Annotated in this window: 62 protein-coding genes and 1 tRNA gene (2 of these 63 cut by a window edge); 32 read left to right on the forward strand and 31 right to left on the reverse strand. The window is 65.7% G+C overall.

Going from position 1 to position 52307, the window contains the following annotated elements; translation table 11 throughout:
* From ACXIQ9_RS09890 to ACXIQ9_RS09950, 13 genes are all read left to right on the forward strand, one after another.
* Positions 1-297: the 3' portion of an ATP synthase gene (locus ACXIQ9_RS09890; protein WP_459016565.1), read on the forward strand. 207 nt of this gene lie to the left of the window's left edge; the window shows 297 of its 504 coding nt (coding positions 208-504); its start codon lies off the left edge, out of view; its stop codon occupies positions 295-297.
* Positions 298-347: 50 nt separating this feature from the next.
* Positions 348-1076, forward strand: a complete 729-nt coding sequence (gene atpB / locus ACXIQ9_RS09895) for a F0F1 ATP synthase subunit A (protein ID WP_010315316.1) — start codon at positions 348-350, stop codon at positions 1074-1076.
* Between the two features lie 170 nt (positions 1077-1246).
* Positions 1247-1495, forward strand: coding sequence for an ATP synthase F0 subunit C (gene atpE / locus ACXIQ9_RS09900; RefSeq protein WP_010315318.1), 249 nt, complete (start codon positions 1247-1249; stop codon positions 1493-1495).
* A 129-nt stretch (positions 1496-1624) separates the two neighbouring features.
* On the forward strand, positions 1625-2086 hold the full coding sequence (locus ACXIQ9_RS09905) for a F0F1 ATP synthase subunit B' (RefSeq protein ID WP_010315320.1): 462 nt from the start codon (positions 1625-1627) through the stop codon (positions 2084-2086).
* Positions 2083-2601, forward strand: a complete 519-nt coding sequence (locus ACXIQ9_RS09910) for a F0F1 ATP synthase subunit B (RefSeq protein WP_247477087.1) — start codon at positions 2083-2085, stop codon at positions 2599-2601. Before ACXIQ9_RS09905 ends, ACXIQ9_RS09910 begins: the two co-directional genes overlap by 4 nt.
* Entirely contained in the window at positions 2601-3149 is a 549-nt protein-coding gene (gene atpH, locus ACXIQ9_RS09915; RefSeq protein ID WP_010315322.1) for an ATP synthase F1 subunit delta, read from the forward strand. Before ACXIQ9_RS09910 ends, atpH begins: the two co-directional genes overlap by 1 nt.
* Positions 3150-3201: 52 nt before the next feature.
* Positions 3202-4719: a F0F1 ATP synthase subunit alpha gene (gene atpA / locus ACXIQ9_RS09920; RefSeq protein WP_010315323.1), complete on the forward strand. Its 1518-nt coding sequence runs from the start codon at positions 3202-3204 to the stop codon at positions 4717-4719.
* A 31-nt stretch (positions 4720-4750) separates the two neighbouring features.
* Positions 4751-5704, forward strand: a complete 954-nt coding sequence (locus ACXIQ9_RS09925) for a F0F1 ATP synthase subunit gamma (RefSeq protein WP_010315324.1) — start codon at positions 4751-4753, stop codon at positions 5702-5704.
* An 85-nt stretch (positions 5705-5789) separates the two neighbouring features.
* Complete coding sequence (locus tag ACXIQ9_RS09930) at positions 5790-6503, forward strand: putative 2OG-Fe(II) oxygenase (RefSeq protein ID WP_459016566.1); 714 nt, start codon at positions 5790-5792, stop codon at positions 6501-6503.
* Positions 6504-6544: 41 nt separating this feature from the next.
* Complete coding sequence (locus ACXIQ9_RS09935; protein ID WP_247477091.1) at positions 6545-6868, forward strand: 2Fe-2S iron-sulfur cluster-binding protein; 324 nt, start codon at positions 6545-6547, stop codon at positions 6866-6868.
* Positions 6865-7068 carry an OTU domain-containing protein gene (locus tag ACXIQ9_RS09940; protein ID WP_296416464.1) on the forward strand — a complete coding sequence of 68 codons (204 nt, stop codon included), beginning with the start codon at positions 6865-6867 and terminating at the stop codon, positions 7066-7068. The genes ACXIQ9_RS09935 and ACXIQ9_RS09940 overlap by 4 nt, the downstream gene beginning before the upstream one ends.
* A complete protein-coding gene (locus ACXIQ9_RS09945) occupies positions 7065-8111 on the forward strand; it encodes a DUF3326 domain-containing protein (protein WP_459016567.1) in 1047 nt (348 codons plus the stop codon). The genes ACXIQ9_RS09940 and ACXIQ9_RS09945 overlap by 4 nt, the downstream gene beginning before the upstream one ends.
* The gene (locus tag ACXIQ9_RS09950; protein ID WP_459016568.1) at positions 8111-8530 is read left to right on the forward strand and encodes a YchJ family protein; all 420 of its coding nucleotides are present in this window, start codon (positions 8111-8113) and stop codon (positions 8528-8530) included. Before ACXIQ9_RS09945 ends, ACXIQ9_RS09950 begins: the two co-directional genes overlap by 1 nt.
* Here ACXIQ9_RS09950 and ald read toward each other — a convergent pair.
* The 4 genes from ald to ACXIQ9_RS09970 are packed head-to-tail and all read right to left on the reverse strand — an operon-like array spanning position 8527 to position 13332.
* The gene (gene ald, locus ACXIQ9_RS09955) at positions 8527-9660 is read right to left on the reverse strand and encodes an alanine dehydrogenase (protein WP_459016569.1); all 1134 of its coding nucleotides are present in this window, start codon (positions 9658-9660) and stop codon (positions 8527-8529) included. The two genes, ACXIQ9_RS09950 and ald, sit on opposite strands and share 4 nt — an antisense overlap.
* A 47-nt stretch (positions 9661-9707) precedes the next feature.
* A complete protein-coding gene (locus tag ACXIQ9_RS09960; protein WP_459016570.1) occupies positions 9708-11393 on the reverse strand; it encodes an NAD+ synthase in 1686 nt (561 codons plus the stop codon).
* Positions 11393-11977 (reverse strand): nicotinate-nucleotide adenylyltransferase, encoded by a 585-nt coding sequence (locus tag ACXIQ9_RS09965; RefSeq protein ID WP_459016571.1) that lies wholly within the window; start codon positions 11975-11977, stop codon positions 11393-11395. The genes ACXIQ9_RS09960 and ACXIQ9_RS09965 overlap by 1 nt, the downstream gene beginning before the upstream one ends.
* On the reverse strand, positions 11974-13332 hold the full coding sequence (locus tag ACXIQ9_RS09970) for a GTP-binding protein (RefSeq protein ID WP_247477108.1): 1359 nt from the start codon (positions 13330-13332) through the stop codon (positions 11974-11976). Before ACXIQ9_RS09970 ends, ACXIQ9_RS09965 begins: the two co-directional genes overlap by 4 nt.
* 26 nt (positions 13333-13358) lie before the next feature.
* Between ACXIQ9_RS09970 and ACXIQ9_RS09975 the strand changes: the two genes are divergently transcribed.
* Entirely contained in the window at positions 13359-14681 is a 1323-nt protein-coding gene (locus ACXIQ9_RS09975; RefSeq protein ID WP_459016572.1) for an aminopeptidase P N-terminal domain-containing protein, read from the forward strand.
* Here the strand turns inward: ACXIQ9_RS09975 and ACXIQ9_RS09980 are convergent.
* The gene (locus tag ACXIQ9_RS09980) at positions 14678-15391 is read right to left on the reverse strand and encodes a TIGR01548 family HAD-type hydrolase (protein ID WP_459016573.1); all 714 of its coding nucleotides are present in this window, start codon (positions 15389-15391) and stop codon (positions 14678-14680) included. The genes ACXIQ9_RS09975 and ACXIQ9_RS09980 overlap by 4 nt on opposite strands.
* Before the next feature lie 101 nt (positions 15392-15492).
* On the opposite strand from ACXIQ9_RS09980, the gene ACXIQ9_RS09985 reads away from it, so the two are divergent.
* Entirely contained in the window at positions 15493-15969 is a 477-nt protein-coding gene (locus ACXIQ9_RS09985) for a 30S ribosomal protein PSRP-3 (protein ID WP_247477117.1), read from the forward strand.
* Positions 15970-16025: 56 nt separating this feature from the next.
* On the opposite strand, the gene ACXIQ9_RS09990 is transcribed toward ACXIQ9_RS09985, so the two are convergent.
* Genes ACXIQ9_RS09990 through ACXIQ9_RS10015 form a run of 6 tightly spaced genes read right to left on the reverse strand, consistent with a single transcriptional unit; the run spans position 16026 to position 21100 of the window.
* The gene (locus ACXIQ9_RS09990; RefSeq protein ID WP_459016574.1) at positions 16026-16940 is read right to left on the reverse strand and encodes a hypothetical protein; all 915 of its coding nucleotides are present in this window, start codon (positions 16938-16940) and stop codon (positions 16026-16028) included.
* Positions 16937-18091: a PP2C family serine/threonine-protein phosphatase gene (locus tag ACXIQ9_RS09995; RefSeq protein WP_459016575.1), complete on the reverse strand. Its 1155-nt coding sequence runs from the start codon at positions 18089-18091 to the stop codon at positions 16937-16939. Before ACXIQ9_RS09995 ends, ACXIQ9_RS09990 begins: the two co-directional genes overlap by 4 nt.
* Positions 18088-18819 (reverse strand): vWA domain-containing protein, encoded by a 732-nt coding sequence (locus tag ACXIQ9_RS10000; protein ID WP_459016576.1) that lies wholly within the window; start codon positions 18817-18819, stop codon positions 18088-18090. The genes ACXIQ9_RS09995 and ACXIQ9_RS10000 overlap by 4 nt, the downstream gene beginning before the upstream one ends.
* A 3-nt stretch (positions 18820-18822) precedes the next feature.
* Complete coding sequence (locus ACXIQ9_RS10005; RefSeq protein WP_459016577.1) at positions 18823-20145, reverse strand: protein kinase domain-containing protein; 1323 nt, start codon at positions 20143-20145, stop codon at positions 18823-18825.
* Positions 20142-20828, reverse strand: a complete 687-nt coding sequence (locus ACXIQ9_RS10010; RefSeq protein ID WP_459016578.1) for an FHA domain-containing protein — start codon at positions 20826-20828, stop codon at positions 20142-20144. The genes ACXIQ9_RS10005 and ACXIQ9_RS10010 overlap by 4 nt, the downstream gene beginning before the upstream one ends.
* On the reverse strand, positions 20825-21100 hold the full coding sequence (locus ACXIQ9_RS10015; RefSeq protein WP_010315354.1) for a hypothetical protein: 276 nt from the start codon (positions 21098-21100) through the stop codon (positions 20825-20827). The genes ACXIQ9_RS10010 and ACXIQ9_RS10015 overlap by 4 nt, the downstream gene beginning before the upstream one ends.
* A 166-nt stretch (positions 21101-21266) precedes the next feature.
* Between ACXIQ9_RS10015 and ACXIQ9_RS10020 the strand changes: the two genes are divergently transcribed.
* Complete coding sequence (locus tag ACXIQ9_RS10020; RefSeq protein WP_459016579.1) at positions 21267-23423, forward strand: transglycosylase domain-containing protein; 2157 nt, start codon at positions 21267-21269, stop codon at positions 23421-23423.
* On the opposite strand, the gene ACXIQ9_RS10025 is transcribed toward ACXIQ9_RS10020, so the two are convergent.
* From ACXIQ9_RS10025 to atpD, 3 genes are all read right to left on the reverse strand, one after another.
* Positions 23398-24465 carry a rhomboid family intramembrane serine protease gene (locus tag ACXIQ9_RS10025; RefSeq protein ID WP_459016580.1) on the reverse strand — a complete coding sequence of 356 codons (1068 nt, stop codon included), beginning with the start codon at positions 24463-24465 and terminating at the stop codon, positions 23398-23400. The genes ACXIQ9_RS10020 and ACXIQ9_RS10025 overlap by 26 nt on opposite strands.
* Positions 24466-24539: 74 nt before the next feature.
* The gene (gene atpC, locus ACXIQ9_RS10030) at positions 24540-24950 is read right to left on the reverse strand and encodes an ATP synthase F1 subunit epsilon (protein WP_010315359.1); all 411 of its coding nucleotides are present in this window, start codon (positions 24948-24950) and stop codon (positions 24540-24542) included.
* Positions 24951-24966: 16 nt separating this feature from the next.
* Positions 24967-26427 (reverse strand): F0F1 ATP synthase subunit beta, encoded by a 1461-nt coding sequence (gene atpD / locus ACXIQ9_RS10035; RefSeq protein WP_424163079.1) that lies wholly within the window; start codon positions 26425-26427, stop codon positions 24967-24969.
* A 270-nt stretch (positions 26428-26697) separates the two neighbouring features.
* Here atpD and groES point away from each other — a divergent pair, with 270 nt between their 5' ends.
* From groES to ACXIQ9_RS10060, 5 genes are all read left to right on the forward strand, one after another.
* Positions 26698-27009: a co-chaperone GroES gene (gene groES / locus ACXIQ9_RS10040; protein ID WP_010315361.1), complete on the forward strand. Its 312-nt coding sequence runs from the start codon at positions 26698-26700 to the stop codon at positions 27007-27009.
* Between the two features lie 47 nt (positions 27010-27056).
* Complete coding sequence (gene groL / locus ACXIQ9_RS10045) at positions 27057-28691, forward strand: chaperonin GroEL (RefSeq protein WP_010315362.1); 1635 nt, start codon at positions 27057-27059, stop codon at positions 28689-28691.
* Positions 28692-28974: 283 nt separating this feature from the next.
* Complete coding sequence (locus ACXIQ9_RS10050; protein ID WP_156797829.1) at positions 28975-29334, forward strand: hypothetical protein; 360 nt, start codon at positions 28975-28977, stop codon at positions 29332-29334.
* A 59-nt stretch (positions 29335-29393) separates the two neighbouring features.
* Positions 29394-29759 (forward strand): large conductance mechanosensitive channel protein MscL, encoded by a 366-nt coding sequence (locus ACXIQ9_RS10055; protein ID WP_459016581.1) that lies wholly within the window; start codon positions 29394-29396, stop codon positions 29757-29759.
* A 126-nt stretch (positions 29760-29885) separates the two neighbouring features.
* Positions 29886-31211, forward strand: a complete 1326-nt coding sequence (locus ACXIQ9_RS10060; protein WP_424174445.1) for an ammonium transporter — start codon at positions 29886-29888, stop codon at positions 31209-31211.
* 60 nt (positions 31212-31271) lie between these two features.
* On the opposite strand, the gene msrB is transcribed toward ACXIQ9_RS10060, so the two are convergent.
* From msrB to gpmI, 3 genes are read right to left on the reverse strand one after another with little or no spacing between them, the layout of a single operon-like run.
* Positions 31272-31742 (reverse strand): peptide-methionine (R)-S-oxide reductase MsrB, encoded by a 471-nt coding sequence (gene msrB / locus ACXIQ9_RS10065; RefSeq protein WP_459016582.1) that lies wholly within the window; start codon positions 31740-31742, stop codon positions 31272-31274.
* A 4-nt stretch (positions 31743-31746) separates the two neighbouring features.
* Positions 31747-31983, reverse strand: a complete 237-nt coding sequence (secG, locus tag ACXIQ9_RS10070) for a preprotein translocase subunit SecG (protein ID WP_010315367.1) — start codon at positions 31981-31983, stop codon at positions 31747-31749.
* A gap of 20 nt (positions 31984-32003) precedes the next feature.
* Complete coding sequence (gpmI, locus tag ACXIQ9_RS10075) at positions 32004-33575, reverse strand: 2,3-bisphosphoglycerate-independent phosphoglycerate mutase (RefSeq protein ID WP_459016583.1); 1572 nt, start codon at positions 33573-33575, stop codon at positions 32004-32006.
* A 239-nt stretch (positions 33576-33814) separates the two neighbouring features.
* Between gpmI and pyrR the strand changes: the two genes are divergently transcribed.
* Positions 33815-34357: a bifunctional pyr operon transcriptional regulator/uracil phosphoribosyltransferase PyrR gene (pyrR, locus tag ACXIQ9_RS10080; RefSeq protein WP_010315369.1), complete on the forward strand. Its 543-nt coding sequence runs from the start codon at positions 33815-33817 to the stop codon at positions 34355-34357.
* Between the two features lie 9 nt (positions 34358-34366).
* On the opposite strand, the gene ACXIQ9_RS10085 is transcribed toward pyrR, so the two are convergent.
* From ACXIQ9_RS10085 to ACXIQ9_RS10095, 3 genes are all read right to left on the reverse strand, one after another.
* On the reverse strand, positions 34367-34588 hold the full coding sequence (locus ACXIQ9_RS10085) for a ferredoxin-thioredoxin reductase variable chain (protein ID WP_010315371.1): 222 nt from the start codon (positions 34586-34588) through the stop codon (positions 34367-34369).
* Between the two features lie 41 nt (positions 34589-34629).
* Positions 34630-35460 (reverse strand): hypothetical protein, encoded by an 831-nt coding sequence (locus ACXIQ9_RS10090; protein WP_459016584.1) that lies wholly within the window; start codon positions 35458-35460, stop codon positions 34630-34632.
* Between the two features lie 80 nt (positions 35461-35540).
* Positions 35541-37094, reverse strand: coding sequence for an Hsp70 family protein (locus tag ACXIQ9_RS10095; protein WP_459016585.1), 1554 nt, complete (start codon positions 37092-37094; stop codon positions 35541-35543).
* A gap of 86 nt (positions 37095-37180) precedes the next feature.
* Between ACXIQ9_RS10095 and ACXIQ9_RS10100 the strand changes: the two genes are divergently transcribed.
* The 3 genes from ACXIQ9_RS10100 to ACXIQ9_RS10110 are packed head-to-tail and all read left to right on the forward strand — an operon-like array spanning position 37181 to position 38125.
* Complete coding sequence (locus ACXIQ9_RS10100) at positions 37181-37486, forward strand: hypothetical protein (protein ID WP_010315376.1); 306 nt, start codon at positions 37181-37183, stop codon at positions 37484-37486.
* A 3-nt stretch (positions 37487-37489) separates the two neighbouring features.
* Positions 37490-37720, forward strand: coding sequence for a DNA-directed RNA polymerase subunit omega (locus tag ACXIQ9_RS10105; protein WP_010315379.1), 231 nt, complete (start codon positions 37490-37492; stop codon positions 37718-37720).
* A gap of 27 nt (positions 37721-37747) precedes the next feature.
* On the forward strand, positions 37748-38125 hold the full coding sequence (locus tag ACXIQ9_RS10110) for a DUF1818 family protein (RefSeq protein WP_296415725.1): 378 nt from the start codon (positions 37748-37750) through the stop codon (positions 38123-38125).
* Here the strand turns inward: ACXIQ9_RS10110 and ACXIQ9_RS10115 are convergent.
* Complete coding sequence (locus ACXIQ9_RS10115) at positions 38088-38966, reverse strand: NAD(P)-dependent oxidoreductase (RefSeq protein WP_459016586.1); 879 nt, start codon at positions 38964-38966, stop codon at positions 38088-38090. The two genes, ACXIQ9_RS10110 and ACXIQ9_RS10115, sit on opposite strands and share 38 nt — an antisense overlap.
* 358 nt (positions 38967-39324) lie before the next feature.
* On the opposite strand from ACXIQ9_RS10115, the gene ACXIQ9_RS10120 reads away from it, so the two are divergent.
* Positions 39325-39552: a DUF2811 domain-containing protein gene (locus ACXIQ9_RS10120; RefSeq protein ID WP_010315385.1), complete on the forward strand. Its 228-nt coding sequence runs from the start codon at positions 39325-39327 to the stop codon at positions 39550-39552.
* Here ACXIQ9_RS10120 and ACXIQ9_RS10125 read toward each other — a convergent pair.
* The 6 genes from ACXIQ9_RS10125 to ACXIQ9_RS10150 form a co-directional block, all read right to left on the reverse strand.
* Complete coding sequence (locus ACXIQ9_RS10125; RefSeq protein WP_459016587.1) at positions 39533-40294, reverse strand: hypothetical protein; 762 nt, start codon at positions 40292-40294, stop codon at positions 39533-39535. The genes ACXIQ9_RS10120 and ACXIQ9_RS10125 overlap by 20 nt on opposite strands.
* Positions 40291-40749: an EVE domain-containing protein gene (locus tag ACXIQ9_RS10130; protein WP_459016588.1), complete on the reverse strand. Its 459-nt coding sequence runs from the start codon at positions 40747-40749 to the stop codon at positions 40291-40293. Before ACXIQ9_RS10130 ends, ACXIQ9_RS10125 begins: the two co-directional genes overlap by 4 nt.
* A 47-nt stretch (positions 40750-40796) precedes the next feature.
* Complete coding sequence (gene murD, locus ACXIQ9_RS10135) at positions 40797-42176, reverse strand: UDP-N-acetylmuramoyl-L-alanine--D-glutamate ligase (protein ID WP_459016589.1); 1380 nt, start codon at positions 42174-42176, stop codon at positions 40797-40799.
* Between the two features lie 30 nt (positions 42177-42206).
* Positions 42207-42278, reverse strand: a tRNA-Val gene (locus tag ACXIQ9_RS10140).
* A gap of 40 nt (positions 42279-42318) precedes the next feature.
* Complete coding sequence (locus ACXIQ9_RS10145) at positions 42319-43101, reverse strand: photosystem II S4 domain protein (RefSeq protein ID WP_459016590.1); 783 nt, start codon at positions 43099-43101, stop codon at positions 42319-42321.
* Positions 43102-43111: 10 nt separating this feature from the next.
* The gene (locus ACXIQ9_RS10150; protein ID WP_010315393.1) at positions 43112-43615 is read right to left on the reverse strand and encodes a hypothetical protein; all 504 of its coding nucleotides are present in this window, start codon (positions 43613-43615) and stop codon (positions 43112-43114) included.
* 107 nt (positions 43616-43722) lie between these two features.
* Between ACXIQ9_RS10150 and serA the strand changes: the two genes are divergently transcribed.
* From serA to ACXIQ9_RS10170, 4 genes are all read left to right on the forward strand, one after another.
* Complete coding sequence (serA, locus tag ACXIQ9_RS10155) at positions 43723-45309, forward strand: phosphoglycerate dehydrogenase (RefSeq protein WP_296417946.1); 1587 nt, start codon at positions 43723-43725, stop codon at positions 45307-45309.
* A 5-nt stretch (positions 45310-45314) separates the two neighbouring features.
* Positions 45315-46226 (forward strand): 50S ribosomal protein L11 methyltransferase, encoded by a 912-nt coding sequence (gene prmA / locus ACXIQ9_RS10160; RefSeq protein WP_424174436.1) that lies wholly within the window; start codon positions 45315-45317, stop codon positions 46224-46226.
* Positions 46227-46405: 179 nt separating this feature from the next.
* Positions 46406-46705 carry a ferredoxin gene (locus ACXIQ9_RS10165; protein ID WP_010310832.1) on the forward strand — a complete coding sequence of 100 codons (300 nt, stop codon included), beginning with the start codon at positions 46406-46408 and terminating at the stop codon, positions 46703-46705.
* A gap of 133 nt (positions 46706-46838) precedes the next feature.
* Positions 46839-47201 carry a hypothetical protein gene (locus ACXIQ9_RS10170; RefSeq protein WP_010315399.1) on the forward strand — a complete coding sequence of 121 codons (363 nt, stop codon included), beginning with the start codon at positions 46839-46841 and terminating at the stop codon, positions 47199-47201.
* A 65-nt stretch (positions 47202-47266) separates the two neighbouring features.
* On the opposite strand, the gene psbV is transcribed toward ACXIQ9_RS10170, so the two are convergent.
* A complete protein-coding gene (gene psbV / locus ACXIQ9_RS10175; RefSeq protein ID WP_010315401.1) occupies positions 47267-47776 on the reverse strand; it encodes a photosystem II cytochrome c-550 in 510 nt (169 codons plus the stop codon).
* A gap of 106 nt (positions 47777-47882) precedes the next feature.
* Entirely contained in the window at positions 47883-48833 is a 951-nt protein-coding gene (gene rnz / locus ACXIQ9_RS10180; RefSeq protein ID WP_247479876.1) for a ribonuclease Z, read from the reverse strand.
* 102 nt (positions 48834-48935) lie between these two features.
* Between rnz and ACXIQ9_RS10185 the strand changes: the two genes are divergently transcribed.
* Together ACXIQ9_RS10185 and ACXIQ9_RS10190 are read left to right on the forward strand one after the other, a co-directional pair.
* On the forward strand, positions 48936-50243 hold the full coding sequence (locus ACXIQ9_RS10185) for a SpoIID/LytB domain-containing protein (protein WP_459016591.1): 1308 nt from the start codon (positions 48936-48938) through the stop codon (positions 50241-50243).
* An 11-nt stretch (positions 50244-50254) separates the two neighbouring features.
* On the forward strand, positions 50255-50995 hold the full coding sequence (locus ACXIQ9_RS10190; RefSeq protein ID WP_459016592.1) for a glucosamine-6-phosphate deaminase: 741 nt from the start codon (positions 50255-50257) through the stop codon (positions 50993-50995).
* Here the strand turns inward: ACXIQ9_RS10190 and ACXIQ9_RS10195 are convergent.
* Together ACXIQ9_RS10195 and truB are read right to left on the reverse strand one after the other, a co-directional pair.
* Positions 50988-51749: a YebC/PmpR family DNA-binding transcriptional regulator gene (locus tag ACXIQ9_RS10195; RefSeq protein WP_459016593.1), complete on the reverse strand. Its 762-nt coding sequence runs from the start codon at positions 51747-51749 to the stop codon at positions 50988-50990. The two genes, ACXIQ9_RS10190 and ACXIQ9_RS10195, sit on opposite strands and share 8 nt — an antisense overlap.
* Positions 51750-51767: 18 nt before the next feature.
* Positions 51768-52307, reverse strand: partial view of a tRNA pseudouridine(55) synthase TruB gene (truB, locus tag ACXIQ9_RS10200; protein ID WP_459016594.1) — the 3' portion only. It continues 336 nt past the right edge of the window; the window shows 540 of its 876 coding nt (coding positions 337-876); the start codon falls outside the window, past its right edge — the gene reads right to left on this strand; its stop codon occupies positions 51768-51770.

Genomic DNA, 52307 nt, shown 5'->3' on the forward strand with positions numbered 1-52307 from the left:
GCCACCTTGCTGGTGTCCGCCATTGCGGTCCCGGCCACGGCCCTGATCTACGACCTTCACATCGCCAGCAGCTTGCTGGTCGGTGGCCTCGCCGGCGCTATCTACCTCAGGCTTCTCGCCCGAAGTGTTGCGAAGCTCGGCAACGGTTCCAAGAAGGTGGGCAAGTTCCAGCTTCTCGTCCCTGTGGTTCTTGTTCTGGCTGCAGCTCGCCTGCCCCAGCTCGAGTTGTTACCAGCTCTGCTTGGTTTCCTGCTCTACAAGCCCGCGGTGATTCTTCAGGCACTCACAGATCGCTGAGCGCCAAAAACCTTTTCAACGTCGCATTTGCGACCCCGAACGTCGACCCGATGGGTTCCTTGCCACTCGTTCTTCCCTTTGCCGAACTGGAGGTGGGTCAACACCTCTATTGGCAGCTGGGGAATCTCAAGATTCACGGCCAGGTGTTTCTGAGCTCCTGGGTTGTGATCGGAGCCTTGCTCGCATTTGTCGTGGTGGGCACGCGCAAGATGGAGCGCGATCCCCGTGGTGTCCAGAACCTTCTGGAGTTCCTCTGGGACTACATCCGCGACATGGCCCGCGAGCAGATCGGCGAGAAGGCCTATCGCGATTGGCTTCCGTTCATCGGCACCCTCTTCCTGTTCATCTTTGTGAGCAACTGGGGCGGCGCTCTGGTGCCCTGGAAGCTGATTCATCTGCCCAGTGGCGAGCTTGGTGCTCCGACCGCTGATATCAACACCACCGTTGCCCTGGCGCTGCTGGTGTCCCTGGCCTACTTCTATGCAGGCCTGAGCCGGAAGGGCTTCCGCTACTTCGAGTACTACGTGGAGCCGACTCCGATCATGCTCCCGTTCAAGATCGTTGAGGACTTCACCAAGCCCCTCTCGCTCTCCTTCCGTCTCTTCGGAAACATCCTTGCCGACGAACTCGTCGTTGCAGTGCTGGCCTTCCTCGTGCCTCTCGTGGTGCCCCTGCCTGCGATGTTCCTCGGCCTGTTCACCAGTGCCATTCAGGCGCTGATCTTCGCCACCCTCGCCGCCTACTACATCGGTGAAGCGGTGCACGAAGAGCACCACTGATATTCATCAGTCCCCCTGCCTGATCGGGGTCACCCGCTCTGGCAAACTCCTTGCGCGCAGGTCCGGTTCAATCCGGGCCCATCTCGGTTCAGTCCAGATGTCCCAGGCGCAGGGATAACGTCCCGGTCCCAATCCGCGCTCTCCCAGCGCCCTACATCCTTCGTTCCACCATGGATTCCATCACCTCCGCCGCGTCTGTTGTCGCTGCTGGTCTGGCCGTCGGCCTCGGCGCCATTGGCCCTGGTATCGGTCAGGGCACCGCTGCAGGCGGCGCTGTCGAAGGCATTGCTCGTCAGCCCGAAGCTGAAGGCAAGATCCGCGGCACCCTGCTGCTGTCCCTGGCCTTCATGGAAGCTCTCACCATCTACGGCCTTGTGGTCGCTCTGGTGCTGCTGTTCGCCAACCCCTTCGCTGGCTGATCGCGCTTGAGGTGACGAGGGAAGGGCGGCCTTCAGTTCGCTGAACCGCCCATCCCCTCAACCTTTGCCTCAGCCTTTCGCTTCCGCCGCCGTTTTGCGGCCCGCTTCAACCGCCCGCACCCCTGCCTCATGACCAGCTGGCTTTTGCTAGGTGCAACGGAGGGAGGTCTCTTTGACCTCGACGCCACCCTGCCTCTCATGGCAGTTCAGGTGGTTCTCCTCACCTTCATCCTCAATTCCCTGTTCTTCAGCCCCGTTGGACGGGTCGTGGAAGAGCGGGAGGGTTACGTGACCACCAGCCGTGCGGAGGCCAAGCAGAAGCTGGCCCAAGCCGAACGCTTGGAAGCTGACCTCAAGGAACAGCTCAAGGACGCACGTCTGTCCGCCTCGAAGCTGATCCAAGAAGCGGAAGCTGATTCCGACAAGCTTTATCGCGAGGCTCTGGCTGCAGCAACCGCTGACGCAAACGCCTCCCGTGAGCAGGCACGCCGCGAGATCGATGCCCAGCGCGAGTCGGCCTTGGGCCAACTCAAGACTGACGCCGACAAGCTCGGTGACCTGATCGTCGACCGTCTGCTGGCCGCCCGATGACCATTCCTTCCCTCTTCGCCAGCCACGGTGGCTTTGGTCTGAACCTCAACGTGTTCGAGACCAACATCGTCAACCTGGCGATCGTGCTCTTCGGCCTCTACAAGTTTCTGCCCAACTTCCTGGGCAGCATCCTTGAGCGCCGTCGCGCGATCATCCTGGCCGACCTGAAGGACGCTGAAGAGCGCCTCAGCTCAGCCACCGCTGCCCTCTCTCAAGCCCAGCAGGATCTGGCCGCTGCTCAGCAGAAGGCCGAACAGATTCGTGTTGACGGCAAGGCTCGCGCTGAAGCGATCCGCCTTGATTCTGAGAAGCGCACCATCGATGAGATGGCTCGTCTCAAGCAAGGTGCTGCCGCTGATCTCGACGCTGAGGCGTCCCGCGTCAGCAACCAGCTCCGCCGTGAGGCGGCTCGCTTGGCCATTGAGAAGGCTCTCGCCACCCTGCCCGGCAAGCTCAATGCTGAAGCCCAGGCGCAGTTGGTGGATCAGTCCATCAAAACGTTGGGGAACGCCTGATGCCGCTGCTCAACACCATTACGACCCCCTACGCCGAAGCGTTCCTGCAGGTTGCTGACAGCCGCAAGGAAACCGACGAGGTGGTGGATCAGGCCAAGGCCGTTCTAGGTCTCTGGAATGAGTCGGCTGATTTCCGGGAAGCCATGGGCTCTCCTGTGATCGAGGTTGACGCCAAAAAGGCGGCCCTTGAGAAGCTGTTCGCTGAGCAACTCAAGCCCTCTTTCCTCAATTTGCTGAAGCTCCTGGCTGATCGCCAGCGCATCGGCATGCTCGACGCGGTGCTGGATCGCACCCTCGAGCTCTACCGCGAGCAGCGCAATATCGCTCTCGCCTCTGTCACCTCTGCCTCTGCTCTCACTGAGGAGCAACAGGCTGAGCTCAGCAAGAAGGTTCAGGCCGTGGCCGGTACCGACAAGCTGGAGATCAATCTGAGTGTCGACCCCACTTTGATCGGCGGTTTCGTCGTCAAGGTCGGCTCCAAGGTGATTGACGCCAGCCTCGCGGGTCAGGTGCGTCGCCTCGGACTGGCGCTGGCCAAGGTGAGCTAGCTCCGCACCCGAACCCCTTTCTCACCCCTCGTCCTCAACCCCAACGCCTCCCATGGTTTCCATCCGCCCCGACGAGATCAGCGCGATCCTCAAGCAACAGATCGCTGATTACGACAAGTCGGTTTCCGTCAGCAACGTCGGCACCGTGCTGCAGGTCGGCGACGGCATCGCCCGCGTCTATGGCCTCGAGCAGGTCATGGCCGGTGAGCTGATCCAGTTCGAAGACGGCACCGAAGGCATTGCTCTCAACCTCGAAGACGACAACGTCGGCGCGGTGTTGATGGGTGAGGGTCGCGGCATCCAAGAGGGCAGCACCGTCAAGGCCACCGGCAAGATCGCCTCGGTGCCCGTCGGCGACGCCATGCTCGGCCGTGTGGTGAACCCCCTGGGTCAGGCCATCGATGGCAAGGGTGATATCCCCACCAGCGAGACCCGCCTGATCGAATCGATGGCGCCTGGCATCATCCAGCGCAAGTCGGTGCATGAGCCCATGCAGACCGGCATCACCGCCATCGACGCTATGATCCCCATCGGTCGTGGCCAGCGCGAGCTGATCATTGGCGACCGCCAGACCGGCAAGACCGCCATCGCGATCGACACGATCATCAACCAGAAGGGCGAGGACGTCGTCTGCGTCTACGTCGCTGTCGGCCAGAAGGCTGCCTCTGTGGCCAACGTTGTTGAGGTGCTCCGCGAGAAGGGCGCCCTCGATTACACCGTGATCGTGGCTGCGAACGCCTCCGAGTCCGCTGCTCTGCAGTACCTGGCTCCCTACACCGGCGCAGCCATCGCTGAGTCCTTCATGTACAAGGGCAAGGCCACCCTGGTCATCTATGACGACCTGACCAAGCAGGCCCAGGCCTACCGTCAGATGTCCCTGCTGCTCCGTCGTCCCCCCGGTCGTGAGGCCTACCCCGGCGACGTGTTCTATTGCCACAGCCGCCTGCTCGAGCGCGCCGCCAAGCTGAGCGACGCCATGGGCAAGGGCTCCATGACCGCCCTGCCGATCATCGAAACCCAGGCTGGTGACGTCTCGGCGTACATCCCGACCAACGTGATCTCCATCACCGACGGTCAGGTCTTCCTGAGCTCCGACCTCTTCAACTCCGGTCTCCGCCCCGCCATCAACGTGGGTATCTCCGTGAGCCGTGTGGGTGGTGCTGCCCAGACCAAGGCCATCAAGAAGATCGCCGGTACCCTCAAGCTTGAGCTGGCTCAGTTCGATGAACTGGCAGCCTTCTCCCAGTTCGCCTCCGACCTGGATGCTGCGACTCAGCAGCAGCTGGCCCGCGGTAAGCGTCTCCGCGAGATCCTCAAGCAGCCCCAGTTCAGCCCCCTGATCCTGGCTGAGCAGGTCGCCGTGGTTTACGCCGGCGTTAAGGGCCTGATCGACGAAGTTCCCGTCGAGTCCGTCGTTCAGTTCTGCCGCGAGCTCCGCGAGTACCTGAAGACCAACAAGCCCGAGTTCATCAACAAGATCCAGACCGAGAAGCAGCTCAGCGAAGACGCTGAGGCCATGCTCAAGGCTGCCATCAACGAAGTGAAGTCTTCGATGCTGGCTGCGGCCTGATCCCTGACGGTTACCCCGGAGAGTCCAATCCATGGCCAACCTGAAGGAGATCCGCGACAGGATCAGTTCCGTTAAAAACACCCGGAAGATCACCGAGGCCATGCGCCTCGTGGCAGCCGCCAAGGTCCGCCGGGCGCAGGAACAGGTTCTGCGCAGCCGTCCGTTTGCTGATCGTCTTGCCCGCGTTCTGGAGAATCTCCAGACCCGGATGCAGTTCGAGACCGCTGACGCGCCGCTGCTCGAGAACCGCGACGTCCGCACCATCACCCTGCTTGCCGTGACTGGCGACCGGGGTCTGTGCGGTGGCTACAACGCCAACATCATCAAGCGCACGGAACAGCGTCACGCTGAGCTGAAGTCTCAGGGCTATGACGTGGATCTGGTGTTGATCGGCCGCAAGGTCGCCACATACTTCCAGAACCGCGCCAGCCAGTACACGATTCGCGCCACCTTCATGGGGCTCGAGCAGGTCCCCAGCGCTGCTGAGGCCGGCAAGATTGCCGACGAGGTGCTCGCCGAGTTCCTCTCCGGCACCACCGATCGTGTCGAGATCATCTTCACCAAGTTCATCAACCTGGTGAGCTCGAAGCCTGTTTCCCAGACCCTGCTGCCCCTGGATCCCCAGGGCATCGCCAGCGCGGACGACGAGATTTTCCGTCTCACCACCCGCGACGGTCAGCTGGGCGTTGAAACGGGCACGGTCAACAACGACCAGCCTTCTCTGCCTTCTGATCTGGTGTTCGAGCAGAGCCCCGATCAGCTGCTGAATGCACTGCTGCCTCTGTATCTGCAGAACCAGCTGCTGCGTTCCCTGCAGGAGGCGGCCGCTTCCGAGCTCGCCAGCCGGATGACCGCCATGAACAACGCCAGCGACAACGCCAAGGCGCTCGCGAAGTCCCTGACCCTGGACTACAACAAGGCCCGCCAGGCCGCCATTACCCAGGAGATCCTGGAAGTGGTCGGCGGTGCTTCTGCCATGGCCTGAGCACGTTGCTCAGACGCTCAAAGCCCTCCCAAGTGGAGGGCTTTTTTTGTGCCTTGTTCCAGGATGAGGGAAGCGCCGGCGCGCCATGACGCTTTCCCTGCAACCGCTCTTCCCTTTGGCCCTGGGCACCGCAGATCTGGCCCTGGATCCGATGGATTCGGTGTTACTGCTCCAGGATGTCCTGGCCCTACGGGGCGAGGCCAGCGGCAACCCCCATCCCGGTTGCGCCTGGACCGGCGACATCAACGGTGTCTGGCGCGTCCACCAGCTTCCGGCTTTTTCGGCCATTAGCGATCAGGTGCGCCGGCATGCCTGGGAGTACTTGGAGCAACTGGGCTTCCACTGCGACCAGGTGGCCCTGCACATTCAGCGCTCCTGGCCGGTGGTGAGTGAACCGGGCCAGGCGGTGGGCCGTCATCACCATCCCAATGCCCATCTGAGCGCCATCGTCTACCTCAATGGCGATGGCTCCGGCCGCAGTGGTTGCCTTCGGCTCTACCCCGCCCGGCAGAGCAATGAGCTGGTGCCAGGGTTATCCGTGGGCCATGGCGGTCCCCTCGAGGGGGCCCTGCACTGGAATGCCCCCCACTTCGACCTGGCCCCACGGGCTGGGTTGCTGGTGCTCTTCCCTGCTCAGATTGACCACGCCGTGACGGCCAATGAGGACGAGGGCGATCTGCGGGTGTCCCTGGCCTTTGATCTGGCCTTGAGTGCACCGCTCTATGAGCAGCCTGGGCTGGCCCCACCGGAATACCTGGCGCCGCATCCGCAGCAGTGGGGCGCCCTGCCCGGGCCGTGATCCTGGACAATGGGGAGCTTCTGGACTGAGCTGCTCCCTCCATGGGCGAGACCTACACCGTTGTCTGTGAACTCGATGGCACCAGCCATAGCTTCAGCTGCGCTGCCGATCAGACCGTTCTCGCTGCTGCGGAAGCCGCCGGTGTGGCTGTCCCTAGCTCCTGCTGCTCCGGTGTCTGCACCACCTGCGCTGCCGTGGTGAAAGAGGGATCCGTGCATCAGCCCGACGCCATGGGCGTCAAGGCTGAGCTGCGGGATCAGGGTTTTGCGCTGCTCTGTGTGGCCTATCCCCGCAGCGACCTCAAGGTGCTCGCCGGCCAAGAAGACGCGCTCTATGAAGCGCAGTTCGGTCAATACCAAAAGTGAGTCCAGGGCTCTCTGGCTTTCGATCCCTGGCGCTCACCCTGGTGGCCCAGCCCGGTCCGCTGCTGCCGCAGATCGAGGCTGAACTGCGTCAGCACGGGGTCCCGTTGCGCTGGGCGATCACCCAGGCGGTCTGCCGGTCCGATGGCCGGCGCCAGCTAACCCTGGAAGCGATGGTGCACCAGCCCGCCCTGCTCGTATGACCCGCCCTGGCGATCCCTTGCCCACCGTGATGGTGGTCCCCACGGGCATCGGCTGTGAGGTTGGTGGCTACGCGGGTGATGCGGTGCCCGCGGCGCGGCTGTTGGCGGCCGCCAGTGGCTGCCTGATCACCCATCCGAATGTGATGAATGGGGCCTCGCTCTATTGGAGTGACCCCCGCATTCACTACGTCGAGGGATCGAGCCTCGATCGTTTCGCGGCTGCAGAACTGGCGCTCCAGCCGGTTCGCTCTCAGCGCATTGGCCTGCTGCTGGATGCCGGCATCGAGGAGGAGCTCCGGCTGCGGCATCTCCAGGTGGCCGACGGTTGCCGGGCCAGCCTCGGGCTGAGCCTGGGGCCGGTGGAAACCACCGCGGCTCCGATCGGTGTCAGCCTGAGCCAGGGGGAGAGCGGTGCCAGCTGGGGCCAGCTTTCGCGCCCCGATGTCTTGCTGGAGGCTGGGGCGCGCCTGCGCGACGCTGGTGCCACGGCCATCGCCGTGATCGCCCGCTTCCCGGATGACCCTGATAGCGAGGCCCTGACGGCCTATCGCCAGGGGGGCGGCGTCGATGCCCTGGCTGGTGCCGAGGCGGTGATCAGCCACTGGCTGAGCCGTCAGCTGAATCTGCCCTGTGCCCATGCCCCGGCGCTGAGCCCCCTGGAGATCGATCCCCAGTTGGACCCCCGGGCGGCGGGCGAGGAGCTGGGTTACACCTTCCTGCCCTGCGTGCTGGTGGGTCTGAGCCGCGCACCAGCCCTCTGGCCATCGGACCAGGCCCCCGCTGAATCGATTCGCGCTGAGCAGATCGGTGCTGTGGTGGCCCCGGCCGGGGCCCTGGGCGGCGCGGCAGTCTTGGCCTGCGCCGAGCGGGGCATTCCGGTGATCGCCGTCGAGAACCCCTGCGTCCTGTCGGTGACGGCCGAGTCCTTGGGGATCGAGGTGCTCCGGGCGTCGAGCTACAGCGAGGCCGCCGGTTTGGTGCTGGCGCTGCGGGAGGGGATCAACCCCGAGGCGCTGCAGCGTCCGCTGCGGCGGCTGGTCTGATGGCGGGCTTTGGCGTGCGCAAGGACCCCTGCCCCTGCGGCGGCGGGGCCTACGCCGACTGTTGTGAGCCGTTCCACCTCGGCCAGGCCCTGCCGGCCACGGCTGAGCAGTTGATGCGCTCGCGCTACAGCGCCTTCAGCCGCAACCTGATCGACTACTTGACCGAGACCCACCCCTCCCCTGAGTCCATGGCCGAGCGGCGCCAAGCTCTCAAGGCCAGCAACCGCGGCGTGCGTTGGACCCATCTGAGGATCAGCGCCCGGGAGGCCGGAGGCGAGAGTGACCTCAGCGGCCGGGTGAGCTTCGAGGCCCAGTACCGCCAGGCGGGGCAGACGCACGTCCTGCGGGAGTGCTCCCGCTTTGGCCGCGAGGGTGGGGTGCTCGAGGGCCGTTGGCTGTACCTGGACGGCGAGGCCTAGTTCAGGCAGGCCATCGGGTGACGATTGCCCACCCCCAGGGCTTTGGCCACGCCGGGGTGGCAGACGGAGCCCCCGATGGTGTTCAGGCCTGAGACCAGTTCGGGCCGGTCGGTGACCGCTTCGATCAGGCCCCGACCGGCGATCGCCAGGATGTAGGGCAGGGTGACGCTGACCAGGGCTTCGGTGGAGGTGTAGGGCACGGCGCCGGGCATGTTGCCGACGGCGTAGTGCTGCACGCCATGGATGGTCACCACCGGATCGGTGTGGGTCGTCTCCCGGCTGGTGGCGATGCAGCCCCCCTGGTCGATGGCGACATCGACGATCACCGAACCCGGTTGCATCTGCTTCACCAGCTCTTCGCTCACCAAGGTCGGGGCGCGATCGCCCGGACGCAGCACCGCGCCGATGACCAGGTCGGCGCTGGGGATCAACCGCTCCAGGCGGCCAACGCTGCTGACCAGGCTCACCATCCGCCCTTGGCGTGCCGGCTCCAGTTGCCGCAGCCGCTCGGGGGAGAGATCCAGCAGCAGCACCTCCGCATCCATCGCGGCGGCGACCCGGGCGGCGTTCCAGCCGACACTGCCGGCCCCCAGGACCACTACTCGGGCCGGCCGCACCCCGGTGCAGCCGCCCATGAGAACGCCGCGCCCGCCGTGGGGTTTCTCCAGCAGATGGGCTCCCACCTGGGCGGCGAGCCGGCCGGCGATCTCGCTCATGGGCGCCAGCAGCGGCAGGCTGCCGTCGGAGAGCTGAACCGTCTCGTAGGCGATGGCGGTGGTGCCGGCCTCGATCAGGGCCTCGCCGACGGCGGGGTAGGCGGCGAGGTGCAGGTAGGTGAAGAGCACCTGATCGGCGCGCAGGAAGGGGAATTCCTCTGTCTGGGGTTCCTTGACCTTGACCACCAGGTGCGCGCCCCAGGCCTCCTCGCGGCTGACCAGTTCCGCCCCAGCGGCGACATAGGCCGCGTCCTCAATGCCGGCGCCGGAGCCGGCCTGGTGCTCCACCCGCACCGAGAGGCCATGGCTCACCAGCTCGCGCACGGCATCGGGCGTCAGCGCGACCCGCTGCTCATCGGGCTTGATTTCCCGTGGCACGCCGATGCTGGCGATCGGTGCGATGGAGCCGGCCATGGCAGACCTTCGATCACCTCCAAGATGGCGAGCTCAGGCCCCTCTGGCTACTGCACCGCAGCTGCGATGGGCATTCGCCAACCGCTGCCGAAGGCCCGCTGGCTGAGCTTGAGCACCGGCGGGGCCTGGCGTCGCTTGAACTCCGCCCGGCGTAGCAGCCCCATCACCCGCTCGGCCAGGGCTGGGTCGGTTCCCTGCTGGGCTAACTCCTCGGGGCTTTGGTGCTCCTCCAGCAGAGCCTTCAGCAGCGGATCCAGTACGGCGTAGTCCGGCAGGGAATCGCTGTCTTTTTGATCGGGACGCAACTCGGCACTGGGCGGCTTGGTGCGAATGGCGGAACCGATTAATTCCCCCTGCGCCGCTAGGCCCAGCTCCTGCCGCACCGCTTGTGCAGCCTCGGAATCAATCCAGTCGCAGAGGTGAAAGACCGTTGACTTGTAGAGGTCACCGATCACCGCCAGACCCCCATTCATGTCGCCGTAGAGGGTGCAGTAGCCGACGGCCAGCTCGCTCTTATTGCCGGTGGTGAGCAGCAGTTGCCCCTGTTGATTGGCCACCGCCATCAGCAGGGTGCCCCGGATGCGGGATTGCAGGTTTTCCGCCGTCACCCCCGCCGGCGTGCCCCCCAAGGGTGCGCTCAGGGCGGCATCGAATCCAGCCATCAAGCCCTCGATCGGCACCGTCTCGGTACTGATCCCCAGGCGATTGGCGAGCTCCAGGGAGTCGTTGATGGAGCCCTCGGAACTCCAGGGGGACGGCATCAGTAGCGCCTGCACCTGCTTGGCGCCCAGGGCCGCCGCCGCCAGCACCGCCACCAGGGCGGAATCGATGCCACCGCTCAGTCCAAGCAGCGCTTTGCCGAAGCCGCATTTGCGCGCGTAGTCCCCTACCCCCAGCACCAGGGCCCGCAGCAGCAGTTCTTCGTCGCAGGGGATCGGCGCTGCAGCGGAGGCGTCGCCGACTGTCCAGCAGGCCAGATCCGCTTTTCCAAAGCTCAGCTGAGCGGCTACCTCACCGTTCGCCGTGGTGGCGAAACTGCCGCCATCGAAGATCAGCTCGTCATTGCCTCCCACCTGGTTGACGTAGAGCACGGGGGCGCCCAAGCGCTGGGCGGCGCTCTTGGCCAGCTCTCGCCTGAGTTGCGGTTTGCCCTGGCCGAAGGGGGAGGCCGAGAGATTGATCAGCAGGTCAGGCTTCAGCGCCGCCAAGTCCCCCACCGGATCTCCCCCCAGGAGCCGTTGGCTGTGGAGCTGTTCCTCCACCCAGAGGTCCTCGCAGACGGTCAGGCCCAGGCGCCAGCGGCGTCCCTTCCGCTCGAGCTCCAGCAGGCAGGGCTCTTCGGCCGGGCGGAAGTAACGCCGTTCATCGAAGACGTCGTAGCTGGGGAGCAGACGTTTGCGGGCCACGATCCGCCAGACGCCCTTCTCCACCAGGGCCACGCTGTTGAACAGATCGGGCTGCTGGCCATCGCTGACCGTCTCACTCACCCCCAGCAAGAGGCTCTGGCCGGTTGGCAGGTCACGGGCTAGCCCGTCCAGCACCGCGTCTTGTTTGTGCCGCAGGGATGGGCGCAGCAGCAGGTCCCGCGGGGGGTAGCCCCAGAGCGCCAGTTCTGATGAGACCACCAGGTCGGCACCGCCCTCTGCGGCGTGGCGGCAGGCCTCAAGCAGTTGAGCCCCGTTGCCGCTCAGGTCCCCCACCAGGGGATTGATCTGGGCCAGGGCGACGCGCATTAGGGGGCGAGCTTGGAGGTGAGGCCATAGAGATTGTGCTTGAGCAGTTCGGGCCAGAGCACTTCGGGAATCGAGCTGTTCTCTTGCCCGCCGCGAATGGCTGAGCTGGCGCTTGCTGGCACAGGTAGCTCCAGCAGCTCCACTTGGGCCCCCAGATCCCGCAGCCTCTCCAGGGCGCCTGCCGCCATGGGGTGACCCTGGCGCGGCACGACCGTCAGGCGGCAGCGCTGCAGCAGATCTGCCGCCCGATACCAACTGGGGATTTGAGCGGCGAGATCGCCCCCGACGACAAACACCAGCTGCCGATCCGGCCAGCGGATGGCGGCGCGATCGAGGGTCTCGATCGCTTTGGGACTGCTGAGGTCCTGAGCCAGCTGCACCTGGTCGTTGCCCAGGCTCTCGATCAAGGTCCCCAGGAGCTGGGCGCGGAGCTCCAGCGGTGCCCCATGTTGCTTGAAGGGGTTGTCGCTGGCCCAGGCCACCACCTGGTCGTAGCGCTGGGCCAGGCCAAGCAGAAGGGCCTGATGCCCTTCGGTCGGGGGATCGGCGCTGGTGCCGAACAGGGCGAGTTCGCGGCTGCTCACGGCAACAGCTGGCCCGAGGGGATGGGGCCTCCACCCATGCGCTGCCACTGCTGCAGCCAGTCGCGCACCTGGGGGTCTTGCCCGGCCAGGCGCCGCAGCAGCGAGGCGGGCCGAAAGCGCCCCCGCTGGGCGCTGCGCAGTAGCTCCGCCGCCGCCAGGCGTCCGGTCAGGCGGGTGCTGTAGACGGCAAGGGCTGCCTGGGCCATGGCCACCGGAGCCGCCGGCGCCAAGCTCAAGCCGCCACTCAGGGGGGCGGCCAGCAGCAGCACCTGCCGCAGTCCCCCCAGCAGCAGTTGGATGCCCAGTTGGGTTCCCCCCAGCAGGGCGTTTTGTGCCGAGAGTCGCGTCAACAGGGCCCGGGCGCCGCTGCTGCTCATCTCCAGGTCGTAGAGCTTGCAGAGCTGCAGCACCAGGGCGGTGTCGATCGCAAAGCCGCCGGCGAGATCCAGCAGCAGCAGCGGATTGGCGGCGACGCCGGTGGCTTTCATCGCCGCATAGCGACCGATCAGCCCTTGGGCGGCGGCCTTGCCGCGCTTCAGTCGCCAGGCATGCAGGCTCTGGCTGAAACGATCCGCCGCCCGCAGTCCATTGAGGCCCAGCAGCAGGGAGCCCTGGTCCTGGAGCAGCTCCAGCAGGGCCCTGCGCAGTGGTGCGATCTGCGCTGGCTGGGGTTCGCTGCGCACGCGGCCCCCCTCCAGCAGCACCGCCCGCCGCGGGGCGGCGGCCACCGGCAGGATCTCCAGGTGCTGCGCCTGGCGGGGGAGGCGCGAGCGGATGCTCTCGATCAGCGCTGAGCGCTCGCCGCTGGGCCAGTTGTCGATGCGATTGAGCACCAGCAGCAGCGGTTTGCCGGCGCCCAGTAGCTGCTCGATCGCCTCGGCCTCTGGGGTGGTCAGGTCGCTGTCGAGCACCAGCAGGACCAGGTCGGCCCCCAGGGCGACCCGGGCCGCCAGGCGATGGCGGGCCCGGGCGGCAATCTCATCAATGCCCGGGGTGTCCACCAGCTCGATCTGGCTGAGATCGGGCACCTGGACCCCCCAGGTCTCGCGCTGCTGCTTGCGGGTGCAGCCGTGGGCCACGTCCGTGGCGAAGGCCGGCTTCTCCAGCAGGGCATTCAGCAGGCTGGATTTGCCCACGCCCACCCGGCCAAAGACCGCCACCCGCAGCCGCCGCTGCTTCAGCGCCAGCAACTGTTGATCCAGGGTGCGCAGCTCAGGCTCCAGCACCGAGCGCTCCCGATCGCTCAGACGCAGGTCTCCCCGCCATTGCGAGAGCAACAGGGCGCAGCGTTCAGCGGTGGAGGGCTGAGGCAAGGGCAGGGGCCTGGTCGCCACGTATTGAAGCGGTTGTGCCATCGTCGCGCTCAGCACCGCTCGCTTTCATGTCGCTCGCTCCGGACGTCTTTGCCCAGCGCCGTGCTCGTTTCTTTCAGGCCCTTGGCGGCGCTGCTGCGGTGATTCCCGCGGCTCCGCTGGTGACGCATCACGCCGACTGCGAGTGGCCTTTTCGCCAGAACAGTGACTTCTGGTACCTGACGGGTTTCGATGAGCCCGACGCGGTTGCGCTGTTTCTGCCCCATCGGCCCGAGGGGGAGCGGTTTGTTCTCTTTGTGCAGCCCAAGGAACCCAGTGCGGAGGTCTGGATGGGCTTCCGATGGGGCTGTGAAGGGGCCGTGGAGCGCTTTGGCGCAGACCTGGCCCACCCCCGCGATGAGCTGGCGGAACGGTTGGCCGATTATTTGCGCGGTGCCGAAGGCATCGCCTTCCGGGTGGGCAAGCACCCCGAGGTGGAGCCCCACGTGCTGCAGGCCTGGGCTGGTCAGCTCGACCGTGCCCCCCGCAGTGGTACGGCGGCCCTGGGCCTGGTGGCGCCCTGTCCGCTCCTGCATGCCCTGCGGCTGCGCAAGAGCCCCGAAGAAATCGCGCGGATGCGCGAAGCGGCCCGCATCTCCGCCGAGGCCCATGAACTGGCCCGCCAGGTGGCCCGCCCAGGGCTGAACGAGCGCCAGGTTCAGGGGGTGATTGAGCAGCACTTCCTCGAGCAGGGGGCCCGCGGCCCGGCCTACGGCTCGATCGTCGCCGGTGGGGACAACGCCTGCGTGCTGCACTACACGGCGAACAATGCGTTTCTGAAGGACGGCGATCTGCTCTTGATCGACGCCGGTTGTTCTCTGAACGACTACTACAACGGAGACATCACCCGCACCTTCCCAATCAACGGCCGCTTCAGCGCCGAGCAGCGCGCCCTCTATGACCTTGTGCTCGCGGCCCAGGAGGCGGCCGTGGCCGTCGTTGCTCCTGGGCAGACCGCTGAAGGCGTCCATGACACCGCCGTGCGCGTGCTTGTGGAGGGCTTGGTGGACCTGGGTCTGCTGCGGGGCGAGGTGGACGGGATCATCGAGCAGGGGGCCTACCGGCACCTCTACATGCATCGCACCGGCCATTGGTTGGGCCTGGACGTCCATGACGTCGGTGCCTATCGCCTGGGTGAGCACCATGTGGCCCTGGAGACCGGCATGGTGCTGACGGTTGAGCCAGGTCTCTACGTCAGCGATCGGCTGCCGGTCCCTGAGGGGCAGCCTGAGATCGAGGCGCGCTGGAAGGGGATTGGCATTCGGATTGAGGACGACGTGGCGGTGACCGACTACGGCCACGAGAACCTCACCGTCGCCGCCCTTAAGGCTCCGGCGGCCTTGGAGCGCTAAGCGATCGCCTGCTCCAGAGCCGCCAACACAGCGCTGGTGTTGGCGATGACCGCATCAGCACCGGCGGCCCGCAGCTGCTTCTCATAGGCCCCGCGGCGCGGGCTGTTCTGGAGGTGCGGCGGGGCCACCGCCAGGCTGATGAAGCGTTGAGCCGGGCGCTCTTGGCGTGCCCGCACCACGGTGGTGACGTCAGCCACGGTGTCCCCCAGGTAGGCCACCGGCACGGTTGCCGCTGCGAGGGAGCCCGCCAGCCGCAGGAAGCCGCTGGGATCGGGTTTGTCGGGGGCCTCTCCCATGGCGATGAGTGGCGGCTGCCTCAGGCCAAGGCGGGTCTCCAGCACGAAGCGGGCCGAGGGCGGCTCGGCGCCACTGACAAACCCCCAGGCCACATCTGCAGCCGAGAGCGCCGCAAAGAACGCGGGATCCACCAGCAGGGGCTCGTTGCGGATGAAGCCCGCCCAAGCCGCGGGGTCACCCTCTGGATCACCACCGAAATAGAAGCTGTTGAAGACCTCCACCAGTGCCTCAAAGGCCGGGAGGTCTTGCTGACCCTGCCGGCGCAGCAACTCCAGGGAGGCCTCCCAGTCGTTGTTCCAGCACCCCTCGGCCTTCAGGGCATCGATGCTCTCGGGGCTGGGCCGCTGGCCGCTGTAGTGATGCACCGTCTCCACGATGGCCTTGCGGTAGCTGCCTCCCACATCGCGGATCACGCCGTCGATGTCGAACAGGAGAACAGCGCGCGGGCTCAGGAGACTGGAGAACAGCGGCTGGTAGGTTAGTTGTTTGTCATTAAGCCTTGAGCGCGGACACCATGAGCACCGAGAGCGCTGAGAGCGCCGCGGCGACTGCTGCTACGACTGCCTCGACAGAAGCTCCGGCAACGGAGACCACTGAGGCTCGTCCGGTGCTGAGTGGTGCCAGCGCTGCCCTGGCGACCGCCACCATCGACGAGAACGGCGTTCCCTCCGGCCGTACCCCGAAGGCCGATGAGGGCCGCTTCCTGGTGAAGATCCTCTGGCTGCCGGACAACGTGGCCCTGGCCGTCGATCAGATCGTCGGTGGCGGCCCCAGCCCCCTGACCTCCTACTTCTTCTGGCCCCGTGAGGACGCCTGGGAAACCCTGAAGACCGAGCTGGAAGGCAAGAGCTGGATCACCGATAACGAGCGCGTTGAAGTCCTCAACAAGGCCACAGAGGTGATCAACTACTGGCAAGAGGAAGGCAAGGGCAAGAGCCTGGAAGAGGCCAAGCTCAAGTTCCCCGACGTCACCTTCTGCGGTACCGCCTGATTTGCGGTTCCCCCGTTTCCTTGGCCCCCGCAGAGCGGGGGCTTTTTTGTGCCTGCTCAGCGGCGCGGGCTGACCACTTGATCAAAGCTGCTGGCGGTGATCAGTCCCGGATGGCTGGCGGTGTCCACGGTGAAGGAACGTGATTCGGCCTGGCTGGTGCCATCCGGATAGACGAAGGTCACGACCCCCTGCAGGGTGACCTTGCTGCCATCGCGGCTGACTTCCTGGAGGTTGTCGACGGCCACCCGTTGGAACTGGCTGAAGAAGGCGGGGTCGAACTGATCGGCGGCTTGGGGGCTGAAGAGTTGCTTGGCGGCAGCGGTGTTCCCCAGGGAGATGTCGTCGTACAGCTGGCGGACGGTCTCGACGGCCTGGTTCAGCTGCAGTTGGGCCGGATCCAACTTGGGTTCGCTGGTGGCCGGCTCCGGTTCGGTTTGGGTGGGTTCGGGCTCGCTTACCAGGGCCGGCGCCGTTGCCGTGGAGGGTGTCATGGAGCGGTTAAGCAGCACCAGCCAGGTGAGGGCGCCAACAACGCCCACCACCAGCACGCCAGCGATGAAGCTCAGCACTGCGACGACACCGCTGTTGGAGTGAACGGGGGTATCCACCCCGGCGGTGGGCTCGTCCTGGAGGTCGCTGGGGATGGCCTGCCCATCGGGGGCCAGGCCCAGCAGGCCCCGCAGGACTTCGGCCATTCGCAGGCATAGGGCCGGGGCGAAGAGGGCGTCGAGCTCCTGCTGCAGCCGCAGGTTGAGTTGGGTTTCGCTGGGTAGGGGCGGCCGCTCGGCCACGGCCTCCTGGAAGGCGGCGGTTTGCACCAGGTGCTTCAGGGCCGGCAGCAGCAGCAGTTCGTTGTCTCCGCAAAAATCGCTGAGCAGCGCCTGGTAGCGGCGCACATCACTGCTGATTCCCCGCTCAAAGTCCGCCAGGATTTGGCGCCGCAGCTTCACGCCGAGCTGGTAGTCGTTCATGGTCGCGCCGGGGCGCGGGATGGCTCTTGAGTCTCGCTCGCCGCCTCCCATTGCGCCCGCAGGGCTTGTTCTAGGGCTGGGCAGATCTTCGGCTCCGCCTTGGCCCTAGGCGCGCTGCTGGCAATCAGGGCGCCCAGGGGATCTCGCTCGGGGTGATCCAGCAGCGCCTGGGCTTGGGCGGGACTGCTCTTGAAGGCCAGGAATTGCTGGCGCCGTTGCTTGAGGCTGGCCTCAATCCGCTCGGGGTTCTGGCAGAGCTGTTGGATCTCGAGGGCCAGCGGATCAGGGGCCTTGGGCCACCACCAGAGGGCCCCCGCGATCAGGGCTGCGGCAGCGCCCAGGGCGGTGATGACCCCCGCCTTCCCGCGCCGGGCTGGTTCGCTGCGCTGGGCGATGGCAACGGAGACATCGTCACCGCTGCCTTGGGCCGTGATTTCCTCCAATCCCTGGACCAAGGCCTCCCCCTGGATCTCCAGCATCTGCTTGCAGAGCTGCAGGAAGTCCCCATCGGTGGCGCAGGACTTGCGCACCCCATCGGTGCAGAGCACCAGGGCGGTTGTGGGGAGGGCGGACTGGAGTTGGACCCGCGATGACCAGGCACCCAGGGCTTCGCTTTGGCAGAGGCTCAAGGTGGCCTCTCCTGTGGCGTTGTTCAGTTGCTCCTGGTTCACCAGACGGGTGTCCCCATTGGCGTGGATCTCCACGAGGTCCCAATCGCCGATGCCGGTGCAGCCCCACCAGTCGGGGCTCAGCAGGACCAATCCCAGGGTGCAGCCGTAGAGCGCGCTGGAGAAGACTTCGTCTGCTGAAGCGGGCTGGCTGCTCCAGTGCTCCTCGATCGCCCGGAGCCAGCGCTGCTGAATCGCGGTGGGCAGCTCCTGCGCGAGCTGCCGGCGCCAGCCGTCTTGATCCTGAAGGGAGAGCGTCCTGGCCAGCGCCGCGACCGACTCCTCTGCCGCAGCGCAGGCCAGTTGGCTGCCCACATCGCTGAGGCGATAGCGGCTGCCGCCGTGGCCATCGGAGACCAGCAGCAGTTGCAGCTCAGGGCCGACTTGGCAGACCCGGGAGGCGTCTTGGCAGGGTTTGCCCTGCCGCCGGTGGGCGGCACCGATCACGCTGCAATGGCGTGCGCCAGTCCAGGCGGGTCTCACCACACCAGTGGACCGACATCGTCGACGGGGTCCAGCAGGGTCGGCGGCAGATCCGGCAGGGGAATGTTGCCCGCGTCCTGCGGCGTGTCATCCAGCCGGCTGGCGGGCATGGAGGCCGCTCCGACCACGGCGGTCGAGGCCCATTGGATGTACTGCGCCAGGGTCGTGGCATTGCTGGCCTGCAGCGGTCGCCGCGGCGACTTGCCGCCACCGCTGGGCTCAGGACCAATGAACTGCTGCAGCACCTCGAGGTCGGCGTCATGGCCCATGGCAATCGCCAGGCGCACGGCCTTCTGGGCCCAGGGCTGACGCATCAGCTGGCTCAGCCCCGCATCGAAGTCGTCGGTGGGTTGGCCATCGGAGATCAGCACCAAGACCGGGGGCAGAGCCCGCTCCTCCATCGGCGGGGACTGCAGCACGCCGGCCACCAGCTCCAGCGCTTCCCCCATGGCGGTGATGCCACCGGCCTCGAGATCACGCCACTGCAGCTCCTGCACGGGTGTGGGCTCGGCCAGATGCCAGGCGGCGCCATCGGCAAAACGCACGGCCCGCACCAGCACCCGGGCTTCAGGGTTTTGCTCGGCCACCTCCGCCATCCCCGGCAGGGACTGCCGGATCGCCTGATTCAGGGCCTGCATCTTGCCCTGGGCGGCCATGGAGCCGGAGCAATCGCAGAGGTAGACGAAGTGCAGCGGGCGGTTGCTGAGGCGAACGTTGGGGAAGGGCATGGCTTATCTGCGGATCGGGGTGATCGGCCCGGCCTGGGTGCTGAGCTGCTGCAGGGCCGCGACATTACAGGTTTTGCCCGGCTCCACCTCCAGCAGCTGGCCGTTGCTCAACTGGCCTTGCCAGGCCGTTGCTCCGAGGTTCCTGAGACCGACAACGCTTGGGTCCGTGGGGTGGCCGACCAGTTGCGCCAGGGGCTGATCGAGCCGCTCGCTGTCGCGTCCATCGAAGTGATGGGGGTAGAGGTCATTGCCTGGGCAGGCCACCACCTGCCCTCGGGGGAGCTGCAGTTGCAGGACTGCCGGGTTGGTGTGACCGCAGCTCCAGCAGGGTCCGCTGTGGAAGAGCTCTTCGCCGCAGTGCTGACAGAGGTGGCGTTGGTCCAGGCAGCGCGCGAGCACCTGTTTCCACTGCCCGGTCAGCGGGCGCATGCCGGGTTTCCGAAGCCCCGCGCCAAAGCTCGTCTCAAACAGCTGCTGCAGGCTCCCCGGGTAGATCGGCCAGGTCAGCAAGGCCGCGGCGTGTTCCTCCGGATCAGGCCGGTTCGCGGGGTTCTCTGGATCAAAGATGAACAGCGCCTCCTCGCCGTAGAGCCGGCGCCGGGCGGGTTCATCGAGGCAGCGGATCGCCAGTTCCTGTCGCCCGCGGAAGGGGTCGTGGCGGGTGAGCAGCCGAAAGAGCAGCACGGCCAGGCTGAATTGATCCGTGCTGGCACTGGGCTTGGCTGCCCCCAGCAGCACCTCCGGGGCCATGAATCCTGGGGTCCCGAGCACGCTGCCGGCGCCCTGGCCGTCGATCGCGACGTTGTCGTTGTCGCAGATCAGGATCGCGCCATCGCCTGGCCTGAGGAAGAGGTTCCCCAGGGAGATGTCCTTGTAACAGAGCCCCTTGAGGTGGAGTTCGTGGAAGGCATCGGCCAGGTGAAAGCAGGCCCGCAGGATGTTCTGCAGGCTGATCTCCATCCGCCCGCCGGCATGGAGATGGGCCCCCTGAAAACCACTGGGACGTAGGGGCATCAAGTAGCCAAAGCCTGGCTCTTGGCAGCGGATCAGGGGGCGACTCTCGGCGCTGGGCTCCAGTAGTGCCATGGGCCAGAGAAAGGCGCCGTTGGGAGCCCCCAGGCGAATGCTTTGCTGCAGGCGCTGCCGCAGCAGTGGGTCGCGGGCGATGCAACTGGGGAAGTACCACTTCAGGGCGAGCTCCTCCGCACCGCAGCGCACGGCGTAGACCTGCCCCTGGGTTCCGCCCCCCAGGAGGCGTGTGAGTTCAAGGGGTTGATCGAGGCCGTCGAACGGCAGGCGTGTCCCCAGCGGCAGCAGGCTGTTCATCGGCCCTGGCTGGCGAGGGCCTTGCGGATGCCGTTGCGATGGGCCAGGGCCGTACGGCGGTTGGCAAAGCCATGGCGTAGGGCACGGCCATCCCGCAGCACCACCACCAGGCTGTGGTCCTTGCGGGAACCCAGCACGATCCAGCCGGCCAGGGCGCCGAGTTCTAAAGGCCAGAAGATCAGCGGGAAGGGCAGCAACAGCAGCCCCCCGAGGCAGAACAGCAACCACCAGCTGAAGACGTAGGGGTGGCGGGGCAGGCTCTGCACTCCCGCCGAGAGGATCTCGGCCAGCTCCACCGCTTCCCCATCCACATCGATTCGGCGGGGCGCTGCGGGTTTGGAGACGGGGGCAGCGGGTTTGGCGATCGGCGCGGTGATCAGCTCGAACTGCAGCACGGGGCCCTGGAGTCCCAGCCGGATCTCATCGCCATCCTCGAGCTGGCGGCACTGCTGAATCCGTTGCCCTTCGAGGAAGGTGCCGTCGTTGCTCTGCCACTCGCAGATCAACCAGCCCTGGGTTTGCGAGAACCGGACGACGGCGTGGTGATCGGAGACCCCGGTTTGGCTGGCGAGGCAGAGCCGATTGCTCGCCGCCTTGCCGATCGTCAGGGGCTGTTTGGGATCGAGGGGCGCGGCTTTGCTGGGATCGCTGGCGAGCAGCAAACGCGCTTTGGGGGCGCTCATCGCTCTCCTCGCCGGCGGGCCCACCAGAGTCTCCAGTCATCGCGCAGGTCGTTCCAGAGGCCGCCATCCCCCTCGCGATAGGGCACGACACGCCCGGGGAAGAGGACCGCTTTGCTGGCCAGCGCCAGCGCCACGAGCACCATCAACAGCAGGATCCAGCCCGGGATCGCACCCACCCAGGTGAAGGCAAAGAAGGCCCGCAGGGCATAGAGCCCGATCGTGATCGCCAACCAGAGACGGAAGGGCTCCCAGGGGTCCCGTTGACGCTGCACCGAAGGGGGGCGGAGGTGGGCTGGTCTTAGCCTATGGCTGGACTGCAACACCCGCCTGAGCACCTTCTCTCGCTTGGATCGTCTTGCCTCACCGGCCGTTCGGGAGGCTTGGAAAGACTTTGCCCGTGCAGCCCTTCGCGGACCTTGGCGAGAGCGGCCCGAGGCGGTGCGGAGCACCCTGCCTGCCTTGCTGGAACACCAGGCGCGCCTGGAGCTCTGGGGGAAGGACGGGAAGATCCAGGAGCTCGAGCTTGAGCCCAGGCGTTATCGCCTGGGCCGTGATCCGGCCTGCGAGCTGCCGTTGAGCGATCCGAGTCTCAGCCGGGTGCACGCCATCCTCGAGAAGGAGCGTCCCAGCGACCGGGACTTTGCATTGGAGGACTTTGGTTCCTCCAATGGCCTGTTCCATCGGGATCGTCGGATCCGCTGGATTCAGCTGCGGGATGGGGATGCGGTGCAGCTGGGCTCGCCCCTCAAGGGCCAGGCGCCTGAGCTGCGCTACTTCCACCCCCGCAGCCCCCTGGAGCAGGCGATTCGCCTGGTGGGCATCACGGCCTTGGCGGGCTCAGCCCTGTTGGTGAGTGGCATGCTGCTGGCCGCCAGCATTGGCGGCGGCTCCCGGATCCGCAGCATCGACGGTCCGGTCAAGATCTTTGCGGCCGATGGTCAGCAGGTGGACGCCAAGGAGGGGTCCTCCACGGCGCTGCCGTCCTTGCAGTCCTATCCGCTGCACCTGCGCCAGGCCCTGCTGGCTTCCGAGGAGGCCCGCTTTGGTTGGAACAGCGGCATCGACCTGTTCGGCACCCTGCGCTCCGCTGTCTTGGGGAGCGGCGGCGGCAGCGGCCTCACCCAACAGGTGGCGCGCATGGTCTACCCGGAGGTGGGGCGCGACCTAAGCCTGACCCGCAAGCTGCGCGAGCTATGGGTGGCCCTGCAGCTGGAGGTGGGCTTCAGCAAGAACCAGATCCTCAAGCTCTATCTCGATCGCGCCTACCTGGGCCTGGGGACTGAAGGCTTTGAGCAGGCGGCCCAGCTCTACTTCCGCAAGTCCGCCAGCGATCTGGACGTCGGCCAGTCGGCCTTTTTGGTGGGACTGCTTCCCAGCCCGAACGGCTACAGCCCCTGCAACCTCGAGGACCCAGGTGCGGGCCTGGAGCGCCGCAACCTGGTGCTGAAGCTGATGCACGAGCAGGGTTGGTTGAGCGATCAGGGCCTGATCGATGCCCAGCGGCGGCCCCTGAACATCGATCCCTCGGCCTGCCGGGAGTCGAGCTTCAGCAGTTACCCCTTCTTCAGCGACTACGTCATTGGTGAGCTCGAGGGCACCCGCTTTGGTTTGAACCTCAGGGGCGGTGATGGGGCTGGCAATTACGCGGTGGAGAGCACGATCAACCCCAAGCTGCAGCAGTTGGCCCAGGAGCAGCTGAAGCGTTTTTTGGAGGGGCCCGCGGCCGCGGCGGGGCTGACCCAGGGGGCGCTGATCAGCCTGAATACCGAGACCGGCGACATCCTGGCCTACGTCGGCGGTGGCGATTACAGCCGCTCGAGTTTTGATCGGGTTCAGGCCCTGCGCCAGCCCGGCTCGACCTTCAAGTTGTTCCCCTTCCTGGCGGCCTTGGCCGCCGGCGTCTCACCATCCGAGTCCATCTCCTGTGCCCCACTGGACTATGTGGGGGGCTGCCGTCAGTCCGCCGGAGCGATCAGCGTGGCCGCGGGTCTGGCGGGTTCGGAGAATGTCGTGGCCCTGCGGCTGGCGGAGCGGGCGGGGTTCTCCCAGGTGCTCAAGCTCGCGCGACGGCTGGGCATTTCGACGCCCCTGGACGCGGACTACAACACCATGCTGGGCGGCCGGGAGACCTATCTCTACGAGATGGCCCGGGCCTATGCCGTGGTCGCGAACGGGGGGAGATCGGTGCCCGTGCACGGGGTCAGCCGCATCTATGACCTGGGCATCTGCCGATCGCTGAAGAGCCTGGACCGCTGTCCGGCCCGTGGTGTGACAACCCCGATTGGAGAGCGATCCCGCCAGTTGATCCGGCCGGAGGTGGCTGCGGTGATGGATCAGATGTTGGCTGGGGTGGTCCAGGGCGGAACGGGCCGAGCGGCGGCGGTGGTCCCGGATGCTCGCGGCAAGACCGGCACCACCAACAACGGCGTGGATGCCCTGTTCATCGGCTACTCCCCCTCGCTGAAGGTTCTGACGGCGATTTGGATGGGGAACGACGACAACCGTCCCGCCTCAGGAGCGAGCGGTGGCTTGGTGGCGCAGCTTTGGGGGCGCTACATGCAGCAGGCCGCTAGAGCCCTGCCTGCAGCCGGCTGATCAGGGCCCAGACCAGACCCAGGATCAGTCCCCAACTGCAGCTGGAGGCCAGCAGGCGTTGCAGGGCCGTGCTGCGTTCCTCGGGTTGCTGGCGGGGGAGCTGCCAGCCCAGTTGCAGGGCCCCCACCAACAGCAGCAGTACCCAAGCCGGGATGCTCAGCCCCAGGGGACGAAAGACCAAGAGCTTCCAGTGCAGCAGGCTGGAGCCGGCCGCCAGGCCGATCAAGGCACAGACCGGCCCGGCGGATCCGCTCCAGGTTCGTTGGACGCTCCAGCGTTGGGCGCAGAGTGCGGCCAGGCTCAGGCAGGCCAGGGCCGTCAGGCTGTAGCGCAGGATCACCTGGCCGAGGGGCAGGGGCGAGTTCCCCAGGACGATCAGCAGCACGGCCAGATTCACCGCGGCTTCTAGACCGCTGCCATGGACCCAGGGGGAACTGATCCAGCGCCAGACCTGCCGCGGTTGTGAGGCCTGCTCGCTGCTCAGACTCCAGCGTCGCCTCAGGCTGCTGCGCCACGGTCCGACGGCCAGGCCGGCCAGGCTCAGCACCAGCACCAGACCCCCGCTCCAGCCCCAGCTATCAAAGATCAGCCGGTCCAGTTCCTGGCCGAACCAGCTCAGCACCAAGGCGCCGCAGGCTGAGAGGGCCAGCCCTGGGGCGAGTGGTTCCAGACCCTTGAGGGCCGTTGCGGCAGGAGCGGCCGCAACGCTCTGGCGCGGTGGGGCGGCCGCAGGCTCGGGCTTGCTTGTCCCGCAGGCGGCGTCGAGCAGATCCTGAAGCTCGCTTTGGACCTCGGCGGAGTAGGTCTGTCGAATGTGTGCCCCCAGGCTGGCGCGGGCACTGGTTTGGCTGGCGCCGCTGCCATGGAGCAGCAGCAGCAGCAGGGGTTGGTTGGCAAGGTCGCGAATCGGACCCTTCAGCGCGTCCTCCGCGCCGAGAGCATCGATGAGGCGATTGGCGATCGCCCGTCCGCTTTGCAGCGCCTCAGGGTTCTGGATCTGCCATTGGCGCAGCTGCCTGCCGAGAGTCGTGCCGAGGCCCATGGCTTGGGATCTGTGGGCTGAGCATAAAAAAGCGCCCCATTTGGGGCGCTGGTGCGTGCCACTGGGGGCAGAGCTCAGTTGTTGAGGGTTGCCGCTTGAACCCGAGCGCGGGCACGGGAGACGGCTTGTTGGGCCTTGAGCTTCTCGGTGCTGGCGGCCTGACCTTCGAACTGGTTGGCAGCAGCGGTGGCGGCTTCCAGTTCTTTGTTGGCTTCGTCAGCGTTGATAGCGCTACCAAGCTCAGCGGTGTTCACCAGAACGGTGACTTCATCCGCTTCGATCTCGGCAAAACCACCCTGGAGGGCGATGGCTTTCCAGTCATTGTTCTCGCGCACACGCAGCACCCCGTAGTCGAGGGCGGTGAGCAGGGAGACGTGACCGGGAAGAATGCCCAGTTGCCCGGTGGTGGAGGGAAGGATCACTTCGTCGGCAGGGCCGTCGAAGACGCTCTGGTCTGGAGCCAGAACGCGGAGGGTGAGAGACATCAGCTAACGCTCCGGATCAACCTTTGGCGTCGGCTTGGATCTTGGCCGCCTTGGCCTTCACTTCGTCGACGTTGCCCACGAGATAGAAGGCAGCCTCGGGCAGGTGATCCAGTTCACCGGAGAGAACCATGTTGAAGCCCTTGATGGTGTCCTCGAGCTTCACGTACTTGCCGGGCATGCCGGTGAAGATCTCAGCCACGAAGAAGGGCTGGGACAGGAACTTCTCGATCTTGCGGGCGCGGTCCACGGTGCGACGGTCGTCTTCGGACAGTTCGTCCAGACCCAGAATCGCAATGATGTCCTGGAGCTCCTTGTAGCGCTGCAGGGTGGACTGCACGGCGCGGGCGGTGCGGTAGTGCTCGTCACCCACAACGGAGGGCTGGAGCATGGTGCTGGTGGAATCCAGGGGATCCACAGCGGGGTAGATGCCCTTGGAAGCCAGGCCGCGGCTCAGCACGGTAGTGGCGTCCAGGTGAGCAAAGGTGGTAGCCGGTGCGGGGTCGGTCAGGTCGTCCGCAGGCACGTACACAGCCTGAATCGAGGTGATGGAACCCTCGAGGGTGGAGGTGATGCGCTCCTGCAGCTCGCCGACGTCGGTGCCAAGGGTGGGCTGGTAGCCCACAGCGGAAGGCATGCGGCCCAGCAGTGCGGAGACTTCGGAGCCGGCCTGAACGAAGCGGAAGATGTTGTCGACGAACAGCAGCACGTCCTGCTTGTTCACGTCGCGGAAGTGCTCAGCCATGGTCAGAGCCGAGAGACCGACGCGCATGCGGGCGCCGGGGGGCTCGTTCATCTGGCCGTAGCAGAGGGCCACCTTCGACTTTGAGAGGTCCTCGGCGTTGATCACGCCGGATTCCTTGAATTCCTCGTAGAGGTCGTTGCCCTCGCGGGTGCGCTCACCCACGCCACCGAACACGGACACACCGCCGTGCTCTTTAGCGATGTTGTTGATCAGCTCCTGGATCAACACGGTCTTGCCCACGCCGGCACCGCCGAAGAGGCCGATTTTTCCGCCCTGGCGGTAGGGAGCCAGCAGGTCGATCACCTTGATGCCGGTCTCGAACACCTTGGGCTTGGTCTCGAGGTCGGTCAGCTTGGGAGCTTCGCGGTGGATGGGGGCGGTGGTGGTGGTCTTCACCGGACCCTGCTCATCAACGGGCTCACCAAGCACGTTGAAGATGCGGCCGAGGGTGGCCTCACCCACGGGCACGGAAATCGGAGCACCGGTGTCCAGGGCGCCCATGCCGCGGACCAGGCCGTCGGTGCCGCTCATGGCGACGGCGCGGACGCGGTGGTCGCCGAGCAGCTGTTGAACCTCAGCGGTCAGAGCAACGTCTTGACCAGCCGAGTTTTTGCCCTCAATGCGGAGAGCGTTGTAGATCTTTGGCAGCTTGCCGGCCGGGAATTCAACGTCGATCACCGGTCCGATCACCTGCCGGACGATGCCTTTGGTGCCGGTGGCAGTAGCAGCAGCCATTTAAAGGAGAAGTCGCAGGACGCACAGCGGGACGCAGCCCGCCTGAAGCGGCGCAAACATACCACCGCGCCCCTGCACCCCGTCACCCCTCCCCTGCCCTGTTCGGTCACCCGCCCCGCGGGGTGGTTGTGGACTCGGGAAGCGCGCCCATAACTTGGCACTCAGGGGATGTGAGTGCTAACTCGCGTTCCCAGGCGTTTTTACGCCGCGACCCTGGCAGCGTCTCTGGCGCCATGCCAATGGTTTCGCCAACCAACCCGAATTCCATCCATGGCTGCTGTTTCCCTCAGCGTTTCCACCGTCAAGCCCCTGGGCGATCGCATCTTCATCAAGGTCTCTGAGTCCGAAGAGAAGACCGCCGGTGGCATCCTTCTGCCCGACACCGCCAAAGAAAAGCCCCAGGTGGGCGAGGTGGTTCAGGTGGGCCCCGGCAAGCGCAACGACGACGGTTCCCGTCAGGCTCCTGAAGTGAGCGTTGGCGACAAGGTGCTCTACAGCAAGTACGCCGGCACCGACATCAAGCTCGGCAGCGACGAGTACGTGCTCCTCTCCGAGAAGGACATCCTGGCTGTCGTCAACTGAGCCTCAACACCGTCTTCTAAAAACCCCTACCGCGAGATTCGCCTCCCATGGCTAAGCGCATTATTTACAACGAGCAGGCCCGCCGCGCCCTCGAAAAAGGCATCGACATCCTGGCTGAGTCCGTTGCCGTGACCCTTGGTCCTAAGGGCCGCAACGTCGTTCTCGAGAAGAAGTTCGGCGCTCCTCAGATCATCAACGACGGCGTCACGATCGCCAAGGAGATCGAGCTCGAGGATCACATCGAGAACACCGGTGTCGCCCTGATCCGTCAGGCCGCCTCCAAGACCAACGACGCCGCCGGTGACGGCACCACCACCGCGACCGTCCTGGCCCACGCCATGGTCAAGTCCGGTCTGCGCAACGTTGCTGCTGGCGCCAACGCCATCACCCTGAAGAAGGGCATCGATAAGGCCGCTGAATTCCTGGTCGAGAAGATCAAGGAGAACGCCAAGCCCATCAGCGACTCCAACGCCATCGCCCAGGTCGGCACCATCTCCGCCGGCAACGACGAGGAAGTCGGCCGCATGATTGCCGACGCCATGGACAAGGTCGGCAAAGAGGGTGTGATCTCCCTCGAGGAAGGCAAGTCGATGACCACCGAACTGGAGGTCACCGAAGGCATGCGCTTCGACAAGGGCTACATCTCCCCTTACTTCGCCACCGACACCGAGCGGATGGAAGCGGTTCTGGAGGAGCCCTACATCCTGCTGACCGACAAGAAGATCGGTCTGGTGCAGGACCTGGTGCCCGTGCTCGAGCAGATCGCTCGCACCGGCAAGCCTCTGCTGATCATCGCTGAGGACATCGAGAAGGAAGCCCTGGCCACCCTGGTGGTCAACCGTCTGCGTGGCGTCCTGAACGTGGCGGCTGTGAAGGCCCCTGGCTTCGGCGATCGCCGTAAGGCCATGCTCGAGGACATCGCTGTCCTGACCAACGGTCAGCTGATCACCGAGGATGCCGGCCTCAAGCTGGAGAACGCCAAGCTGGAGATGCTGGGCACCGCCCGCCGCATCACCATCAACAAGGACACCACCACCATCGTGGCCGAAGGCAACGAGGTGGCTGTGAAGGCCCGCTGCGAGCAGATCCGCAAGCAGATGGATGAGACCGACTCCACCTACGACAAGGAAAAGCTGCAGGAGCGTCTGGCCAAGCTGAGCGGCGGTGTGGCCGTGGTCAAGGTGGGTGCCGCCACCGAGACCGAGATGAAGGACAAGAAGCTGCGCCTGGAAGACGCCATCAACGCCACCAAGGCGGCCGTTGAAGAAGGCATCGTTCCTGGCGGTGGCACCACCCTGGCTCACCTGGCTCCCGCCCTCGAGGATTGGGCCAAGGCCAACCTGTCCGGCGAAGAGCTGATCGGCGCCACCATCGTGGCTTCCGCCCTGACCGCTCCCCTCAAGCGCATCGCTGAGAACGCCGGTGTGAACGGCTCCGTCGTGGCCGAGCACGTCAAGAACAAGCCCTTCAACGAGGGCTACAACGCCGCCGTTGGCGAGTACGTCGACATGCTGGCTGCCGGCATCGTGGACCCCGCCAAGGTGACCCGCTCCGGTCTGCAGAACGCTGCCTCGATTGCAGGCATGGTTCTGACCACCGAGTGCATCGTGGCTGACATGCCCGAGAAGAAGGAAGCAGCTCCTGCCGGCGGCGGCATGGGCGGCGGCGACTTCGACTATTGAGGCCGGTCGGGGAGAGGGTGACCCCTCCCCGATGAACCTCCAGTCATTGCAATGCATCTGGGGCACATTCGTGCCCCTTTTTTGTGCCTATCGCTCGGCGTCGATCAGGGCGATTCCAGTCATGCCTGGACTATTTGTCTAGGCGATGCAATGCAGAGCTATGCCACAGGGCCGCTTTGTCTTGCCGCGAGGGCGAGCTGGTGCGGGTGCAACTGCTCGCCATTGAGCAGGGAAATGAGCGCGAAGAGGCGGACGTATTGTTTTGGCTATGTGAGTCTTGGCTATGCCGCGTCCTGGTGCTTTTGCTGCGAACTTCAGGCCTGAGGTTCTCGATCGCTTTCGGGAGCTCTGCCGGCGGCAGGGCAGGCAGTACACCAAGGTTCTTGAGCGCCTTGCGGAGGTGTATCTAGAGACGGAGGGTGCTGTTCTAGATGGAGCGGTCTCCCCTGGACCGGCGGACCCCGACAGGAAGAAGCGGCTGGTCCAGGTGGAGTCACTTCAGAACAAGCTGCTGGAGGACCTCTTGAAGCGAGTGGAGCTTCTCGAGAAGCAGAAGGTAAAGACGGACTATGAGATCGAGCGTGTTCAGAAGAGCGTTGCTTTTCTGCGCTCCGGTCTTCAAGAGCCCGACTCCAAGGGCTGAAGACTTAGGGGCTTTGAGTCACCCGTGTTCGAATGCAGGCCTGCTTTCCCAGGTCTTTCATGCTCGCTTTTCGTCGCTGGTTGAAGGAATTCACGGAGTTCTTCTTTCAGAAGGGCAATGCCCTGAACCTGGCCATTGCGGTGGTGGTGGGCACCCAGTTTCAGCAGATCGTCGATGCGCTCACGAAAGACCTGTTGATGCCATTGGTGAATCCCCTGATTCGCAATGGCGGCTGGGAAAAGTGGGAGATTCCCAATGCCGGTGGGCAGCTCCTGATTGGACAGGCCCTGAATGTGCTGCTCAATTCCCTGATTGTGGGCTGGGTGCTGTTCTTCATTGTTAAGGCGATCAACCGCTCCCAGCGCATGGCCTCGGCGGGGATGGATCGCCTGCGTGCTGCCCAGGGCGGGGAAGCTGAGGTCTGAGCGGACACGGATCACCTAGAGCCCATCAAATTGTTCGTAGCGAACAGTCCATCTCCTGCAATGTCTGAAACGGTAGCTGTCATCACCGAATGAGTTCGCGTGCCGTTTCTTTCGCGACAGCGCCGATTGCTGATCGCTCTCCTCACCGTTCCTGCGCTGCAGTTCCTGCTGGGTGCGTTCTTGCCAGCCCAGGCGGCAGAAGCCTCACTGGATAGCTCCGACAACACCTTGCTGCTGATCTCGGCAGCAATGGTTCTGTTGATGACCCCTGGTCTGGCCTTCTTCTACGGCGGCTTTGTTCAGGGGCGCAACGTCCTCAACACGATGGCGATGAGCTTCGTGATGATGGGCATCGCCACCTTGGTCTGGGCCAGCTTTGGTTTCAGCTTGGCCTTCGCCGATGGCGGCGCCGCCCAGGCGGTGGTGGGGAACCCCTTCACCTTTGCCCTGCTCGAGCGGCTGCCGGAGGTTTGGGATGGTCTGGCGGTTCCCGGCCTGACCTTTGCCCTGTTCCAGGGCATGTTCGCGATCATCACGCCGGCCCTGATCTCCGGTGCCCTGGTGGAGCGCATCAGCTTCCGCTTCTGGTGCCTGTTCACGCCGATCTGGCTGTTGCTGGTCTATTCCCCGCTGGCCCACATGGTCTGGGGCGGCGGCTTCCTGGGCAAAGACCTCGATTTCGCCGGTGGCACCGTCGTGCACATCAGCTCCGGCGTGACCGCACTGGTGCTGGCCGGTCTGATCGGTGCGCGCCGTCAGTGGCCCAAGGCGATCCGTCCTCCCCATGACGTGACCCAGATCCTGCTGGGTACCGGGTTGCTTTGGTTTGGTTGGTTCGGCTTCAACGGCGGCAGCCAGCTGGCCGTTGGCGGCGCCGAGATTCCCTTTACCACCACCCATGTCGCTGCCGCTGCGGGTCTGGTGGCCTGGTCGGTGGTGGAGACCTGGCGCGATGGCAAGCCCACCGCCGTGGGTATGGCCACCGGGGCTGTGGCTGGCTTGGTGGGCGTGACACCCGCCGCTGGTTTTGTGACCATCGGCTCGGGCATGGCCATCGGTGCGATCACCGCCGTCCTCTGCTACATCTCGGTCCAGGTCAAGGTGAAGCTGCGCTTTGACGATTCCCTCGACACCTATGCCGTCCATGGTGTCGGCGGTACCGCGGGTGCCCTGCTCACCGGCGTGTTTGCAAATGCTGAGTTGATCGCCTCCCACCCCGCCGGCCAGGTCCTGGCGGAACAGGGCCGTGGAGCCCTGGTACTGGGTCAGCTGCAGGCGGTTCTGGTGGCCTATGGCCTGGCTGCCCTTGGCACCTTCTTGATTGCCGGTGTTCTGCGGGGTCTTGGTGTTCAGTTCCGTGTCGGCGAAAACGCTGAAAACCTTGGCGTTGATGTGGCTGAACACGGCGAAGAGGCCTACGCCGAGCGTGTCGGTTCGCCTCAGCTGTTCTGAGCACAAGCTCAATAAGCAAGCCCGGGGTGCAGCGCATCCTGGGCTTCTTGCTGTCTGCCCTCAGGCGTTGGGGGTGAAGGTCAGTGCCACCCCGTTGTTGCAGTAGCGCTTGCCGGTCGGGCGAGGGCCGTCACCGAAGACGTGGCCCTGATGGCCGCCGCAGCGGCGGCAGTGGTATTCGGTCCGGGGGACGATCAATTTGAAGTCCACCTTGGTCTCGATGGCATTGGCTAGGGGCTCCCAGAAGCTGGGCCAGCCGGTGCCGCTGTCGTACTTCGCCTTGGAGCTGAACAGCGGTAGATCACAACCGGCGCAGTGGAAGATGCCGGCGCGTTTCTCGTTGTTGAGGGGGCTGGAGAAAGGAGGCTCGGTCCCCTCCTGACGCAGGACCTGGTAAGCGGCTGGAGACAGGCGTGCCTTCCACTGGGCATCCGTGAGTTGCCACTGCGGATCAGCTGCCTTGCTCGCAGCATCAGCCGATTTGCCGCCCACCAGCAGGGCCAAGGAGGCGAGCAATCCCCGTCGTGTCATCGCGTTAGAGGCCTTTGAACCAGCCGGCGCTGAGGGCCGTGGCCAGTCCCATGAAGATGGCGAGCAGGGTCCAGGTGATGCGGTTCAGGGTCGCTTCAGCGCTGCGGGCGCTGCTGAACATCGAGCTGCCGCTGGAGGCGATGCCACCCATGCCATCCCCCTTGGGGCTGTGAAGGAGAACGGTGATCACCAGCAGTGCACCACTGCTGAGCCAGATCCAGGTGAGGGTGGTTTGAATCATCGATGCAGCCTAGGCAGTGACTAGACGCCGAGGGTCTGGGGGATGCGGCTGGGTTGGCTTGGGCTGCCCAGGGGCGTGATCAGGGAGGCGCCAGTCATGCGGCTCGGCTGCTCCAGGCCCAGGATCTCCAGCAGGGTCGGGGCCACATCCGCCAGACCACCACCACTGCGCAGTTCGACGGCGGTGCCGTGGCCGGGGATCTTGCGCTTTTCGCCCTCCACCAGGATCAAGGGGACGGGGTTGGTGGTGTGGGCGGTCCAGGGCAGGCCATCGGGGCCTTCCATCAATTCGGCGTTGCCGTGGTCGGCGGTGACGATCAGGGTGCCGCCCATGCGGTTGGTGGCCTCGAGCAGGCGGCCCACGCTCCGGTCGACTGCGCCGATGGCTTCAACGGTGGCTTCCATCGCCCCGGTGTGCCCCACCATGTCGGGGTTGGCGTAGTTGATCACCACCAGGGAATAGATCCCCTTGTTGACCGCGGAGATGCAGTTGTCGGTCAGCTGCTCGGCGGACATCGCTGGAGCCTGGTCGTAGGTGGCGACGCGAGGGGAGGGGACCAGGTGACGGTCCTCGCCGGGGTAGGGCTGCTCGATGCCCCCATTCATGAAGTAGGTGACGTGGGGGTACTTCTCGGTTTCTGCCGTGCGGAACTGCCGCAGACCGGCTTCGGAGACCACCTGGCCCAGGAGGCCATCGAGGGACTCAGGGGGGAAGGCCACGCTCACCGGCAGGCCGGCTTCGTATTGGGTGAAGGTAACGACGTTCAGGTCGGGGATGAACGTCCGCTCAAAGCCGTCAAAACCTTCCACCACAAGCGCTTTGACCAGCTGGCGGACGCGGTCAGGGCGGAAGTTGAACAGCACCACACCGTCCCCGGATTCGATCGCGCCGGGAGCCAGTCGGGTGGGTTCGAGAAATTCGTCGTAGATCTCCTCGCCGTAGGACGCCTTCAGGACCTCCTGGGGCGAGAGTTCGCTGATCGTTCCCTCTTCGGTGAGCAGGCGGTAGGCCTTTTCGGTGCGCTCCCAGCGGCTATCACGATCCATCGCCCAGTAACGCCCGCAGAGGGTGCTGATCCGGCCGATTCCTGCGTTTTCGATCTGGGCTTCGATCGTGTTGAGGAAAGGCTCGGCGCTTTGCGGCGGAGTGTCACGGCCATCGGTGATGGCGTGGATGCAGACCTCCTTGAGCCCGCGGGCCTTGGCCCATTGCAGCAGGCCCCCCAGGTGGTCAATGTGGCTATGGACGCCACCGTCGGAGCAGAGGCCGATCAGGTGCAGCGTCTTGCCGCTGCCTCGGAGTTGATCGGCCAGGGCGTTGAGTTCTGCGTTCTCAGCGATGCTGCCGTCGCGCACGGCCTGGCTGATGCGCACCAGTTCCTGGCGAATGATGCGGCCGGCGCCGATGGTCAGGTGACCGACTTCCGAGTTACCCATCTGATCGTCCGGGAGGCCGACATCGGCGCCGCTGGCTTCGATCAGGGTGTGGGGATAGGCATGCCAAAGGGCATCCATCACCGGGGTTTGGGCCGCCCGGATGGCGTTATGGCTGTCGTCGTGGCGGTAGCCCCATCCATCCAGGATGCAGAGCACAACAGGCGCAATCGCTCCGTTCTGGGAGGACTGCGAAGGACCTGCTGCGGTCCCCGCGTTGTGCGAGCTCGATTCGGTGGACGGTATGGCTGTCACCCGATAAAACCCCGCCTTTCCCTGCACGACCAGATGAATCCAACCTACCTCTTGCCTTGCGCTGAGCCAGTCCTCAGCATGGTTGCGTCAGCTTTTGGCTACACCATGGGTTCCCACGCCCATCGCGCTCCCTTCTGAGACCCATGGCCGTTGATCGCGTTGAAATCCTGTCAGCGGTTGAGTTGGGACGGACCCTGAACCGCTTGGCCTCCCAGGTGCTGGAGAGCGTCGATGACAGCCGCGATCTGGTCTTGCTGGGTATTCCAACCCGAGGGGTTGCCTTGGCCGAGGTTTTGGCTCAGTTGCTGGAGCAGCTCTCGGGGCATCCGGTGGATTGCGGCAGTGTCGATCCCACCTTTCACCGCGATGACCTGGACCGCGTCGGTACACGCCTGGTGACGCCGACCTCCTTGCCGTCGAGCCTCGATGGCAAGGAGGTGGTGCTGGTGGATGACGTGATCTTCACGGGGCGCACCGTGCGCGCTGCCCTTGAGGCGCTGCAGGCCTGGGGTCGTCCCAAGCGGGTTTCGCTGCTGGCGATGGTGGACCGCGGCCACCGGGAGCTGCCGATTCAGCCGGACTTCTGTGGTCGCGTGGTCCCGACGAACCGTCAGGAGCTGATCGCCCTCTGCCTCAAGGGGATCGACGGCGAAGAGGGGGTGTTCCTCTTAAAAGGTGAGCCCTAGGGCTGGCCGTCAGGCCACCGCCTCGAGTTCATCGGCGCGGAAGTGGGCGCGGAACTTCCCGAAGGCCACGATCACCGGCATGGTCGGGCTGATGGTGCGGCCCTTGTAGTCGTTCAGGACCTGGAAGACCTCCCCCTGCTGGCCCTTGAGATCGAAGGCCTGGCCGCGGTGCTGCGGGTGGTGGAAGACCACAACGCTCTGGCTGACCGTGACTTGATCTCCCGCCTGCATGAAGGATCGCCCTGAAGTGGTGGCCATCCTGTCACGCGTGATTAACGCCTGCAGGCTGTCTCGGGCCCATCCTCGATGACCTGTCCCCCCAGTTCGGCGCAGGCTTGGCTGAAGGCTTGCCAGTCATCCAGCCCTTGGCTGAGCTTCTGGCTGACGAGTCGGCTGAGCTGGGCCTCGGGGACGTTGGAGCCCAGGCCTCCATGGGAGTCGTGCTCGCCGTGGTCGCGCTTGCGCAGCCCCTCGATCCCCCCCTCGACCTGTTGGCGTAGGGCTTGGGTGTGTTGTTTCCACCAGGGATGTTCGATGCGATTGAGGGCATCGAGGGCTTCCCACCAGCGCTCTTGGGGGATCAGCCGGGCAGCGCGCTCCTTTTGAAACCGGTTTCGGCTCCAGTCCTCACGGAGTTGATCGCCCAGGGCAGTGCCTTGGGGGTTTTGGTCGGCATTCAGGCTCTTGAGCACCGCCAAGGCCCGATCCAGTTGTCCGCGGCGGTAGAGGGACAGGGCTTCGGTCTCCAGTTGCTGTTGCCAAGTCAGCAGGCGCTGTTGGTCCTCCGGGGTGCTGTTGCCGGAGTTGACGAGCAGACGCTGCAGTTGCAGAGCCTGGGCGGGTTGTTGCGCCTGCCAGAGCTGTTCGGCTTTCAGCCGGCGGCAGCGGCTGAGTTCCAAGGGGGCTTGGCCCCCGAGCCAGCGCAGGGCTGAGAGCTGTTCGCCAAAGAGCAGGCAGTCATCCAGTCGCCCGGCTTTGGCCGCTTGATCGAGCCGAGTGGGAAGTTGTTTCTCCCACCAGTAGGCCGCGCCAACCCCCGATGCCACCAAGCCCAAGGTGAGCACCAGCCAAAAACGCGGAAGCCGGTGTCGGCGGATGGCCAAGTGGTGGGTCTGGAGTCCAGCTCCGTTCTATGCAGCGACCTTCCAGTGATCACGCGGCCAGGGGCAGAGTTCGAGCCGGCCTAGCGGACCGCCCCCAAATCGATCGTGCTTTGGCGGATTTGGGTCTGCAGATCCAAAGGCTCAACCTGCAGGTGGCAGGCCGAATCGATCCAAAACTGCAGCTCGATGCGGTCCTCGCCGGGACTGCCGCAGGGGCTCAGGGGAATCTGGACAGGAGCCTGCGGCCAGGCCTGGACCCGGGCAGATCCAGCGCTGTTGCGGCGCAGGACCGGCAGGCCATCGACAAAGACGACTTCGCTGCGCTCCTCGGCTTGGGGTTCGCCAAGCACCAGTTCCAAGGCGCTCTGCTCGGCCTGGCTGCAGGACAGGCGGATGGTCAGGGGTTGCTCGATCGGCCAGCTCTGGCCCGCCATGAACAGCGGATGCCAGCGATGTTCAGCGCTGCGCTGATCCCAGCAACGCAGAGAGACCCCTTGGCTGAGCACATCTTTGATGCGAACCCCGGGGGTCAGGCTCAAGGCGCCCAGGGCCACGGCTTCCACGGGGCGACTCCCCCGCAGGGGGATGCCCGGGAGCCGTTGCTGGATCCAGTCGCGAATCAAGGGGATCTGGGCGCTTCCCCCCACGGGCAGAACCGCATCAATGTCCTCGGCTTGTACGCCCGCGGCCCGCGCTGCAGCCAGGACGCTCTCCAGCAAGTCGTCCAACAGGCTCAGCAGCCCCCGTTCTTCGAGCAGTTGCTGGAGCTCCGCCCGCTGTAGCCGCAGCGGGATGGCGCCGGCGTCCTGGGGCGTCCAGAGCGCCAGCGCCTCCTCCGCTTTGCTCAATTCGCACTTGAGCCTTTCGCAGACCTCGAGCAGTCCCCGCGGCGGGCTGGTCCAATACGGGCAGAGATGGGCCGCAATCCAGCGGTCGAGATCGCGGCCGCCGATGGCCAGTCCGGCCTTCCCCAGGACCTCGGCGGTCCGCAGGGTTTGTTGGCTGTTTTTGAGGGTCCGGCCGCCAAAGCGCAGCAGTTGGGCGATGGGTGCTGCCCGGCCCTCGCCGCCCGGCAGCGCCACCAGCGACAGGTCGGTGGTGCCCCCGCCCACGTCGACCACCAGCACACGGCTGCCGGGGGGGAGGCCTGCGCCGATGGCCGCAGCGGTGGGCTCATCCACCAGGGCCACATCAGGGACGTCCATGGCCTCGACGGCCTCCAGTAGCCACTGGCGGTAGCCCCGGTAGCCATCGATCGGTGCGGTCAGCACCAGGCGATCCGGTGCGAGGGCCTCCGGTAGATGGGACCAGATCTGCTCCAGCAGCAGGCGCCCGCTTTGTTCTGGGCTCAGCCAGCTGGCACTGGTCTCGCTTCTGGGTTGACCGATCAGACGTTTGAAGTCCCGCTGCAGCTGGGGCCCGTCTTGCTCCAGGAGTCCCCCTTCGACGACCTGCCGTCCAATCAGCGGTTGGCGGGTCTCCCGATCCGCCAACCAGATCAGGCTGGGGATGACGACCGGATCGCTGCTGCTGAAGGGCGGCAGCGGCAGCAGGCAGGCGCTCTGATCACCGGCGCCTTGATGGGCTACCACCGTGGTGGTGCTGCCGAGGTCAATGGCAAGGGTGCCGGCCATTGGCCAAAGCTGAAGGGAAACTGCCGTCTAAGAGGGTGACGCAAAACCAGGCTTCATGGTGAGACAAGCGGGACTTGTCTTGGGTCATGGAGCGGGTTGCTGTTGCCCTGTGGTCGTTCTATCGGGAGGACCCCGAGCAGGCGCGTCGCCTGGATCCTCTCCTCGCCGCGCGACTGTCCCGTGGTTGGGGCTCCTTGCGGATTGAGTGCAGGGATCTCGCTCACCGCGCCATGGTCTGTGGCGTGATCGATCTACTGAGGCCGCCGCTGGAGGCGCTTCAGCTGGCTCGCGAGATTCGTCTGGTGGTGGCTGGGGAGGAGCCGATGGTCTTCCCCGTCAGCGTTCCCTTATCCAGCAGTCTGCTGACCTACGATGAGTCGATCGGCGAATAGTGCATGTATCTCGGCGTCAACGTCAGCCCCAAAGAGCTCGCGCAGCGCGCTGAGAATCTCGTTCGGCAGTCCAGCAACCGCTACCTGACCACCGTCCGCATCGCCTTCCGCGCCAAGCAGCGTCGTTTCGATGACTTCGACGGTCTGCTGGAGGATTCGATGGTGAAGCCCGTGCAGCGCGCCATCATCGAGCTGAGCGACGAGCAGGACCAGCCCGATCTGCTTCCTGGTTGAGCCTCAACGGATGCGGTTCGCTCCCGGGTGACCGTGATTGAACGCGAAGGAGAAGGGTGGCGCTTGGCATGGGATGCCGGCCGTCACCCTTTTTCCGTGTTGATTGGAGGTGATGGCTGGGCGGTGGAGCTCAGTGAGGCCGAAGCCTGCAGCCTCCGCGATGGCCTGGGCGCGCTCATCGACCAGCACCGTCAGCTGATCGATCAACTGATGGCCGAAGAAGCGATCGAGCTTGAGCTCGAACGGGAGGGCTGGTGGATGGCCCTCGATGGCGACCGCCAGGGCTGGGCGTTGAGGGTGATGCTCACCCCTGGGCCGGGGCAGCGGGCGATCGAGGGCAGCTGGAGTCGGGAGGCAGCCGCTGGCTTTACCGCGGCGCTCTCTCAGCTCCATGGCCAGCCGTGAGGGCGTGTAGGGCGCAGTAATCCAGCCCATCGAGGCCTGCTGCAGTGGATCCTTGCAGCAGGTGCAGGAGTCCTTCGAGCCCGTCGCCGTTCAGTCCTGCGGCCTGCGAGGCCTGGAGGAAGAGGGCGAGGTCCTTGCGCAGGTGGGCCGTGGGGAAGTTGGGGTTGCCGTAGTCGCCCGCGAGTTCCCGCTCCAGTTTTTTGTCGAAGGTGGGGGCGTAGAGGGCACTTCCCCGCAGGATCTCCATGAAGGCCTCCACCTCCACCCCGCTGTGCTGCACCAGATGCAGCGAGAGGCTGAAGGCATGGGTGAGGCTGGCGATGAGCTGGTTGAGGGCCAGCTTGCAGGCCATGGCGCTGCCCACGGCCCCAAGCCGCCTGGGGGCTTCGCTGAGTTGGGTCAGGATCGGTTGGGCCGCGGCAAAGACCGCAGGCTCGCCGCCCGCCATCAGTTGCAGCCGGCCGAGGAGGGCTTCCGGTTTGCTGCCCAGGACCGGAGCTTCCAGGTAGCGCCCTCCGCGCGCTGCCACACCATCGGCCAGGGCCTGGCTTTCCTCGGGGCCGATCGTGGCGATTTGGATCACGATGCGGCCGTCGAGCTGCTGATCCAGGTCCCCGAGAAGCAGTGCCGAGGTGCTGGGTCCATCGCTCAGCACGGTGATCAGCCAGTCCGCCTGCTCGGCCACCTCCCGGGCCGTGGCGGCGCTGCGGGCTCCCGCCTGGATCAAGTCTTGGCAGCGCTCCGGCGAGCGGTTCCAGACCCAGAGCTCCTGCTCACCCTCGAGGAGCCGCCGGGCGATCGCACTCCCCAGCAGGCCGGTTCCAAACAGGGCGATGGCCATGGCGGCAGGGGTGAGATTGCTGATGAGATCATCGCTCTGATCAGGACTGCTGATCTCCGTTTTTCTCCCAGCCGAGCGCGCCTCTTCCCCAGGGTTTTGCACTGGTTTTCCACAGCCTGAGGGCACTAGCGGGCAGTCGCCCCAGTCACCTGGGGAGAACGGCCATCAATTCGGCAAGCCCTGTTGACAAGCCCTGGTGGCCTGACAGGGGTGCTGGCTCTGTCGCCGCTGCGGGGTGCAAACCCGCTCAGGCTGCTGTGATCTAGCCCTGAGATCCCCTGGGAATGGCTCGATCAGGGCGGTGTTGACCGTTCCCTCGCGTTGTGGGGAACTAGTGCTCATCGACCGCAGGAACGGCATGGAAGCAACTGGCACGGTGAGCATGTGCGCTGAGGTTCCCGAGCCCCTGCTTCAGTCCATGCAGGGCTTTATTGAGGCCCACCCCAACTGGGATCAATACCGCCTCTTCCAGGCGGCCCTGGCCGGCTTTCTGGTCCAAAACGGCGTGCAGACCCGTGAGATCACCCGCTGCTATCTGGCGAACCTCTTCCCGCAGCAATCCCGCTTCAGCGAGCCCCTCGCCTGATCCGGCGCCATTGGACATAGCTGTTGGTCACGGTCGTGGCCATCAGGCAGAGGGATGGCACCACCACCGCGCAGGTGATCAGCAGGCCCGAGCCATCCCAGAGCAGTTCACTCAGGAGGCCCAGGATGAAGGGCAGGCCTGTGATGGCAAGCAGCACCGCCGAGAGAGCCAGCAGGCCCGGCCCTTGCTGCTCCAGCAGCGCAAAGCCTGCCCGGAAGGCTTGGGTCGCTCCGAGGCCTTCCGCCACCACTAGGCAGGCGTTGAAGAGCTGACTGAGGGCGAGTCCCCCCCCGAGGACGACGCCAACCACCAGGGGCAGGGGCGCCAGAGGCTCAGCAATCAGCAGCAGCAGGGACCAGCTCAGGAAGCTCGTCAACACGATCAGGCTGAGGGCGGTGGTGAGGCGCAGGACCCCCCGGGTGAGGTGCCAGCTGCAGGCACCATGCCAGCGGTAGAGGGCGCCGGCCTTGGGGGCCAGGCCGCGACTGAGATCCAATCCCGCTCGGGTGAGGCCATCGATCAACCAGATCAGGCTGATGGCATAGAGCGCAATCCCGATCAGCCGGATCAGTAGGGAGAGTCCAGCGTTGCTGATGGCTTCCCCCAGGCCGAACAAGACCCAACCCAACAGGTGCAGGCCAAACAGGCTGGCGGTAAATCCCAGAACAATCCGCGGGTAAGCCCTCAGTTGGCTGAGGCTGTCGAGCAAGGCTCGCCCCGGCTTGATCTGGGCTTGCTTCAAAGGGGTCCGAGGAGGGCAAGGAGCCGCTCAGCGCTGGCATCAGGGACCGGCAGGATCGAAAGACGATTGCCGTTGCGCACCACCGGCAGCTCCTCGACGCTGAACTGTTCCCGCAGGGCGTCAAGGCTCAGCATGGCGACAAAGGTGCCGACGTACTTCAGGCGAACACAGTCCCAGCGGGGTGCTTCCGGTTTGGATTTGGGGTCGAAGTATTTGTTCGCTGAATCGAATTGAGAGGGGTCAGTGATCCCGGTCTCGATCACTTCCATCATCCCGACAATGCCCGGTGGTTTGGCGTTGGAGTGATAGAAGAAAGCGCGATCGCCGATCGACATGGAGCGCATGAAATTGCGCGCTTGATAGTTGCGAATGCCATCCCACAGCGTTGTGCCCTCGCGCTGGAGATGCTGGATGCCATAGACATCCGGCTCACTCTTCATCAGCCAGTAGGCCAAGGCTGCTCGTCCCGTTGGCCGCGAGTGTAAGGCGGTTGTTCAGGCCCCTAGAGGCCCTCGGTCAGGGAGCGGAAATGCTCGCCTCGCGCTTCAAAGTCGCGGTATTGATCGAAGCTGGCGCAGGCCGGAGAGAGCAGGACAGCCCGGCAGTGTTCCCGTTGGCTGAGCTGTCGTGCCGCAGCCACCGCTTCAGGGAGGGCGTCGCAGCACTGGATCACGCCGGTGTACCCGCCGGAGAGCAGCAGCTCTTGAAAGTGGGATTGGGCGGCACCGAAGAGCACTACGGCCTTGGCGCTGCGTTGAAGCGCCGCGATCCAGGCGCTGGCATCCCCCTGCTTGGCCTCCCCGCCGGCCAGGGCCACAAGGGGACCTTTGACTGCCCGCAGGGCCACTTCGGCGGCGTCGTAGTTGGTGGCTTTGCTGTCGTTGATCCAGTCGACCCCATCGAGGCTGCGGATCAGCTCGAGTCGGTGGGGGACGCCGGGGAAGGCCCGCAGGGCCGCTTCCATCGCCGAGCCGCTGAGGCCCAGCTCCAATCCCACGGACAGGGCCATCAGCATGTTCTGGCGGTTATGGGCCCCCGGCATGGCCAGAGCGTTGGCTGGGAGTAGGGCGCCGCTGCGCTGCATGACCTGATTCCCCTCGATCCAAAGCCAGGGGTCGATTCCTTTGGCCAGGGCCGTCTCCCGGGATGACGCGGTGATCCAGCGGGCGTTCGGCCAGGTGGCGGCGTGCGCGCAGAGGTCAGGGTCATCCCCATTCAGCACTTGGATCGCAGAGCGCTCCAGCAGTCCCCGTTTGATGGCTCTGTAGTTCTCGAGCGTTCCGTGCCGCTCCAGGTGATCCGGAGTCAGCGTGGTCCAGAGGCCGATGGCCGGAGCCAGCTCCGGGGCGGATTCGATTTGATAGCTGCTCAGTTCCACCACCAGGGCCTTGGGCCGGGTCTGCCCCTCAGAGAAGCGTTCGAGGGCCAACTCCGCGGCGGAGTGGCCGACATTGCCGCACATCGGCGCGTCGATGCCCCCCTGCTCGAGCAGGTGAGCGACCAGATGGGTGACCGTGGTCTTGCCGTTGGTCCCGGTGATGCCAATCCAAGGGGTCGAACCGCTGGCTTCCCAGGCGGTGCTGATCTCACCGTTGGTGGGGATTCCTTGCTGCCGCAGCCAGATCAAGGTCGGGTGATCCCAACGGATGCCCGGGCTGACGATCACCCGTTCACAGTCCCCCAGGAGCGGCTCAAAACTTTCTGGTGCCAGGGGCTTGCCCAGCTCCACCGCGATCCCTTCGCCGCGGAGCTTCTCGGCCTTGCGCTGATGCTCAGCCCCCTGGCCGCTTTCCAGCACCAGAACGTTGGCTCCGTGCCGTGCCAGTAAGCGTGCGGCCCCAAGACCCGATCGGCCCAGCCCGAGAACCACGGTCACTGGCATGGCCTTGATGCTCGGGATCGAGTTGAAAAGTGGGCGATACTGGAATCGAACCAGTGACTCCTACCGTGTCAAGGTAGTGCTCTACCTCTGAGCTAATCGCCCTCAGAAGCCTCTCGGCTTGAGGAACCTAGCAGTCGGTGGATCAGCGTCTTTTCATCACCAGGCGCCAGCGTTCCCGTTTGGTGGGCTGAATCTCGAGGATCTCCAGCTCCCCTCGGCCATCGAGGCGGACCCGGTCGCCCTGCTTGAGCTCTCGGCTGGGGCTAGTGATGACGGCCCAATTCACCCGAACGGCCCCCGCCCGGATCCAGTCGGCCATTTTGCTGCGGGACACCCCAAGCCCCGCCGAGGCCACGGCATCCAGGCGCAGTGAGGCTTCGACGCTGCTGAGTTGCTTCGGGGTGCGGCTGGCGGGGAGTTGCAGGGCGCTGACGGCCACGGCCTCAGTGCTGATCTCAACGCTGCGCACCTGCGCCGTTCGTCCCCCCCAGGCCTCTGCGACTTCCTGCCGCAGGATCAGTTGGGCCCCGCGGTCACCCCGCATCCAGATGTCGCCGAGGTCCCCCGCTTGGGCTCCGGCCTGGATCAGGCCTTGGCGCACATCCAAGGGTTCGGCTGGATCAAAGAGGAAGTTTCCCGTGATCACGAGCCCCTGCAGGGGTGGTTCTGGCCGTTCGCCGTCGCTGATCTCCACGCGGCGCAGCAGCAACCTGCGGCGCTCGGCCTGGGGCCAGCCGCCGTCGCTGGAGAGGGTCAGCTCGGTCAGGCTGCCGAGTCGCACTAGCGCCTCCTCGAGGAGGTCAGCGGCGAGGAAGTCACTCCAAACGGGTTCCCAGGTGCGCAGGGCCTGCTCCGCCAGGCCGATGAGCGCCCCCATGGCCTCGGGGTTGCGACAGCCCTGCAGCAGTTGATCACGGGGCAGCATCGGCGCGCTCCTAGTTGTCGCCGAGCCGCACCACGCTCTGGGGATTGGCCTCCTTGAGCCGGGTCCAGGGCACCTCGACGCCGGTGGCGGTTTCGAGCAGTAGCAGCCAGTTGCCCTCCTCGAGGCGATTGCGCAGGGCGCGGATGCGGTCGTCGCTGTCGGAGCTCACGCTGGCCGCCGCGGCGTAGCTCCCCATCAGGCCTGAGCCCAAACCCAGCAGGCCGCCGATCAGATGGGAGCCCACCTCGCCCGCAAAGGCAAAGGTGTCGAGGTCCGTCATGAAGGTGAAGGTCACGCCGGCGAAGAAACCAAAGGGCATCAGCCAGGTGGCCATCCCTTTTTGGCGCCGTTTGCGGGCGATCGAGGGGTTCAGCTCATCCACCTCGGCCATCGCGGTTTCTCCAGTCCCCACGGCGACGAGACGCACCGGGGCAGGGCTGAGGGAGGCCAACTGTTCCTTGAGTTGGTGCAGTCGCTTTCGCGACGAGAGCACCACCACCACGCTGCTGCCCACGGAGTCACGCTTCAGACCAGCCGATTCTCCATGCTGCGGCCGGCCGTTGTGGCGGCTTCAAGGTCCCTCTCTACACTTCACCTCCGGCCGCTCCACCCCGCCGGGTCATGACGAAGGTTCTGGTATCCGATCCCATCGATCAAACAGGGATCGACATCCTCTCTCAGGTGGCCCAGGTGGATGTGCGAACGGGCCTGCCGCCTGAAGAGCTGAAGTCGATCATTGGCGACTACGACGCCTTGATGATTCGTTCGGGCACCACGGTGACCGCGGACATCATCGAGGCCGCCACCAAGCTGCGGATCATTGGCCGGGCCGGTGTGGGGGTCGACAACGTCGATGTCCCGGCGGCCACTAAGCGCGGCGTGATCGTCGTGAACTCGCCCGAGGGCAACACCATTGCCGCCGCCGAGCATGCACTGGCACTGATGCTTTCGCTCTCCCGGCACGTGCCCCACGCCCACGGCAGCACCATGGCCGGTGGCTGGGACCGCAAGAAGTACGTCGGAAACGAGCTCTATAAGAAAAAGCTGGGCGTGGTTGGCCTGGGCAAGATCGGCTCCCACGTTGCCCGGGTCGCGAAGGCGATGGGGATGGACGTGATGGCCTACGACCCCTTCGTCTCGGCGGAGCGGGCTCAGCAGATGCAGGTGCGTCTGCAGGAGCTGCCGGCCCTGTTCGCTGAAGCCGATTACGTCAGCCTCCACCTCCCCCGCACCCCGGACACCGAAAACCTGGTGAACGCGGAACTGCTGCGGACGATGAAGCCCACCGCGCGCATCGTGAACTGCGCCCGGGGCGGAATCATCGATGAAGCGGCCCTAGCTGAGGCGGTCGAGAACGGCGTCATCGCCGGTGCAGCACTGGACGTCTACGCCAAGGAGCCCCTGGCCGCCGATAGCCCCCTTCGCAAGGTGAGCGAGCGGCTGATCCTGACCCCCCACCTGGGGGCATCCACCGAAGAGGCCCAGGAGAATGTGGCGGTGGATGTGGCGGAGCAGATCCGCGATGTCCTGCTCGGTCTTCCCGCCCGCAGTGCCGTGAATATCCCCGGCTTGAACGCCGAGGTGATGGAGCGCCTGAAGCCCCATCTGCAGCTGGCCGAGATCCTGGGTCAGTTGGTGAGCCAGCTGGCCGGCGGCCAGATCAGTGAGTTGGAGGTGCGTCTCCAGGGCGAATTCGCCAACCACCCCGCCCAGCCCCTGGTGATTGCCTCCCAGAAGGGCCTGCTCTCCACCGCCCTGGGGGATTCGATCAACTTTGTGAATGCCGGCCTGGAAGCCAAGGAGCGCGGTATCCACGTGGTCGAGGTCAAAGATGATGCCGCCCGCGACTTCGCCGGTGGTTCGCTGCAGCTCACCGCCAAGGGCGCCAACGGCAGCCATGTCGTCACCGGTGCGGTCTTCGCCGATGGCGAGCTGCGGGTGACCACGATCGATGAGTTCCCGGTGAGCGTGACCCCGAGCAAGCACATGCTCTTCACCCGTCACCGCGACATGCCCGGAATCATTGGCCACATCGGCTCGGTCCTGGGCGAGCACAACGTCAACATCGCCTCGATGCAGGTGGGCCGCCGGATCGTGCGCGGTGATGCCGTGATGGTCCTGAGCCTGGATGACCCCCTGCCTGCCGATCTCCTGGCGGGGATCCATGCCATTGAGGGTATTCAGCAGGCGCACCCCGTCACCCTCTGACACCGATGGCCTTGGCTTGGTGGCGGCTTGAGCTGCTCGCGCTTCCGGAACTCGAGGAATCGCTGACCTGGAAGCTCAACGCCCTGGGGATTCCCAGGGTGGCTCTGCGGCACAGCCCCGACCAGCCCCAGGACCGGAAGTTGGTGGCCTGGCTGCCGGCGTCCGATTGGCCGGAGAGTGAACGGCAGCAGCTGGAGCAGGCCCTCCAGCCCTTGGCTGAGACCTTTGGCTTGACCCTGCCGACCATCCACTGGTTTGAGCAGGACGACGAGGACTGGAGCCTGAGCTGGAAGCAGCACTGGGAACCCGATCCCGTCGGTCAGCGCCTGTTGATCCTTCCCGCCTGGCTGGAGCTGCCCCCCGAGCACGCCCACCGCCAGGTCATCCGGATGGACCCCGGCAGTGCCTTTGGCACCGGCAGCCATCCCACGACGCGCCTCTGCCTCGAGGCGATCGAGCAGCTGGCGGATGAGCGCGGCGGAAGCTTGGGGCCCATTCGTGTGGCTGACCTGGGCTGCGGCAGCGGGATCTTGGGCATTGCCTCCCTGCTCGAGGGCGCCGGCAGCGTGGCTGCAGCCGACACGGACTCCCTGGCGGTGCGCGCCACCCGAGACAACGCCGTGGTGAGTGGGTTTGCCGAGCAGTTCCAGGTGGACCTGGGCTCAATTGAACGCCTGGCGGAGCTGCTGGAGGGGCGTCCTGCTGACCTGCTGCTCTGCAACATCCTGGCCCCGGTGATCGAGGCCCTCTGTCCAGCCTTTGACACCGTTCTGGCCCCCGAGGGCCTGGGCCTGCTCAGTGGACTGCTGGTCAGTCAGGCCCCCCGCTTGCAGCAGGTTCTGGCGGAGCAGGGCTGGAGCGCTGAGCTCAGCGCCCAGCAGAGTCAGTGGGGACTGATGACCATCAGGCGCTCCTGACAAAAATCCGAAACCGTGGCTTGTTGCATAAGTCACGCTGATGTGTGCCCATGCTTCCCATTGGGCTTCGCCTTGAGATCCCCTCGAAACCCCAGGAACTGCCCTTGTCGGATGTAGGAAGGGTCCGTCCTACAGGGCCTGGGTGTTTTGTCCAGGAGCCTGTGAGCCCCATTCCTTTCATGGCTTCCTACAAGGTCACCCTCATCAGCGAGGCAGAGGGCCTCAACAAGACCATCGAGGTTCCCGACGACCAGTACATCCTCGACGCCGCTGAAGAGCAGGGCATCGATCTCCCCTACTCCTGCCGTGCTGGTGCTTGCAGCACCTGCGCCGGCAAGATCACCGCTGGCACCGTCGACCAGTCCGACCAGAGCTTCCTCGACGACGACCAGATCGAAGCTGGTTTCGTTCTGACCTGCGTGGCTTACCCCACCAGCGACTGCACCATCAAGACCCACGCCGAAGAAGAGCTGTACTGAGCTCGACCCGGGGCGTGCCCGTTCACGCCCCGTCTCTTTGTGCTTTCAGAACCACCCCCCGGGGTGGTTTTTTTGTCTTTAGTCCCCGCCTGCCGTTGTGACTCCCTCAGCCTCGGGTTCAACCCTTCCTCAGGTGCAAGAGGTGTATGCGCCAGGTAGCGAGCACACCAGTCCTGGTGCGCAGTACAGCTTTCGGGTGGTTGGCCCCTGCTGCCGGCTGTTTGACCGTGAGGAGCTGCCCTGGCCCTGCTGCCGGCTCTCCTGGCGCAGCAAGGAGCCCAGCTGGCGTCGTGTGGGCAAGCGCTTCGTCCCTGACCTGGCGGCCCGCCGGTGCCCCTCCTATGCGGTGGAGCTGTTGCAGCCGGGTTCCAGGCCCACCCAGACCGTGCTGACGCTCTTCTCTCAGCGCCTCAGTGCGCCCCTGCAGGAGTGGTGGTACAGCAAGCAGCCCACCTCCTGCGATCCCAGCAACCTCACGCCGCCGGAGGCGGCCTGATCTGGGGCATAAAAAAAGCCCCGCCGTGATGGCGGGGCTTTGCTGTCGTTGAGGTTGAAGCGAGATCAGAAGTAGATCTTGCCGCCGCCCCACTGGGGACCAAGCACTTTGGGAGCGGTCAGGATGAAGCCGGCCATCAGGCGCAGGTCTTCGTCGTTCATGTTCCGCATCTGCACGAAGACGTCGCTGCTGCGAATGCTGGGGTGCACGTCGGCAATGCTGTACTCGCCGTCGTAGCTGGTCGGGTCCTTCATGTAGTCGACCAGGGCCTCAACGTTGTCACGGGCCGGGGTGGCCAGGGCCAGGGTCTCGGGGTCGAGGCCAACGTTGTGGTTGGTCTTGGTGATGCCGCCGGCGTGGCAGACGCCGCAGCTGTTGTTGAAGGTCTTACGACCTGCGTTGACTTCCTGCTCGCTGAAGGTCACGGTTGTGCCTGCGGCATCAGCGGGCACGGTGAGCTGCTCAGCAGTCCACTGGGCGGCCTGGGCAGGGCCGGCAAGACCCACCAGCAGAGCCAGGGGCAGAAGCATCAGCCGGGCCAAGGACCGGAGTGCAGAGGAGAAAACAGAGGCCATCGAAAAAGCCGGCGACGTGGCGTTTAAAACGCGCCTGAGTCCTTGTATCACGGCTGGCGGGCCCGCTGGTTGACCGCGGCCAAGGCACTCACGAACTGTTGCAGGCCTAGGGCTCCTGGGCGGCGACCTCGAGGGTCAGGAAATCCTTCGCCAGCAGCGTGTTGGGGAAGATCGCCTGGGCCTCCGCCAAGAGGTCATCTGGGGTGACGGGATTGCCGGGCACGTAGCGCGGGCTGAGGTGGGTCAGGGCGAGCTGCTTGACCCCTGCCGCCAGGGCGGTTTGGGCGGCCATGGTGCTGGTGGAGTGCTGTTTGGCGAAGGCCATTTCGGCCTCGGCATGGGCGAAGGTGCTCTCGTGGATCAGCAAGTCGGCGCCGGCGGCCAGCTCCACGGCCGCTTCGCTGAAGACGGTGTCGGTGCAGTAAACGACGCTGCAACCCGGACGGTCGGGGCCGCAGAGGGCTTCCCCGTTGATGATCCGGCCGTCCTCCAGGGTGACGCTGCGGCCGGCCTTGAGCTCGGCGTAGATCGGCCCAGGGGGGATTCCCAGGGCTTTGGCCTGTTCCACGTCAAAGCGCCCAGGGCGGGGCTTCTGCTCCACCCGGTAGGCGAAGGCCGGCACCCGGTGGATCAGCGCGGTGCAGCGCACGGTGATGTCATCGTCATCCAGCAGCAGCGCTCCAGTGCGGGCTGCCTCTTTGACCCGATGGCTGCGCAGGGGATAGCCAATGCGCATGGAGGAGGTGCGCATCACCCCCTCGAGGTAGTCCCGCAGGGGATCCGGTCCGTAGAGGTCGATGCCGCTGCAGGTCCCGGCCAGCCCGAGGCTGGCCAGCAGGCCCGGCAGGCCAAAGGTGTGGTCGCCGTGCATGTGGGTGATGAACACCCGACGCAGCTGGCTGACCCGCAGCTCACTGCGCAGGAACTGATGCTGGGTGCCCTCGCCGCAATCAAACAGCCAGATCTCCGCCCGCTGCGGCAGGCGCAGGGCCACCGCTGACACATTGCGGGCTCGCGTAGGGACTCCCGAGCTGGTGCCGAGGAAGGTGACCTGCACGGCCGGTGTTCTCCCCGGTCTCTCTGGATCGATCGTGCCATGGCGGGGCTGGCACGGCTCGCCCGGGCTGGTCACAATGGCCTGCCTTTCCCCTTGGGGTCGATGCCGCGGCGCACCCATCCCCAACTCGCCGCCCTGGTTGCGGGGATCTGCATGGCGATGGCCGTGGCCCCATTGCGCGCGGCGGAGCCCTGGTTGCGGGTGTTGGTGCTGGAGGCCCCCAGCCTGCGCCTTAGGGCCGCTTCACCCTCGGGTGGCCTGCGGGTCCTGGATGAGCGCGGTCAGCAGCTGGGACTGGAGCCGTCCGGGGCTGAGCTGCGTTTTGAGGCACAGCGCCAGCAGAAGGAGCTGTGGTTCGAGGCGGTGCCTGAAGCCCAGGGGCCTGATCGTGATCCAGGCCTCTGGCTTGGAGCGCGTCACTACCGCGGCCGCCTGCAGCTGCGGCGTCAGGGGGGCCAGCTGCAGGTGGTCAACCACGTGCCCGTGGAGACCTATCTCCCCAGCGTGGTCGGCAGTGAGATGCCAGCCAGTTGGCCCGAGGCGGCCCTGAAGGCCCAGGCGGTGGCAGCCCGCACCTACGCCCTGAAGGCGCGCAAGCCCGCTGCGGCCTTCGACCTCAAGGCCACCGTGGCCAGCCAGGTCTACAAGGGGGTGGAGGCGGAAACCGCCAGCACCTGGGGGGCGGTCAACCAGACCCGCGGTCTGGTCTTGACCTTTGGCGACGCCCTGATTGATGCGGTCTTCCACAGCAGCAGCGGTGGAGCAACCGAGAGCAGCGGGGACCTCTGGACCCGCCATCTGCCCTATCTGGTCAGTGTCCCCGACTTCGACCATGCCTCGCCGGTGCACCAGTGGAGCAAGCCCCTCGATGGGCCCCTGTTGCGCCGGGCGTTCCCCGAGCTCGATCAGGTCCTGGCGATTGAGGTCCTGTCCAGAACGCCCACCGGCCGGGTCAAGCAGGCGCGTGCGGTCGGTCGCGGCGGCCAGCAGGTGCTGCTGAGCGGTGCCCAACTCCGGAGCCGCCTGGGCCTGCGTAGTACCTGGGTTCGCTTTGAGTTGGCCCCGACCATGACCTCCAGCGTTGAGCCGTTCGGCTTGACGGCCAGTCATGCCCCCCTGGGTTGGCCGGCACCACCGCCGCCGCTGCCTGCCTTCTCCCTGCCCCAGGCCCGTCCACTGCCGGGGGCGGCTGTTCAGCTGGTGGCCGTCGGCCGCGGCTATGGCCACGGCATCGGCATGAGCCAGTGGGGGGCCCTGGCTTTGGCCCAGCGGGGCGAGAGTTTTGAGGCGATCCTTCGCCACTACTACCGCGGCGTGCAGCTGGAGTCCTATGGGGCCCTGGCGCAACGGGCCAGACCTCAGCCAGGCTTAAAGACGGAGGCATGGCAGGCGATGGCCCCCCGTTTGTGAGCACTCAGCTGATGACCCTGACGCGGGCTGCCGATGGCGGTGCCGTGGCGGAGTTGGTGGCTAGTCGTCTGCTGGAGGCACTGCGCTCCGGGGGCAACCTGGGCCTGGCCACGGGCCGGACGATGCGGCCGGTCTACGGCGCCTTGGTGCGGCAGTGGCGCCAGTTACCCGCCGAGGAGCGTCAGCGGCTCCTGGCGGGATGGTGCAGCTTCAACCTCGATGAATACGTCGGCCTGGGTGCGCAGGACCCGCGCTCCTTTGCCGCGTTTATGCAAGCTCAGCTGGGGGCACCGCTGCAGCTCCCCCCTGGTGCCCTGCGGATTCCCAATGGTCTGGCGGCTGATCCGCAGCAGGAGGCCCGGCGATACCGCCAGGAGCTCCAGGGGGCTGGGGGCATTGGGCTGCAACTGCTGGGCCTCGGCAGCAACGGTCATGTGGGCTTCAACGAGCCCCCCTGCGGCCCAGAGCTGCCCTGCCGGGCCTTGGCCTTGAGCCAGGCCACCCGGGAGCAGAACGCCGCGGACTTCGGCGGAGACCCGGCATCTGTCCCCGATCAAGCCATCACCCTGGGGACGGCTGAGATCCTCGGGGCCCGTTCCCTGCTGTTGGTGGTGACCGGCGCGGCCAAGGCCGAGATCCTGCGGCGCTCCCTGCAGGAGCCGCCCTGCGAGCAGGTTCCCGCCAGTTGGTTGCAGCGCCATCCCCAGTTGGAGGTGGTGGCGGACCCGGAGGCGGCCTCTGCCCTCAGCTAAGGGCGGCGTCCATCAGAGCTTCGTCCGCCTCCAGGTTGGAGGTGACCATCCGCACGTCGTCCAGCTCTTCGAGGGCATCGAGCAGCTTCAGGCAGCCGGCGAGGGTCTCGGGATCCTCCAGCTGGCAGGGGGTTTGGGCAATCCAACGGTGTTCCCAGCTGCTCACGGGCAGGCCGGCACTGCGGAGACTGTCCTGCAGCGATTCCAGTTGTTCAAAGGCGCCGAGGATGTCTGCGCCGTCGGCATCGATCTCGTAGCTCAGCACCGGCTCCTCAAGGTTGAGCAGCTGCTCCAGCAGGACCTCGTCCTGCAGGCCGGCTTGGCTGAGGCGCACGACGCTGCGGTGCTCGAAGAGGTACCCGACGCAGCCGGTCTCCCCGAGGTTGCCGCCGTTTTTGTTGAAGGCCAGCCGAATCTCCGCGGCCGAGCGGTTGCGGTTGTCCGTGAGCGATTCGATCAGCACCGCCACGCCACCGGGCCCATAGCCCTCGTAGCGCACCTCTTCAAATTGATCGGCTCCGCTTCCCCCCTGCCCGGAGCCCTTGGCGATGGCCCGCTCGATGTTGGCGTTGGGCACCCGCGCCGCCTTGGCCTTCTCGATGGCGGTGCGCAGTTGGAAATTGCCCGCGGGGTCTGCGCCGGCCCGGGCCGCCACCATGATTTCCCGTCCCAGCCGCGTGAAGACTGCTCCGCGCTTGGCATCCACCACGGCCTTGGTGCGTTTGATTTGGGCCCATCGGCTGTGGCCGGCCATGCGTGATTTCCGAGTGAACTAGCCCGCGGCGTCGAGCACGAGCTTGGGTTGGAGTTGCCCAGGGGAGGCGACCCGGGCCATGCCCGCCAGGTTGCCATCTGGATTCACGACCACAACGGCGTCCTCGAGTGCCCAACTGGGGTCACAGTCCTGCAGGCGCCCGCAGCGCCAGCCCGCGAGCCCCTCCTCGTCCAGCCGGTGTTGGGGGAGGTGGCGCAGGACCTCCAGGGGGTTGAGCAGCGCGGGAGGTGCCCCCTCCAGTTGCTCCAGGGTGACGCTTTGCGCCAGGTCAAAGCCCAGGGCTTGGGTTCGCCGCAGGCGCGCCAGGCTGCCACCGCAGCCCAGGGCCTCGCCAAGGTCTCGGGCCAGGGAGCGGATGTAGGTGCCAGAGCTGCAGTGCACCTCCAGGTCGATCTGCCCTTGGGTTGGATCCCAGCCCAGCAGCTCCAAGCGGTGAATCGTCACCGGGCGGGGGGGCAGCTCAGGGCACTGGCCGGCGCGGGCCAATTTGTAGGCGCGCTCTCCATTGACGTGGACCGCTGAGACCGCCGGAGGTCG

It is taken from the genome of Synechococcus sp. LTW-G (assembly GCF_054459035.1).

Coding starts and splice junctions, on each gene's coding strand:
- atpC (WP_010315359.1), bottom strand. CDS start 24,950: ATGTCTCTCACCCTCCGCGTTCTGGCTCCAGACCAGAGCGTCTTCGAC.
- ACXIQ9_RS10165 (WP_010310832.1), top strand. CDS start 46,406: ATGGCTTCCTACAAGGTCACCCTCATCAGCGAGGCAGAGGGCCTCAAC.
- ACXIQ9_RS10095 (WP_459016585.1), bottom strand. CDS start 37,094: ATGGCCGGCACCCTTGCCATTGACCTCGGCAGCACCACCACGGTGGTA.
- groES (WP_010315361.1), top strand. CDS start 26,698: ATGGCTGCTGTTTCCCTCAGCGTTTCCACCGTCAAGCCCCTGGGCGAT.
- ACXIQ9_RS09975 (WP_459016572.1), top strand. CDS start 13,359: ATGTCGCTCGCTCCGGACGTCTTTGCCCAGCGCCGTGCTCGTTTCTTT.
- prmA (WP_424174436.1), top strand. CDS start 45,315: ATGGCCTTGGCTTGGTGGCGGCTTGAGCTGCTCGCGCTTCCGGAACTC.
- ACXIQ9_RS10025 (WP_459016580.1), bottom strand. CDS start 24,465: ATGGGCCTCGGCACGACTCTCGGCAGGCAGCTGCGCCAATGGCAGATC.
- ACXIQ9_RS10010 (WP_459016578.1), bottom strand. CDS start 20,828: ATGAGCGCCCCCAAAGCGCGTTTGCTGCTCGCCAGCGATCCCAGCAAA.
- ACXIQ9_RS09930 (WP_459016566.1), top strand. CDS start 5,790: ATGACGCTTTCCCTGCAACCGCTCTTCCCTTTGGCCCTGGGCACCGCA.
- ACXIQ9_RS10115 (WP_459016586.1), bottom strand. CDS start 38,966: ATGGCCATCGCCCTGTTTGGAACCGGCCTGCTGGGGAGTGCGATCGCC.
- ACXIQ9_RS09935 (WP_247477091.1), top strand. CDS start 6,545: ATGGGCGAGACCTACACCGTTGTCTGTGAACTCGATGGCACCAGCCAT.
- psbV (WP_010315401.1), bottom strand. CDS start 47,776: ATGGCCTCTGTTTTCTCCTCTGCACTCCGGTCCTTGGCCCGGCTGATG.
- ACXIQ9_RS10195 (WP_459016593.1), bottom strand. CDS start 51,749: ATGGCCGGCCACAGCCGATGGGCCCAAATCAAACGCACCAAGGCCGTG.
- atpA (WP_010315323.1), top strand. CDS start 3,202: ATGGTTTCCATCCGCCCCGACGAGATCAGCGCGATCCTCAAGCAACAG.
- ACXIQ9_RS10120 (WP_010315385.1), top strand. CDS start 39,325: ATGGAAGCAACTGGCACGGTGAGCATGTGCGCTGAGGTTCCCGAGCCC.
- atpE (WP_010315318.1), top strand. CDS start 1,247: ATGGATTCCATCACCTCCGCCGCGTCTGTTGTCGCTGCTGGTCTGGCC.
- ACXIQ9_RS10000 (WP_459016576.1), bottom strand. CDS start 18,819: ATGCCCTTCCCCAACGTTCGCCTCAGCAACCGCCCGCTGCACTTCGTC.
- ACXIQ9_RS10105 (WP_010315379.1), top strand. CDS start 37,490: ATGTATCTCGGCGTCAACGTCAGCCCCAAAGAGCTCGCGCAGCGCGCT.
- ACXIQ9_RS09990 (WP_459016574.1), bottom strand. CDS start 16,940: ATGAACGACTACCAGCTCGGCGTGAAGCTGCGGCGCCAAATCCTGGCG.
- atpD (WP_424163079.1), bottom strand. CDS start 26,427: ATGGCTGCTGCTACTGCCACCGGCACCAAAGGCATCGTCCGGCAGGTG.
- ACXIQ9_RS10055 (WP_459016581.1), top strand. CDS start 29,394: ATGCTCGCTTTTCGTCGCTGGTTGAAGGAATTCACGGAGTTCTTCTTT.
- ACXIQ9_RS09985 (WP_247477117.1), top strand. CDS start 15,493: ATGAGCACCGAGAGCGCTGAGAGCGCCGCGGCGACTGCTGCTACGACT.
- ald (WP_459016569.1), bottom strand. CDS start 9,660: ATGGCCGGCTCCATCGCACCGATCGCCAGCATCGGCGTGCCACGGGAA.
- ACXIQ9_RS09950 (WP_459016568.1), top strand. CDS start 8,111: ATGGCGGGCTTTGGCGTGCGCAAGGACCCCTGCCCCTGCGGCGGCGGG.
- ACXIQ9_RS09910 (WP_247477087.1), top strand. CDS start 2,083: ATGACCATTCCTTCCCTCTTCGCCAGCCACGGTGGCTTTGGTCTGAAC.
- ACXIQ9_RS10005 (WP_459016577.1), bottom strand. CDS start 20,145: ATGAACAGCCTGCTGCCGCTGGGGACACGCCTGCCGTTCGACGGCCTC.
- ACXIQ9_RS09905 (WP_010315320.1), top strand. CDS start 1,625: ATGACCAGCTGGCTTTTGCTAGGTGCAACGGAGGGAGGTCTCTTTGAC.
- ACXIQ9_RS10145 (WP_459016590.1), bottom strand. CDS start 43,101: ATGCTGCCCCGTGATCAACTGCTGCAGGGCTGTCGCAACCCCGAGGCC.
- ACXIQ9_RS09945 (WP_459016567.1), top strand. CDS start 7,065: ATGACCCGCCCTGGCGATCCCTTGCCCACCGTGATGGTGGTCCCCACG.
- serA (WP_296417946.1), top strand. CDS start 43,723: ATGACGAAGGTTCTGGTATCCGATCCCATCGATCAAACAGGGATCGAC.
- ACXIQ9_RS10050 (WP_156797829.1), top strand. CDS start 28,975: ATGCCGCGTCCTGGTGCTTTTGCTGCGAACTTCAGGCCTGAGGTTCTC.
- groL (WP_010315362.1), top strand. CDS start 27,057: ATGGCTAAGCGCATTATTTACAACGAGCAGGCCCGCCGCGCCCTCGAA.
- murD (WP_459016589.1), bottom strand. CDS start 42,176: ATGCCAGTGACCGTGGTTCTCGGGCTGGGCCGATCGGGTCTTGGGGCC.
- pyrR (WP_010315369.1), top strand. CDS start 33,815: ATGGCCGTTGATCGCGTTGAAATCCTGTCAGCGGTTGAGTTGGGACGG.
- atpB (WP_010315316.1), top strand. CDS start 348: ATGGGTTCCTTGCCACTCGTTCTTCCCTTTGCCGAACTGGAGGTGGGT.
- msrB (WP_459016582.1), bottom strand. CDS start 31,742: ATGACACGACGGGGATTGCTCGCCTCCTTGGCCCTGCTGGTGGGCGGC.
- ACXIQ9_RS10190 (WP_459016592.1), top strand. CDS start 50,255: ATGACCCTGACGCGGGCTGCCGATGGCGGTGCCGTGGCGGAGTTGGTG.
- ACXIQ9_RS09925 (WP_010315324.1), top strand. CDS start 4,751: ATGGCCAACCTGAAGGAGATCCGCGACAGGATCAGTTCCGTTAAAAAC.
- ACXIQ9_RS09960 (WP_459016570.1), bottom strand. CDS start 11,393: ATGCGCGTCGCCCTGGCCCAGATCAATCCCCTGGTGGGGGACCTGAGC.
- ACXIQ9_RS10100 (WP_010315376.1), top strand. CDS start 37,181: ATGGAGCGGGTTGCTGTTGCCCTGTGGTCGTTCTATCGGGAGGACCCC.
- atpH (WP_010315322.1), top strand. CDS start 2,601: ATGCCGCTGCTCAACACCATTACGACCCCCTACGCCGAAGCGTTCCTG.
- ACXIQ9_RS09970 (WP_247477108.1), bottom strand. CDS start 13,332: ATGGCACAACCGCTTCAATACGTGGCGACCAGGCCCCTGCCCTTGCCT.
- ACXIQ9_RS10185 (WP_459016591.1), top strand. CDS start 48,936: ATGCCGCGGCGCACCCATCCCCAACTCGCCGCCCTGGTTGCGGGGATC.
- ACXIQ9_RS10085 (WP_010315371.1), bottom strand. CDS start 34,588: ATGCAGGCGGGAGATCAAGTCACGGTCAGCCAGAGCGTTGTGGTCTTC.
- secG (WP_010315367.1), bottom strand. CDS start 31,983: ATGATTCAAACCACCCTCACCTGGATCTGGCTCAGCAGTGGTGCACTG.